This is a genomic window from Streptosporangium sp. NPDC050148 (genome assembly GCF_055586505.1).
This window is the reverse complement of sequence record NZ_JBVJIA010000018.1, coordinates 1-57,671: the sequence shown is the minus strand read 5'-3', so window position 1 is coordinate 57,671 and position 57,671 is coordinate 1. Positions and strand designations below refer to the sequence as shown.

At 72.8% G+C, this 57,671-nt stretch carries 37 protein-coding genes (1 of these 37 running past the window's edge); 16 read left to right on the top strand and 21 right to left on the bottom strand.

Annotation, left to right across the window (positions count from 1 at the left end):
* Positions 1 to 759 carry the 5' portion of a pectate lyase gene (locus tag ACZ6RT_RS21120; RefSeq protein WP_399195160.1) on the bottom strand. Its footprint begins 528 nt before the window's first position, so only the first 759 of its 1,287 coding nucleotides appear in the window; it begins with the start codon at positions 757 to 759; the stop codon falls past the left edge of the window.
* A 540-nt stretch (positions 760 to 1,299) separates the two neighbouring features.
* On the opposite strand from ACZ6RT_RS21120, the gene ACZ6RT_RS21115 reads away from it, so the two are divergent.
* Positions 1,300 to 1,494: a CsbD family protein gene (locus ACZ6RT_RS21115; protein WP_470155511.1), complete on the top strand. Its 195-nt coding sequence runs from the start codon at positions 1,300 to 1,302 to the stop codon at positions 1,492 to 1,494.
* Between the two features lie 246 nt (positions 1,495 to 1,740).
* Here the strand turns inward: ACZ6RT_RS21115 and ACZ6RT_RS21110 are convergent, their stop codons facing one another.
* The 5 genes from ACZ6RT_RS21110 to ACZ6RT_RS21090 form a co-directional block, all read right to left on the bottom strand.
* A complete protein-coding gene (locus tag ACZ6RT_RS21110; protein ID WP_470155509.1) occupies positions 1,741 to 4,389 on the bottom strand; it encodes a ricin-type beta-trefoil lectin domain protein in 2,649 nt (882 codons plus the stop codon).
* 544 nt (positions 4,390 to 4,933) lie between these two features.
* The gene (locus ACZ6RT_RS21105; RefSeq protein ID WP_399195166.1) at positions 4,934 to 5,938 is read right to left on the bottom strand and encodes an ABC transporter permease; all 1,005 of its coding nucleotides are present in this window, start codon (positions 5,936 to 5,938) and stop codon (positions 4,934 to 4,936) included.
* Positions 5,935 to 6,906: an ABC transporter permease gene (locus ACZ6RT_RS21100; RefSeq protein ID WP_399195168.1), complete on the bottom strand. Its 972-nt coding sequence runs from the start codon at positions 6,904 to 6,906 to the stop codon at positions 5,935 to 5,937. Before ACZ6RT_RS21100 ends, ACZ6RT_RS21105 begins: the two co-directional genes overlap by 4 nt.
* Positions 6,899 to 8,425 carry a sugar ABC transporter ATP-binding protein gene (locus ACZ6RT_RS21095; RefSeq protein ID WP_399195170.1) on the bottom strand — a complete coding sequence of 509 codons (1,527 nt, stop codon included), beginning with the start codon at positions 8,423 to 8,425 and terminating at the stop codon, positions 6,899 to 6,901. Before ACZ6RT_RS21095 ends, ACZ6RT_RS21100 begins: the two co-directional genes overlap by 8 nt.
* A gap of 66 nt (positions 8,426 to 8,491) precedes the next feature.
* Positions 8,492 to 9,574 carry an ABC transporter substrate-binding protein gene (locus tag ACZ6RT_RS21090; RefSeq protein WP_399195172.1) on the bottom strand — a complete coding sequence of 361 codons (1,083 nt, stop codon included), beginning with the start codon at positions 9,572 to 9,574 and terminating at the stop codon, positions 8,492 to 8,494.
* Positions 9,575 to 9,916: 342 nt separating this feature from the next.
* On the opposite strand from ACZ6RT_RS21090, the gene ACZ6RT_RS21085 reads away from it, so the two are divergent.
* Both ACZ6RT_RS21085 and ACZ6RT_RS21080 read left to right on the top strand, forming a co-directional pair.
* Positions 9,917 to 10,705, top strand: coding sequence for a DeoR/GlpR family DNA-binding transcription regulator (locus ACZ6RT_RS21085; RefSeq protein ID WP_399195235.1), 789 nt, complete (start codon positions 9,917 to 9,919; stop codon positions 10,703 to 10,705).
* Positions 10,706 to 10,811: 106 nt separating this feature from the next.
* Complete coding sequence (locus ACZ6RT_RS21080; protein WP_470155506.1) at positions 10,812 to 12,338, top strand: sugar ABC transporter ATP-binding protein; 1,527 nt, start codon at positions 10,812 to 10,814, stop codon at positions 12,336 to 12,338.
* Between the two features lie 126 nt (positions 12,339 to 12,464).
* Here the strand turns inward: ACZ6RT_RS21080 and ACZ6RT_RS21075 are convergent, their stop codons facing one another.
* Positions 12,465 to 13,262 carry a metallophosphoesterase gene (locus ACZ6RT_RS21075; protein WP_470155504.1) on the bottom strand — a complete coding sequence of 266 codons (798 nt, stop codon included), beginning with the start codon at positions 13,260 to 13,262 and terminating at the stop codon, positions 12,465 to 12,467.
* Between the two features lie 70 nt (positions 13,263 to 13,332).
* On the opposite strand from ACZ6RT_RS21075, the gene pdxR reads away from it, so the two are divergent.
* On the top strand, positions 13,333 to 14,742 hold the full coding sequence (pdxR, locus tag ACZ6RT_RS21070; RefSeq protein ID WP_470155502.1) for a MocR-like pyridoxine biosynthesis transcription factor PdxR: 1,410 nt from the start codon (positions 13,333 to 13,335) through the stop codon (positions 14,740 to 14,742).
* A gap of 75 nt (positions 14,743 to 14,817) precedes the next feature.
* Here pdxR and ACZ6RT_RS21065 read toward each other — a convergent pair whose 3' ends face one another.
* A complete protein-coding gene (locus ACZ6RT_RS21065) occupies positions 14,818 to 15,795 on the bottom strand; it encodes a helix-turn-helix transcriptional regulator (RefSeq protein ID WP_470155500.1) in 978 nt (325 codons plus the stop codon).
* Between the two features lie 122 nt (positions 15,796 to 15,917).
* Here ACZ6RT_RS21065 and ACZ6RT_RS21060 point away from each other — a divergent pair, with 122 nt between their 5' ends.
* The 4 genes from ACZ6RT_RS21060 (at position 15,918) to ACZ6RT_RS21045 (ending at position 20,334) form a co-directional block, all read left to right on the top strand.
* A complete protein-coding gene (locus ACZ6RT_RS21060) occupies positions 15,918 to 16,325 on the top strand; it encodes a VOC family protein (RefSeq protein WP_470155498.1) in 408 nt (135 codons plus the stop codon).
* Complete coding sequence (locus ACZ6RT_RS21055; RefSeq protein WP_470155496.1) at positions 16,322 to 16,882, top strand: YdeI/OmpD-associated family protein; 561 nt, start codon at positions 16,322 to 16,324, stop codon at positions 16,880 to 16,882. The genes ACZ6RT_RS21060 and ACZ6RT_RS21055 overlap by 4 nt, the downstream gene beginning before the upstream one ends.
* 89 nt (positions 16,883 to 16,971) lie before the next feature.
* On the top strand, positions 16,972 to 17,910 hold the full coding sequence (locus ACZ6RT_RS21050; RefSeq protein ID WP_470155494.1) for a helix-turn-helix domain-containing protein: 939 nt from the start codon (positions 16,972 to 16,974) through the stop codon (positions 17,908 to 17,910).
* 189 nt (positions 17,911 to 18,099) lie between these two features.
* Positions 18,100 to 20,334 carry a beta-glucosidase gene (locus tag ACZ6RT_RS21045; protein WP_470155492.1) on the top strand — a complete coding sequence of 745 codons (2,235 nt, stop codon included), beginning with the start codon at positions 18,100 to 18,102 and terminating at the stop codon, positions 20,332 to 20,334.
* A 53-nt stretch (positions 20,335 to 20,387) separates the two neighbouring features.
* On the opposite strand, the gene ACZ6RT_RS21040 is transcribed toward ACZ6RT_RS21045, so the two are convergent.
* Positions 20,388 to 21,302 carry a LysR family transcriptional regulator gene (locus ACZ6RT_RS21040; protein ID WP_399195190.1) on the bottom strand — a complete coding sequence of 305 codons (915 nt, stop codon included), beginning with the start codon at positions 21,300 to 21,302 and terminating at the stop codon, positions 20,388 to 20,390.
* Positions 21,303 to 21,406: 104 nt separating this feature from the next.
* On the opposite strand from ACZ6RT_RS21040, the gene ACZ6RT_RS21035 reads away from it, so the two are divergent.
* Positions 21,407 to 22,435: an AraC family transcriptional regulator gene (locus ACZ6RT_RS21035; RefSeq protein WP_470155489.1), complete on the top strand. Its 1,029-nt coding sequence runs from the start codon at positions 21,407 to 21,409 to the stop codon at positions 22,433 to 22,435.
* Here ACZ6RT_RS21035 and ACZ6RT_RS21030 read toward each other — a convergent pair.
* From ACZ6RT_RS21030 to ACZ6RT_RS21005, 6 genes are read right to left on the bottom strand one after another with little or no spacing between them, the layout of a single operon-like run.
* The gene (locus tag ACZ6RT_RS21030; RefSeq protein ID WP_470155487.1) at positions 22,391 to 23,353 is read right to left on the bottom strand and encodes a fumarylacetoacetate hydrolase family protein; all 963 of its coding nucleotides are present in this window, start codon (positions 23,351 to 23,353) and stop codon (positions 22,391 to 22,393) included. The two genes, ACZ6RT_RS21035 and ACZ6RT_RS21030, sit on opposite strands and share 45 nt — an antisense overlap.
* Before the next feature lie 7 nt (positions 23,354 to 23,360).
* Entirely contained in the window at positions 23,361 to 24,299 is a 939-nt protein-coding gene (locus ACZ6RT_RS21025) for a VOC family protein (RefSeq protein ID WP_470155485.1), read from the bottom strand.
* 29 nt (positions 24,300 to 24,328) lie between these two features.
* Positions 24,329 to 25,420 (bottom strand): amidohydrolase family protein, encoded by a 1,092-nt coding sequence (locus ACZ6RT_RS21020; RefSeq protein ID WP_470155484.1) that lies wholly within the window; start codon positions 25,418 to 25,420, stop codon positions 24,329 to 24,331.
* Complete coding sequence (locus ACZ6RT_RS21015) at positions 25,417 to 26,544, bottom strand: FAD-dependent oxidoreductase (RefSeq protein ID WP_470155482.1); 1,128 nt, start codon at positions 26,542 to 26,544, stop codon at positions 25,417 to 25,419. The genes ACZ6RT_RS21020 and ACZ6RT_RS21015 overlap by 4 nt, the downstream gene beginning before the upstream one ends.
* A 6-nt stretch (positions 26,545 to 26,550) precedes the next feature.
* Positions 26,551 to 27,510, bottom strand: coding sequence for a cyclase family protein (locus ACZ6RT_RS21010; RefSeq protein ID WP_470155480.1), 960 nt, complete (start codon positions 27,508 to 27,510; stop codon positions 26,551 to 26,553).
* Positions 27,510 to 28,514 (bottom strand): fumarylacetoacetate hydrolase family protein, encoded by a 1,005-nt coding sequence (locus ACZ6RT_RS21005; RefSeq protein WP_470155478.1) that lies wholly within the window; start codon positions 28,512 to 28,514, stop codon positions 27,510 to 27,512. The genes ACZ6RT_RS21010 and ACZ6RT_RS21005 overlap by 1 nt, the downstream gene beginning before the upstream one ends.
* Positions 28,515 to 28,637: 123 nt before the next feature.
* On the opposite strand from ACZ6RT_RS21005, the gene ACZ6RT_RS21000 reads away from it, so the two are divergent.
* Positions 28,638 to 28,763, top strand: coding sequence for a hypothetical protein (locus tag ACZ6RT_RS21000; RefSeq protein WP_470155476.1), 126 nt, complete (start codon positions 28,638 to 28,640; stop codon positions 28,761 to 28,763).
* Positions 28,764 to 28,841: 78 nt separating this feature from the next.
* Here the strand turns inward: ACZ6RT_RS21000 and ACZ6RT_RS20995 are convergent, their stop codons facing one another.
* From ACZ6RT_RS20995 to ACZ6RT_RS20985, 3 genes are all read right to left on the bottom strand, one after another.
* Positions 28,842 to 29,321, bottom strand: coding sequence for a nuclear transport factor 2 family protein (locus ACZ6RT_RS20995; protein WP_399195208.1), 480 nt, complete (start codon positions 29,319 to 29,321; stop codon positions 28,842 to 28,844).
* A 458-nt stretch (positions 29,322 to 29,779) separates the two neighbouring features.
* Positions 29,780 to 30,154: an STAS domain-containing protein gene (locus ACZ6RT_RS20990; RefSeq protein WP_399195210.1), complete on the bottom strand. Its 375-nt coding sequence runs from the start codon at positions 30,152 to 30,154 to the stop codon at positions 29,780 to 29,782.
* A gap of 110 nt (positions 30,155 to 30,264) precedes the next feature.
* Positions 30,265 to 31,104 (bottom strand): SGNH/GDSL hydrolase family protein, encoded by an 840-nt coding sequence (locus ACZ6RT_RS20985; RefSeq protein WP_399195212.1) that lies wholly within the window; start codon positions 31,102 to 31,104, stop codon positions 30,265 to 30,267.
* A 152-nt stretch (positions 31,105 to 31,256) separates the two neighbouring features.
* Here ACZ6RT_RS20985 and ACZ6RT_RS20980 point away from each other — a divergent pair, with 152 nt between their 5' ends.
* A complete protein-coding gene (locus tag ACZ6RT_RS20980; protein WP_470155473.1) occupies positions 31,257 to 31,454 on the top strand; it encodes a DUF6191 domain-containing protein in 198 nt (65 codons plus the stop codon).
* A 350-nt stretch (positions 31,455 to 31,804) separates the two neighbouring features.
* Here ACZ6RT_RS20980 and ACZ6RT_RS20975 read toward each other — a convergent pair whose 3' ends face one another.
* Genes ACZ6RT_RS20975 through ACZ6RT_RS20965 form a run of 3 tightly spaced genes read right to left on the bottom strand, consistent with a single transcriptional unit; the run spans position 31,805 to position 33,513 of the window.
* On the bottom strand, positions 31,805 to 32,557 hold the full coding sequence (locus ACZ6RT_RS20975; RefSeq protein WP_399195216.1) for a hypothetical protein: 753 nt from the start codon (positions 32,555 to 32,557) through the stop codon (positions 31,805 to 31,807).
* Between the two features lie 42 nt (positions 32,558 to 32,599).
* A complete protein-coding gene (locus ACZ6RT_RS20970; RefSeq protein WP_470155471.1) occupies positions 32,600 to 32,797 on the bottom strand; it encodes a hypothetical protein in 198 nt (65 codons plus the stop codon).
* 20 nt (positions 32,798 to 32,817) lie between these two features.
* Positions 32,818 to 33,513 (bottom strand): TetR/AcrR family transcriptional regulator, encoded by a 696-nt coding sequence (locus tag ACZ6RT_RS20965; RefSeq protein WP_470155469.1) that lies wholly within the window; start codon positions 33,511 to 33,513, stop codon positions 32,818 to 32,820.
* A gap of 114 nt (positions 33,514 to 33,627) precedes the next feature.
* On the opposite strand from ACZ6RT_RS20965, the gene ACZ6RT_RS20960 reads away from it, so the two are divergent.
* The 5 genes from ACZ6RT_RS20960 to ACZ6RT_RS20940 all read left to right on the top strand — a co-directional run.
* Positions 33,628 to 34,653, top strand: a complete 1,026-nt coding sequence (locus ACZ6RT_RS20960; RefSeq protein ID WP_470155467.1) for a hypothetical protein — start codon at positions 33,628 to 33,630, stop codon at positions 34,651 to 34,653.
* 270 nt (positions 34,654 to 34,923) lie between these two features.
* Positions 34,924 to 35,343, top strand: coding sequence for a hypothetical protein (locus ACZ6RT_RS20955; protein WP_470155466.1), 420 nt, complete (start codon positions 34,924 to 34,926; stop codon positions 35,341 to 35,343).
* A gap of 152 nt (positions 35,344 to 35,495) precedes the next feature.
* Positions 35,496 to 36,029 carry a hypothetical protein gene (locus ACZ6RT_RS20950; protein WP_399195225.1) on the top strand — a complete coding sequence of 178 codons (534 nt, stop codon included), beginning with the start codon at positions 35,496 to 35,498 and terminating at the stop codon, positions 36,027 to 36,029.
* Positions 36,030 to 36,914: 885 nt separating this feature from the next.
* Positions 36,915 to 46,205 (top strand): type I polyketide synthase, encoded by a 9,291-nt coding sequence (locus ACZ6RT_RS20945; RefSeq protein ID WP_470155465.1) that lies wholly within the window; start codon positions 36,915 to 36,917, stop codon positions 46,203 to 46,205.
* Positions 46,195 to 57,671: SDR family NAD(P)-dependent oxidoreductase (locus ACZ6RT_RS20940; protein WP_470155463.1), on the top strand; the 11,477-nt coding region annotated here is incomplete at its 3' end. The genes ACZ6RT_RS20945 and ACZ6RT_RS20940, both read left to right, overlap by 11 nt.

Sequence of the window (57,671 nt, the reverse complement as noted above, 5' to 3'; positions counted from 1 at the left end):
GACGAACATCGGGTCCTGGCCCTCGCCCTGGCCACCGTCGCCGATGCCGTAGTAGCGCTTCATGCCGCCGTCGAAGAACGTCCCGGCGTTGCGGGTCGTCGGGGTGTGGACGTTGCCGGTGGACGAGGGCCACGCGCCGCTGCCGTCGCCCCCGGTGCCGCCGGTGGGGGTCACGGTCGGCGTGGGCGTGGGTGTGGGCGTCTGGGTGGGGTCGGGGTTGCCGCCGCCACCGGCGGGCGTCAGCGTCCACTGCTTGGTGGAGGCCGAGTCGCAGGAGTTCTGCTGCAGCGGGGCACCGGACGAGGAGGAGTTGTCCTTGACGTTGAGGCACTTGCCGCCGTTGGCGTTGACCACCCGGTAGGCGTTGCCGGAGGCGGTGAGCTGCCAGGTCTGCGAGGACGCCCCGGTGCAGGACTCCTGCTGGACCGCCTTGCCCGCGCTGGTGGAGGCGTCGCGCACCCCGAGGCACTTGCCGCTGTGGTTCGCGGTCAGCCGGTAGCCGCCTCCGGAGGAGGCGAGGGAGAAGACCTGCCCGGCCCCGCCCGTGCAACCGGACTGCTGGAGCTGTACGCCGTCACCGGTGTTCTGCCCGGGGACCGTGGCGCACAGGCCGCTCCCGGCGTTGACCAGCGTGTAGTTGCCGTTGGAGGGGGCGGCCGAGGCGGGGGTGCTGAGCACGGCCACCATCCCGCCGGTCGCCATGAGGCCGGCGGTCGTGGCGATCGCCAGCCTGACGCCGAGTCTTCTTGCGTGTCGCACGTGAAGCTCCGTTCGATATCGGGTGTGCCGGGCCGTCGCCTCGGCGTCCGCGCGACGGGGCATCGACGCGGGACGGTGTGGCGGCGTCACGAGGGCACGTGCGGGCCGGGCGTCACGACGGTTCCACCCGGCGTCGTCCCCCGAGCGTGCCGGTGCCCGTCGTTTCCGCCGCGATCCTGCTTCTCAACGAGACATGGATACGGGTCCGGGAGGCGCTCGTCGTCGACGAACGTTCCCGCGGAACCGGTAAGCGCTTTCCGAAGCCAGGAAAGCACATTGTTACGGCGATGTGAAGTCCTTCCGGACATGCCGGATCCGGGCCGGGAGGGCGGGGACCGGAGGGGAGGGGGCCGGCACGGCCCGAAGGACGGGCCCACCACGCCATGACACGGCCGGGAACCCCCGGGGAGCGGATCGCCCGCGTCGTCCCGGCGTCCTGAAACTTTCACGGACCGGGAAGCCGGGCGGTTTACCGTCCCGCGGCCGGGACAGAAGCCGGTGAGAACGGCAGCGACGTCCCCACCGACGGAGGAGGCCACCATGGGCATCGAGGACAAGATCTCCCACAAGGCCGAGGAGCTCAAGGGCCGGGTCAAGGAGAACCTCGGGCACGCGACCGGTGACGAGCGGCTGCGGACCGAGGGCCGGGCCGACCAGGCCTCGGGGAGCCTCAAGCAGGCCGGTGAGAAGGCCAAGGACGCCGGTAAGAAGATCAAGGACGCCTTCGGCCGCTGACACCCGGCCACGGGCGACGGCGCGGGCCGCATCGCGTGCGTACCCGCGCCGTCCCCGCCCGCCCTCGGGCCGGGTCCCGGCCCGAGCGTGTCACAGGGCCGTGTCACAGAGCCGTGTCACAGAGCCGTGTCACAGGGCCGTGTCACAGGGCCGTGGTGTCCAGAACCCGTGTCACAGGGCGGGTTCGTGCCCGCGTGAACGACGCGGGACGGGGTGCGCAGGCCGTGGCCCCCGCACCCCGCGGGGTCACTGCCTGCGGAACGTCTGGGCCGGGGAGCCGTTGCAGTCCCACAGTTGCAGGCGGGTGCCGTTGGCGGTGGTGCCGTTGGGGGAGTCGAGGCAGCGTCCGGACTGGGGGTTGAGCAGGGCGCCGTTGGCCTGGGGGACCCACTGCTGGGCGCCGCCGCCGTTGCAGTCCCACAGCTGGACCTGCGAGCCGTTGGCCGTGGCGTTGCCGACCACGTCCAGGCAGCGGTTCAGCGTGCGCAGCGCCCTGCCGTCCCAGGCCCAGTGCTGGTCGACGCCGTGGGGCTGGCAGTCCCACAGCTGCACCGCCGCGGTGTTGCCGCCGATGTCGTCACCGGCCACGTCCACGCACTTGCCACCGGGACCGTTGACGAACGTGGCCCCCTCGGAGCCTCCGCCCATCCGGAACGCCTGGGCCGGGGAGCCGTTGCAGTCCCACAGTTGCAGGCGGGTGCCGTTGGCGGTGGTGCCGTTGGGGGAGTCGAGGCAGCGTCCGGACTGGGGGTTGAGCAGGGCGCCGTTGGCCTGGGGGACCCACTGCTGGGCGCCGCCGCCGTTGCAGTCCCACAGCTGGACCTGCGAGCCGTTGGCCGTGGCGTTACCGGTCACGTCCAGGCAGCGGTTCAGCGTGCGCAGCGCCGTACCGTCCCAGGTCCAGTGCTGGTCGGCGGCCTGGATCTGGCAGTCCCACAGCTGCACCGCGGAGCCGTTGCCGCCGGTGTCGTCGGCGGCCACGTCCACGCACTTTCCTCCGGGACCGTTGACCGGCCGGCCGGGCGGGGGCGGGGCGGTGTTCAGCCGCTTGGAGGCGGCGATGATGCCGAGGTTGGCCGCCCTGACCCTGGCCGCGTCGAACTTGGCCACCTGCCGGTCGTAGGTCCAGAAACCGTTGACCTCGCCCTCCACGTCGAACGGCTGCGTGTAGACGAGCGCGCTGAGCCCGCGGGTGTGCATGAGGTTCGCCGACTGGGCGACGAGGCTCACGTAACGGTCGGTGATCGACTTCACGTTCGGGTGCATCTCGTACGCGCCGAACTGGCCGTTGGGGCTGTACTCGTGACCGGGGACCCGCACGCCCAGACCGCCGTACTCGCCGAGCACGGACGTCCGGGTGCTCGTCGGCGTGGGCGCGTCGGGCCCGACGTAGACGTGCCAGTCCATGATGTCGCCGTTGCCCGGATCGCCCTTGGACGCGCAGCAGTTGTAGCCGCTGTGCCCGTTGACGAGCCGGGTCGGGTCCTGGTTCTTGACGTTCTGGATGACCCGTGAGGTGTCGGCCAGGTTCCACTCGCCCCAGCCCTCGTTGAACGGGACGTAGGTGACGACCGCGGGCGACGAGCGGTGCTCGTCGACCATCTCCCTCAGCTCGCTCTCCCACTGCGCGTGCTGGGCGTCGTTCCCCCCGCCCATGCTCGGCATGTCCTGCCAGACCAGCAGGCCGAGGCGGTCGGCGTGGTGGTACCAGCGCTGCGGCTCCACCTTGATGTGCTTGCGGACCATGTTGAAGCCGAGGTCCTTGATCTTCTGCAGGTCGCTCGCCAGCGCGGCGTCGGTCGGCGCGGTGTGCAGGCCGTCGGGCCAGAAGCCCTGGTCCAGCACGCCGTTCTGCATGACGAACCGGCCGTTGAGCGTCAGCACGAGCCGCCCGTCGACCACGGCCTTGCCGACCTCGCGCATCCCGAAGTAGTGCGTGGTCCGGTCGACGGTCGCGCCTCCGGCGTTGCGCAGGGAGATCCGCAGGTTGTACAGGAACGGGTCGTCCGGTGACCACCGCCGCGCGTCGGGGACGGGGACGCTGAAGTCGGTGAAGCCGCCGGTCGCGGTGCCGACGACGGTCGCGCCGTCCAGCGCCTCGGCGTACACCGAGTGGCCCGAGACGTCGCCGCGGGTGAAGACGCGGACCCGCAGGGTGTTGTTCGCCAGGTTGGGGTAGAAGTCGACGCTGTAGACGGACGAGGCGGGGGTCGGCTCCAGCCACACCGTCTGCCAGATGCCCGACGACGGCGTGTACATGATGCCGCCGGGGCTGCGGACCTGCTTGCCCCTGGCGGGGCTGCTGCCCGCGGCGCCGGAGTCCGTCGGGTCGAAGGCGCGCACGATCAGCTCGTTCGTCCCGCCGTTGAGGTGCGGGGTGATGTCGAACTCGAACCGGTCGTAGCCGCCCGTGTGGCCGCCGACCTGTACGCCGTTGACCCAGACGGTCGTCTGCCAGTCCACGGCGCCGAAGTGCAGCTGCACCCGCCGGCCGTTCCAGCCCGCCGGCACGGTGAACGTCCGCCGGTAGGTGAGGTAGTACCGGTTGTCGTTGGCCGCCCGCTTGATCCCGGAAAGGGCGGACTCGACGGGGAACGGCACGTTGACACGTTCCGGCAGCGTCTGCCCGAACACCGGGGGGTCGTTGGTGGTCGACTGCCGCAGCTGCCACTCCCCGTTGAGGTTCTGCCAGTCCGGCCGGGTCATCTGCGGCCGGGGGTACTCCGGCAGGGGCGTGCCGTTCAGTGCCTGGTTCGTCCACGGCGTCGTCAGCGGGGACGGCTGGGGCGGGACCGCGGCGGCGGCCTGCGGCAGGCCGGTGGCGAACGTGGCCAGGCCCACGAGACAGGCGACGACGGAGTGCAGCAGCCGTCGTCGATGGCGTACGCGTTGCATGGGATCTCCTCAGGGGGGTGATGGTTCGGAGATGTGCGGGATCGCGGTGAGGTGGTGCGCGCCCGGCGGCCGGGAGCGGCGGGGGCGGGTGCGGGTGGACGCGGTGCGGGTGGAGGTGGTGCGAGGGTGGGACGCGGGGATCGCCGGGTGTGCGCCCCGGAAGGGCGTCCGCCCAACGGGTGGGATGATCAGAAGTGAATACTTTGAAACATCTCGTGTCAATATTCGATCGGATCTGATCGCGCCGATCGCGCATCGTGTCCCGCGCGGGCCCGGGGCGTCTCGTGACACCCGTGTCGCTCCACCTGGCCGTCCGCCCGGCCGTCGTGACGTCCGGGCATCACGGCGGCGGGGAACGCGGCCGGCCCGGCCCGTCGTGACGTCCGGGTGTCGCGCGCCGGTCGCGACGGCCGGGTGTCGCGCGGCGGGAAACGCCTCATGCCCGGCCGTCGTGACGGCCGGGCATGACGCCGCGGGGGACGCCGCCGGATCGCGGCGTCCCGGGCCGGCGCCGTCCGGGAAGGGGGCGCGCCGCCCCCTCACGTCAGGTGTCCTGTTGTCGTATCCCGCCGAGCACGCGGTGCGTGATGACGACGATGGCGAGGAACGCGCCGCTGACGACCTGCTGGAAGGAGGACGAGAGCCCGGGGATCTGGTTGATCAGGTTCTGGATGACCCCCAGCAGCAGCGCCCCGGCGATCGTGCCGCCGAGACCGCCGGCGCCGCCGGTGAGCAGGGTCCCGCCGATCACCACGGCCGCGATCACGTCGAGTTCGAGCCCGATGCCGAGGATCGTCACGCCGGAGGACAGGCGGGCGGCGTTGAGCGCCCCGGCCAGACCGGCGAGCAGCCCGGACATCAGGTAGACCATGATCTTGGTACGGGCCACCGGGACGCCCATGAGGGCCGCGGCGTCCTCGTTGCCGCCGATGGCGTAGACGTTCTGCCCGAACCCGGTGCGCTGCAGCAGGATCGCCGCGGCGGCCAGGATCACCAGCATGATGAAGAAGGGGTAGCCGATCTCGAACAGGGCGCCCTGGCCGATGCCCGCGAACACCTTGTCCTCCACCAGGTAGGTGGTGGCGCCCTCGTCGGTCATGGAGAGCATCAGGCCGCGCGCGCCGAGCAGCCCGGTCAGGGTGACGATGAACGGCGCCATCCGGGTCCGGGCGATGATCAGCCCCTGGACCAGGCCGAACGCCCCGCAGACCGCGAGCGGCAGCGCCAGCGCCACGACGGCGCCGTGACGGGAGCCGTACGCGGCCAGGACCCCGCCGAGCACGAACAGCGAGCCCACGGACAGGTCGATGCCGCCGGAGATGACGACGAAGGTCATGCCGATCGCGATGATCGCCAGGAACGAGGAGGCGGTGGCGATGTTGCCGAGGTTGGCCGGCGTGGTGAACGCGTCGAACCCGAGCGTGCCCACGACCAGCAGGACGCCGAGCACGACGAGGGCCCCGTGCCGCTGGAAGAGCCGGCCGGCGCGTTCCCGGGACGTCGGCCCGGTGGCCGCCGATGGTGCCGGACGAGCGGTCTGGGTGGTCACCGGCGCTCCCGTGCTGCGTAGACGGCCGCGAGGATGATCGCGGCCTGGGCCATCTGGGTCCAGGACTGGGGAAGGTTGTGCTTGATGAGGGTCGCCTGGAGGAGCTGCATCAGCAGGGCGCCCATCACGGTGCCGAGCACCCGCACGCGGCCTCCGGTCAGCGGGGTGCCGCCGACCACGACCGCGGTGATGGCCGACAGCTCCATGAACAGTCCCAGCGAGGTGGGGTCGCTGGCCTGCAGCCGGGAGGTGGCGAGCGTCCCGGCGATGGCGGCGAGCACGCCGGACAGCACGTACACCGACAGCAGCACCCTGCGCACCGGCAGCCCGGCGAGCCTGCTGGCGGCGCGGTTGCCGCCGATGGCGACGAGCTGGCGCCCGAAGGTGGTCCTCCTGACGAGGAACGCCACGGCGACGATGAGCGCGACGGCCACGAGGACGACGATCGGCACACCGGCCACCGAGTCGCTGCCGAGCGCGACGAGGGTGGGGTTGGAGAACTCCCGCAGCTGGGGGAGCAGCACGTTGGCCAGGCCGCGTACCCCGACCAGGAGGGCCAGCGTGGCGACGATCGGCTGTACGCCCACCACCGCCACCAGCGCTCCGGCGGCCGCGCCGACCAGCGCCCCGCCGGCGATCGCCATGGCGATCGCCGCGGGGGCCCCGTACCCGAGGTAGAGGGCGGTCAGGGAGGCGGCCAGGGCCATCACCGAGCCGACCGACAGGTCGATCCCCTCGGTGCCGATCACCAGCGCCATGCCGAGCGCGACGATCACGATCGGGGTGACCTGGACGAGCTGGGTGCGGAAGTTGTCGGCGGCCAGGAAGTGCGGGGTGAAGGCGGCGTTGAAGACGAACAGCGTGGCCACCGCCGCGTACACGCCGTACCGCTGGAGCCAGGCGATCGTCCCGGCCCGGCCGGACGAGCCCTTGCGCGGGGCGTCGGTCACCACGGTGGTCTCAGTCATCGTTCTTCCCCGCGATCGCGGCCATGATCTTCTCTTCCGTCACGTCGTCGCCGCTCAGCTCACCCGCGACCGCTCCGTCGCGGAGCACCACGACGCGTTCCGAGCCTTCGACGAGTTCCTCCAGGTCGGAGGAGATGAGCAGGACGGCCAGTCCTTCTGCGGCCAGGTCGTCGATGAGGGCCTGTACCTCTGCCTTGGCGCCGACGTCGATGCCTCGGGTGGGTTCGTCCAGCAGCAGGACCTTGGGGTTCATGGCCAGCCAGCGGGCCAGCAGGACCTTCTGCTGGTTGCCGCCCGACAGCTCACCGGCACGCTGACCCGGACCCGCGGCCTTGATGCGCAGGCGGCTCATGAACGTCTCCACCACGCGGTCGACGGCGGCCTCGGAGACGATCCCGGCCCGCGCCAGCCTCGGCAGGGCGGCCAGCACGATGTTCTCCCGCACGGACAGCGTGGGCACGATCCCCTCGGCCTTGCGGTCCTCGGGGAGCAGGTTGATCCCGGCCCGGATGGCGGCGCCGACCGAGCCGGAGGGAACCGCCTTCCCCTCCACCGTGACCTGCCCGGAGTCCAGCGGCAGGGCACCGGCGATCGCCTTGGCCGTCTCGCTGCGTCCCGATCCCAGCAACCCGCCCAGGCCGACGATCTCCCCGGGCCGCAGGGCGAGCGACACGCCGTTCAGCACGTGCTCGCGGTCGAGCCCGGTCGCCGACAGCACCGCGGGGGCGTCGCGCGAGTGGTCGCGGCCGCCGAACCTGGTCAGGCCCTCGGAGGCGACCTGCTGCAGGTCACGGCCCAGCATCAGGGAGATCAGCCGCAGCCGCTCCAGCTCCGCCAGCGGGCCGGTGTGCACCAGGCGGCCGTCACGCAGCACGGTGACGTGGTCGCAGATGCGGTAGAGCTCCTCCAGCCGGTGGCTGACGTAGATCACCGACCGGCCCTGGGCCTTGAGGTCGGCGATGGTGTGGAACAGCCGGTCGACCTCGCGCGGTTCCAGCGAGGAGGTGGGCTCGTCCATGATGACGACCTGTGCGTCGGCCTGTACCGCCCGGGCCAGGGCGACCATCTGCTGGGAGCCCAGGCCGAGCGATCCCAGCGGGCGGCGCACGTCCGGGCGGATGCCGTACCCGTGCAGGATCTCCGAGGCCCGCCGCCGCATCTCGGCGAAGTCGATGAGGCCGAAGCGGCCCCGCGGCTCGCGGCCGAGGAAGAGGTTGCGCGCCACGCTCATCTGCGGGACGAGGTTGACCTCCTGGTAGATGGTGGCGATCCCGGCGCGCTGGGCCTGCAGCGGGCTGGTGAAGTCCATCCGCTCGCCCCGGTACCTCACCTCACCCGCGTCGAGCCGGTAGACCCCGGTCAACACCTTGATCAACGTTGACTTGCCCGCGCCGTTCTCCCCGACCAGCGCGTGCACCTCCCCCTGGCCCAGGGCGAAGGAGATGTGGTCGAGGGCCGTGACCCCGGGGAACACCTTGAGGGCGCCGACGGCCTCGAGGACCGGATCGCTGACTGGCACGGGGCTCCTTTCCTGCCACCCGGCGCACGCGCGCTGGGCACGGGCGCCGGGTCGCCGACGAGCGGATCAGTAGGTCTGGGGCAGCGAGGACTTGGCGCTGGCCTCGTCGTACTCGCGGTCGGCGATGGTGACCTTCTCCGGGATGCTCTCGCCGTCCAGGAACTTCTGGGCCGTCGAGAAGGCCAGGGCGCCGAAGCGCGGGTTGGACTCGATCACGGCCTGCAGCCAGCCGTCGACGATGCCCTGGACCGCGCCCCGGGTGCCGTCGATGGAGACGATCTTCACGTCTCCGGGCTTCTTGCCCGCTCCCTTGAGCGCGGTGACCGCGCCGAGGGCCATCTCGTCGTTCTCGGCGTAGATGCCGTCGATGTCGGGGTTGGACTGGATGAGCTGCTCGGTGACCTGCTGGCCCTTCTCGCGGGCGAACTCACCGGTCTGCTCGAAGGTGATCTCGATCTCCGGCGCCTCGGCGGCCATCCGCTCCTTGAAGCCGGCCGTCCGCTCGGTGGTGACGTTGTTGCCGGGGGAGCCCAGCAGGATCGCGACCTTGCCCTTGCCGCCCATCGCCTTGATCATCTGGTCGGCGGCGCGCCTGCCCTGCTCGGTGAAGTCGGACCCGATGAAGGTCAGGTAGTCGGTGCAGTGCTTGGCGTTGATCTTCCGGTCGATCGTGATGATCGGCACCTTCTTGGCCGCGGCCTGCTGCAGGACCGGCTCCCAGCCGTCGGAGTTGAGCGGCGCGATCACCAGCAGCTTCGCCCCCTGGGCGATGAGCTGCTGCACGTCGCTGATCTGCTTGGAGAACTGCGACTGGGCGTTGGTGACCTTGAGGTTGGCGATGCCGGCCTTGGCGGCCTCGTCCTTGATCGACTGGGTCTCGGCGATGCGGAACGGGTTGGCCTCCTTCTCCGACTGCGAGAAGCCGACCACCGCGGTCTTCAGGTCGAACGCGGTCCCGCCGTACTGCTGGAGCGTGCATCCGGGGCCGGCCGAGCCCGTGGGGGTCTGCACCACCTGTCCCTGGGCCTGGGAGTCGGACGGGCCGGGGGCCGCGGTGGTGGTCTCGGACTTGGCGCACCCCGAGGCGAGCAGGGCGGCGGTGGCGAGCAGGACGACGGCGTGGCGGGAACGGTATGCGAGCGGGGACATCTGTCCTCCTGGAGGCGAGGCCATCATGCGATGATCAAAGGGTGGTAGGGAAGCGCAACAAACCAGTAACCTTCCCGTCACTTAGTAATCACAATCGATCGCATTCGATCAAATTTTTTGCAAAGGTGATCAAATGTGATCGCTAACAGAGGGGCGTCCCCGCGACGGAAACGGCGGGTCCACCGGCCGCGACAGGCTCCGGGAGCTCCGCGGAAGCGCGCAGGCCGCCCGGAGGGCGGGCCGGTACCGTCATCCACCCGTAATCCGGATTCTTTATGATCGGGGCCGATCAGCACTAGTCACAGGGCGGGCGGACAGGTGACGGACGGAAAGACCAGCGATATGGCCGACGGTGCGCGGCCGGTGTTCGCGGCCGAGCGGCGCCAGCGCATCCTCGACCTGGTGCGCGCCAACGGTGCCGTCTCCCTGCGCGACCTCGCGCGGGCGGTCGGCTCCTCCGAGGTCACCGTCCGCCGTGACGTGCGGATCCTCGAGGGCGAGGGGCTGCTCGACCGCCACCACGGCGGCGCCACCCTGCCGGGCGAGCTCTCCCGCGAGCCGACCTACCTGCAGAAGGCCCAGGTGGCCGACACCGAGAAGACGGTCATCGCCGACCTGGCCGCCTCCCTGGTCGAGGACGGCGACGCGATCGCCGTCGGCGCCGGCACCACGACCCAGGCGTTCGCCCGCCGCCTGGTCAGGTACGGCGAGCTCGCCGTCGTCACCAACTCGCTCCTGGTGGCCCAGGCCCTGGCCGACTGCCCCCGCATCGAGGTGGTGATGACCGGGGGCACGCTGCGCGGCTCCATTCACGCCCTGGTCGGCAGCCCCGCCGAGCAGTCGCTGGCCGGGCTGCGGGTGCGCCGCGCCTTCATATCGGGCAACGGGCTGACCACCGAGCGCGGCCTGTCCACCCCCAACCTCCAGGTCGCCAGCGTCGACCGCGCGATCGCGCGGGCCGCCGAGGACGTGGTCGTCCTCGCCGACCACACCAAGATCGGTATCGACACCATGGTCCAGACCGTGCCCACCGAGGACATCACCCACCTCGTCACCGACGACGGGGCCCCCACGGAGATCCTGGACGACCTCGCCTCCCGGGGGGTGCGGTTGCACGTCGCCCGCCGCTAGGGACGGGCCGATCACCTGAGGCCGAAGGCGACCGTTCCTTTACGGGATCGTTTCCTTTCTCGGTCATCATCGGGACATGCTCCCGGGCGATCCACGGAGGAGTCTTATGGCAGCCGGCATTCGGGCCGTCGAGGCGGCGGGAATCGTCAAGGACTTTCCCGGTGTCCGAGCCCTCGACCACGTCTCCCTGACCCTCGGCGCGGGAGAGGTCCACGCCCTCGTGGGGGAGAACGGCGCCGGCAAGTCCACCCTGGTCAAGGTACTGACCGGCGTGCACCGCCCCGACTCGGGAAGGCTGCGGCTGCGGGGCGAGGAGGTGCGGTTCGCCGGCCCCCTGGACGCCCGCCGGGCCGGGATCTCCACCATCCACCAGGAGGGCAACCTCGTCCCGAGCATGAGCGTCGCGCGCAACCTCTTCCTCGGCCGCGAACCCCGTAACCGGTTCGGCCTCATCGACGCCGCGCGGGCCCGGCGGCTGACCGAGGAGATCCTGCGCGAGTACGGCCTGTGCCTGGACGTGCGCCGCCCGCTGGGATCGTTCGGGCCGGGTACCCAGCAGATGGTCGCCCTGGCCCGTGCCGTCCAGGCCGACGCGCGGGTGGTGGTGCTGGACGAGCCCACCTCGTCGCTGGACTCCCCGGAGGCCGAGACCCTCTTCGAGGTGATCGCGCGGCTGCGGGCCCAGGGCCGGTCGGTGCTCTACGTGACCCACCGGCTGGAGGAGCTCGACCGCGTCTGCGACCGGGTCACCGTGCTGCGCGACGGCCGTGTCGTGCACACCGGCCCCGTCGCCGGGCTCGACCGGCTCCGGCTCCTCTCGCTGATGCTCGGCCGCAACCCCGCCGACATCGCCGAGCAGGGCACGACCGCGTTCGCCGTCCGCTACCCCGAACCGGCCGACGACCCCGTCCTGCGCGCCACCGGCCTGGTCAAGGACCACGTCCTGAACGGGGTGTCGCTGGCCATCCGCCCCGGTGAGGTGGTGGGCCTGGGCGGGCTGATCGGCTCGGGACGCAGCGAGACCGCCAAGGCCATCGCGGGCGCGCTCACCCTGGACTCCGGCGAGGTGACGGTCGCCGGCCTGCCCGTACGCGGCCGTACGGTCAGGAGCGCCATCCGCGCCGGAATCGGCCTGCTCCCCGAGAACCGCACCACCGAAGGGCTGATCGGCTCGCTGTCGGTCAAGGAGAACATCGTGCTCGCGGCGCTGCCGCAGCTGTCACGGGCGGGGATCGTCTCCGAGAGCAGGATCGACCGGATCGTCGAGATCTTCATCAGGCGGCTCGGCATCAAGGCCGCGGGTCCGGGTCAGCGTGCCGGTGAGCTGTCGGGCGGCAACCAGCAGAAGGTCCTGCTGGCCCGCTGGCTGGCCATGAACCCCAAGGTCCTGCTGCTGGACGAACCCACCCGAGGCATCGACGTCGGCGCCAAGGCAGAGGTACAGGCCCTCATCGACGACCTGGCCGCAGAAGGACTGGCCGTCCTGCTCATCTCCTCCGACCTGGAGGAACTCGTCGAAGGTTCCGACCGCGTCGTCATCCTGCGCGACGGGGCCGTCGTCTCGGAGTTCAACGGCCCCGACATCACCGCCGGACTGATCATGACGACGATGGCGGACCGCCCCTCCGGGTGAGGGGTCCCCACCGGGACGCCCCGGGTTCCCGCGTCCCCCTCACCCCCGCCGCCGTCCTCCGCCGATCCGCTCTCCCGCGGCCCGCTCACGCGCGGGCGGGGAGGCCCGCGAAGGGGGAGCCCCCGCTCACGCGGCGCCGTACGACCCCGGGTCCGTGCCGCCCGCGGGGGTGACGACGGACCGGTAGTGGGTGGTCAGCCGCCCCTCGTCGTCCAGGACGTGGAAGGCCAGCGAGGGCGGCCGGTCGAGATGGACGTGGTCGTCGGGGTTGGCGGACCGGCGCTCCCAGGGGAGGCGGACGGTGGAGACCAGTCCCGGCGCCACCAGCAGCGGCCGTCCGGCGAAGGTGGTCGCCGCCGCGGTGTGGGCGTGCCCGCACAGGAAGGCCACCAGGTTGGGGTGACGCTCCGCGACCGCGGCGAGCCTCTCGGCCCCGAACTGGCGGATGGCGTCGATGAAGGGGATCTGCAGCCGGGCCGGCGGGTGGTGGAAGCCCACCAGGACGGGAACCTCCGCCGGGGTGCCGGCCAGGGTGTCCTCCAGCCACGCCAGCGTCTCCTCCTCCAGGAAGCCCTCGTCCTTCCCGGGGACCGAGGAGTCGCACAGGACGATGACGGCACCGGACGTCCGGTGCACCTGGTTGATCGGCTCCTCCGTTCCCGGCCGGCCGAGCAGGTGCCGCCGGAACGCGGCGCGCTCGTCGTGGTTGCCGGGGCAGATCAGCAGCGGATGCCGGGAGGTGAACAACCGGCGCGCCCGCTCGTACTCGGCAGGAAGGGCGTGGTCGGCGATGTCGCCGGTGACCAGGACGGCGTCCAGGTCGTAGGGGAGATCCTCCAGGTGGTCCATGACGGCCTTGACGCGCTCGACGCTGCGCCGCCCGTCGTCGATGTGGGGGTCGCTGAGATGGGCGATCACGATCACTGCGGTTTCCCTTCGTTCTGGCTCACCACGACCGTAGAGGACCACCGGACCAGGATTAAGATCCGGTTTCATGCCGAAACACTGGTCCGGTTCCCGACTAGACCTGCACATCTCCCCGGACACGGCGGGCGGGCGGCGCTCCGGCCTGGAGTCCGCCCTGCGAGAGGCGATCCGCGAGGGACGGCTGCCCGCCGGGACGCTCCTGCCCTCCACCCGCGGGCTGGCACGGGAGCTCGGGCTCTCGCGGGGCACCGTCAGCGCCGCCTACGACCAGCTCGTCGAGGAGGGCTACCTGACCACGCGGCCGGGATCGGGCACCGGCGTGGCCGAGGTCCCGCTCGGCACCCGGGAGCCCGCGCCCCCCGCGCCCGCGCCCGCCGCCCCCCGCCACGACCTACGCCCCGGCCTGCCGGACGTCAGCGCCTTCCCCGTCCGGGCCTGGCTCGCCTCCACCCGCCGGGTGCTCGCCCGCGCCCGTCCCGAGGTCTTCGGCGCCGGGGACCCGCAGGGACGGATCGAGCTGCGCGCCGCGCTCGCCGGCTACCTGGGCCGCACCCGCGGCGTGATCACCACCCCCGACCGGATCGTCGTCACCTCCGGCTATCACCAGGGCCTGGGCCTGCTCTGCGGCGCGCTGGTCGCGGGCGGCGCCCGTACCGCGGCCGTGGAGGACCCCGGCCACAACGTCTTCCGCGACGTCGTCCGGCGGGCCGGGTTCACCGTCCGCCCCCTGCCCGTCGACGCCCACGGCGCCCGCACGCAGGAGCTGACCCACCGCGACGCGGCGGCGTTCCTCACGCCCTCGCACCAGTACCCGACCGGCGTCCCGCTGCGTCCCGGCCGCCGCCAGGCACTGTGCGCGTGGGCGCGCTCCACCGGCGGCCTGGTCGTCGAGGACGACTACGACGGCGAGTACCGCTACGACCGCCAGCCCGTCGGCGCCCTGCAGGGAGTCGCCCCCGACCAGGTCGTGTACTGCGGCACCGTGTCCAAGACCCTCGGCCCCGCCCTCCGCCTCGCCTGGATGGTCCTTCCGCCCCACCTGGTGGAGCCGGTGACGCGGGCCAAGCGGCACGCCGACCAGTACACCGAGACCCTGGGCCAGCTCGTGCTGGCCGATCTGATCACCACCCACGCCTACGACCGCCACATCCGCGCCGCCCGCCTGCGCTACCGCCGCCGCCGCGAGCTCCTCCTCGGCAGGGTCGCCACCGTCCCGGGCCTGGTCGCCCACGGCGTCCCGGCCGGGCTGCACACGCTGCTCACCCTCCCGCCCGGCGCCCCCGCCGAGGACGACCTGCTGGCCCGGTGCGACCGCCGGGGCCTGGCCGTACGCGGCCTGACCGAGCTCCACCACGACCCCGCAGGCCGCCCGCAGGGGCTGCTGGCCGGCTTCGGCGCCCCGTCCGAGCGCGCCTACCCGGCCGCCCTCGACGCCCTGTTCGCGGTCCTGGCCGATCGGGACGCCCCCGGGGGGTGAGCCCGCACCGTGGAGGCGACGGCCGGGAACGACGACGGGGACGACGGGACCGGCCGTCCCGCCGGAGCGGGGACGCTAGGCACGGTCCGTACCGGCGAACGCGCCGATGGCCCGTCCGGCGCGTTCGGTGATCGCGCGGAGGTGACCGGCCAGTTCCGGGGGGTCGAGGAGGGTGTAGTCGACCGGCAGGAGCATCACGCGGTAGGCCAGGTGCCGCGGTGAGTCGGGGTGGGTGAGCAGCAGGCACGAGTCGTCGTCGACCGCCTCCAGGACCCCCTGCCAGGCGGGGACGCTCTCGGCGGCCCGTTCGAGGGGCACGTGCAGCAGCAGCCGGGCCCGGACGTCGCGGGGCGGCATCTGCCGGGTCACCCAGGTCTCGGTGTCGACGCCGCCGGGCAGCTCGCGGGCGGGGACGCGGACGCCGGTGCGGTGCAGCTCGCCCATCCGGTCCACCCGGAAGGAACGCCACCCGGCCCGGTGCTCGTCGTAGGCGACCAGGTACCACAGGCGCTCCCAGACCACCAGCCGGTGCGGCTCCACCAGGCGCCGGGTCGCCTCGCCGTGCGGCCTGGTGTAGGCGAAACGGACCTTCTCGTGCGTCACGCAGGCGGCGGCCAGCGCGGCCAGGACGCCGGCGTCGGCGGCCGGGCCGTCCCGCGGGGGCAGGACGACGGCCGCCCCCGACAGCGCCGCCACCCGGGGGCGCAGCCGTGCCGGGAGGACCTGCTCCAGCTTGGCCAGGGCGCGGAGCGAGGTCTCCTCGATGCCGGTGACGGCCGCGGTGGCCGCGGCGCGCAGGCCGATGGCGACGGCGACCGCCTCCTCGTCGTCGAGCAGCAGCGGGGGCATGGCCGTCCCGGAGGTCAGCCGGTAGCCGCCGACGTTGCCCTGGGTGGCGTGGACCGGGTAGCCGAGCTCGCGCAGCCGGTCGACGTCGCGCCGGATCGTCCGGGAGGTGACGCCCAGGCGGCCGGCGAGTTCGGCGCCCGGCCACTCGCGCGGGGTCTGCAGCAGGGACAGCAGCCGCAGCAGCCGGCCGGAGGGATCGCGCATGCCCCCATCCTGCCATCCCTTCTAGGACGTTCAATGACCTGTTGCCCCCCTAGGGTCATGGACATCGCCTCGGAGCACGGCAGCCGGACCCCGGCGGCTCCCCGGCGGCGAAGGAGAAGCGCATGTTGCGAGGACTCGCCACCGTCACCCTCTGGGCGGACGACCTGGAGGCGGCGAAGGCGTGGTACGCCGACCTGCTGGGCGTCGAGCCGTACTTCGAGCGCCCGGGGAACGGGCTGCCGGCCGCGTACTACGAGTTCCGGATCGGCGACCACCAGGCCGAGCTCGGCATCATCGACCGGCGTTTCGCCCCGCCGGGCGCCTCCGCCGCGCCGGGAGGCGCGATCACCCACTGGCACGTCGACGACGTCCAAGGCGCGCTGGACCGGCTGCTCGCCATGGGCGCCACCCTCCACACTCCGCTCACCGAGCACGGCCCCGGCTTCGTCGCCGCGTCGGTGGCCGACCCGTTCGGCAACGTGCTGGGCGTCATGTACAACAGCCACTACCTGGAGATGCTGGGCCGATGATGCACTTCGAGGACGCCGCGGCGTGGGAGGCGTGGCTGGCCTCCCACCACGGGAGCGGCGACGGCGCCTGGCTGAGGATCGCGAAGAAGGGGTCGGCCGCCACGTCGGTCACGATCACGCAGGCGCTGGAGGTCGCGCTGTGCTACGGCTGGATCGACAGCCACCGCAGGGCCCACGACGACGACTTCTACCTGCAGCGGTACTCGCGCCGCCGCAGGGGCGGCGCCTGGTCGCGGGTGAACGTCGAGCGCGTGGAGGAGCTGACCGCCGCCGGGCGGATGCGCCCGCCCGGCCTGGCCGAGGTCGCCGCGGCCCGGGCGGACGGCCGCTGGGAGGCCGCCTACACCGCCCAGCGCGACGCCGTCGTCCCCGCCGACCTGGCCGGTGCGCTGGCGGCCCACCCGCGCGCCGCCGCCCGCTTCGACGCGCTGGGCAGGACCGGCCGCTACCGGCTGATCCTGCCGCTGCTGAAGGCCAGGACCCCGGCCGGGCGCGCGGCCCGGCTGGACGGGGCGATCTCCACCCTGCTGGAGGACCCGGGAGGTCCCCCGGCCTGATCGTCCACCCCGGGGGCGCACCCGGCAGGCCGGAACGCACCACTTGCCAGGACGAGATCGGCCTCGTACCGGCGAGGTAGGGTGCGCCCATGTACGACGATCCGGTGGCGGAGTCGGAAGGTCTGCTCTACCTCACCGACGGCTCGCCGGTCTACGCCGGGCAGTACGTCCACCACGACTTCTTCTACGCCCACACGCACAGCTTCGTCGAGGTCGCCGTCGTCGTCGGGGGCAGCGGGTTCCACCACACGATGACGGGAAGGCAGCCGCTGCGCCGCGGCGACGCCGTCCTGCTGCGGCCCGGCACCTGGCACGGGTACGAGGACTGCGACCGGCTGCAGGTCTACAACTGCTGTTTCGGCGCCGAGCTCCTGCACCGCGAGCTCACCTGGAGCCGGCAGGACGCGCTGCTGGGACACCTGCTGTGGACCGGCCCGTACTCGGCGGGGCGCAGGGGGACCCTGGCCTTCACGCTGACCGAGGAGAGCCTGCGCGCGTGCCTGGTCCACCTGGAGGACCTGGACCGGTCGCGCGCGCGTCCCGGCTCCCGCCGCGGCGACGTCATCGGGCACCTGTCGGTCCTGCTGGGGCACCTCGCGCGGGCCGCCGCCGAGACCCGCGAGGACTCCGGGGAGCCGGCCGGGCCCGCCCACCCGGCCGTGGTCCGGGCGATGCGGCTGATGGAGGACCGGCCCGCCCACGACTGGACGCTTCCGGAGCTGGCCGCGCACCTGCGGCTGACCCCCGAGTACCTGGTCCGCCTGTTCACGTCCGTGACGGGGCTGCCGCCGATGGCGTACCTGGCGCGGCAGCGCGCGGAACGCGCCGCGGTCCTGCTGCTGCTCGGGCGGGAGCCGATCGCCCGGATCGGGGAGCGGGTCGGGTGGCCCGACCCCAACTACTTCGCCCGGAGGTTCAAGGCGCACTTCGGCATGAACCCCTCCGGCTACCGCAGGAGGTTCGCCCACCGGCCGGCCACGGCCCGCGACGGCCGCCGCGAGCACCGGGAACCCTCCCGGCACGACTGACCTGCGAACTCCCCGGCGGCTCCGGGCCCGATGTCAGTTCCGTGCTAGCAGTGGTTCATCGCGGCCTATGCCCCCCTCACCCGACGGCTGATGATCCGTGCAGGCCGAGAAACACGCCGGAAACACCTCGGCGGCGGTTCTCGGCCCATCCCACCGGGCCACGGCCCTTTCAGCCTCGGAGGACCCCAGGTGCATCATCGGCCACGAAACCGGAGGCGGCTCGCGCTCGCCCTCTGCCTCGCGCTTCCCGCCACCGTCCTGCACGTCACGACGGCGGCGCACGCCACCGCCGCCCCCTGCGCGTGGATGGACACCACGAAATCCGCCGACACCCGCGCGCGCACCCTGCTGGACGCCTCCACCCTGGAGCAGAAGATGCGCTGGCTGGTGGAGCAGCCCGCCGCCGAACCGCAGCGGACGCAGTTCCCCGACGGGGTCGTCTACCCCGCCCAGGTCGCCTGCGCCCCCGCCCTCACCTACACCGACGGGCCCTTCGGCATCCGCGGCGACACCGGCGTGACCGCCTTCCCGGCGCCCATCGCGCAGGCGGCGAGCTGGAACCCGTCCCTGAGCACCGCCAAGGGACGCGCCGTCGCCGACGAGGCGTTCCGCAAGCGCCGCAACGTCTTCCTCGGCCCCGGCATCGCGAGCGGGCGCACCCCGCTCAACGGCCGCACCTCCGAGTACCTGGGCGAGGACCCGCTGCTGAGCGGCGACCTGGCCGCGGCCGAGATCCAGGGGATCCAGAAGGGCAACCCCCAGGCGCCCGTCCTGTCGGTGCTCAAGCACTTCGTCGGCAACGAGCAGGAGACCGACCGCACGCTGAGCTCGTCCAACATCGACGAGCGCACCCTGCGCCAGATCTACGAGCTGCCGTTCGAGATCGCCGTCAAGAAGGGCTCGCCCGGCGGCGTCATGTGCGCCTACAACCAGGTCAACGGCGTCCACTCATGTGAGAACCCCACCCTGCTGACCGACCACCTGCGCGGCACGATCGGGTTCGGCGGCTTCGTCGTCTCCGACTTCTGGGCGGTGACCTCCACGGCCCCGTCCCTGAGGGCCGGGCTGGACCAGGAGCTGAACAAGCCCACCTACTGGACGCCGGAGAAGCTCAGGGCCGCGCTGGCCGCCGGGCAGATCACCACCGCGCAGATCGACACCGCGGCCTTCCGTGTCGTACGGGCGCTCGTCTCCGCGGGCCTGTTCGACCGTCCCCTGCCGGCAACCGCCGCCGCGAACGTGTCGTCGGCGGCGAACCAGGCGGTGGCCCGCCGGGTGGCCGAGGAGGGCGGCGTGCTGCTGAAGAACGAGGCGGCCGTCCTGCCGCTCACCGGGCAGCGCAGGACGATCGCCGTCATCGGCCCGACCGCGTCCCGCACCCCGACCAACGGCGTCAGCGCGAGCACGGTCTGCTCGGCCACCTGGCTGATGCCCCCGGGCGGCCCCTACGTCGACTGCCCGAACCCGGTCGCGCCGCTCGACGCGATCACCGCGCGGGCCGCCAGGGACGGGGGCCGGGTGGTCTTCGACGACGGAAGCGACCCCGCGAGGGCGGCCAGGGTCGCCGCGAGCGCGGACGTGGCCGTCGTCTTCGGCTACTACACCGCGGGCGAGTTCGCCGACCTGCCCGACATCTCCCTGGACGGCGGCGGCGACGCCCTCATCTCGGCCGTGGCCACGGCCAACCCGCGCACCGTCGCGGTGCTGGAGACCGGCGGCCCGGTCCTGATGCCGTGGCTGGGCAAGGTCAAGGCCGTCCTGCAGGCGTGGTACCCCGGGGTCCAGCAGGGCAACGCGATCGCCTCCCTGCTGTGGGGCGACGTCAACCCGTCCGGGAAGCTGCCGCAGACCTTCCCCGCCTCGCTGTCGGACCTGCCGACCGCCGGATCGGCCCGCCAGTACCCCGGCGTGCTGCCCGGCGGCGGGACGACCCGCCCCGAGGGCGACCAGAGCATCCGCCAGGTGGACCACGCCGAAGGGCTCAAGGTCGGCTACCGCTGGTACGACAGCAGGAACATCACACCGCTGTTCCCCTTCGGGCACGGGCTGTCGTACACGACGTTCTCCTACGGCACCCTCACGGTCACCCCGCCGCGGACCGATGGCAGGCAGCCGGTCAAGGTCAGGTTCCTGGTGACCAACACCGGGCAGCGCGCCGGCACCGAGGTCGCCCAGGTCTACCTCGGGCTGCCCGCCCAGGCCGGTGAACCGCCCAGGCGGCTGGCCGGCTGGGCCCGGGTGACGCTGGCACCGAACGCCTCGCAGATGGTGGAGGTCACCCTGGACCCGGCGGCCCCGAACCGGCCGCTGTCCTACTGGGACGCCGCGGCGGACCGGTGGGTCACGCCACCGGGACGGTACGCGGTGCAGGTGGGCGCCTCCTCGCGGAACATCTCGCTCACCGGCGCGTTCCAGATCCCCTGACCGGAGGCCCCCGCACCGGGGGACGTCCGAGGACCCCGGAGCGGGTGGCCCGGCTACGGCCGGTCCACCCGCTCTCCCACGCCGACGAGGATCTCGCGCAACCAGCGGTGCCCGGCGTCGGCGTGGTTGGCCGCGTGGTACCAGAACGCCTCGATGACGGGCACCACCTCGTACGGGCAGGGCAGCACCTGGACGTCGGCCACCGCGGCCAGCCGCAGGGCCAGCCGCTCCTGGAGCAGCGCTATGCGCCTGGTGCCGGGGACCAGGAAGGGCAGGGACTGGAAGTTCTCCACCACGACCTCGAAGCGCGGCTCCACCCCGAGCATGGCGAGCTGCCGGGCCGCCGACGCCATGCCGGTGGGGCTCTGGAAGGTCACCGCCCACGGAAGTTCCCGCAGGTGGTCCATGGTGATGCCGTCGCGCAGGTCGGGGTGGTCCCGGTCGGCGATGATGACCCACCGGTCGGTGTAGACGTCCACCGCCGGATGGGTGGTGATGAAGCCGTGCGGCATCAGCAGCCCGTCCACCGAGCGCAGCGTGGTGTCGATGTCGTCGACCCTCGGGATGTTGATCTGCAGGAAGCGCAGGCGGACCCCGGGGGCCTCGCGCTCCACGGCGCGCGTGAGCTCCCCGCCGATGACGGTCAGCACGTAGTCGGAGCCGACCAGGGTGAACTCGCGGTCGGAGGTGGCCGGGTCGAAGTCGGGCTTGGCGGAGAAGACCCGCTCGACGACGCTGACCGCGAGCGAGGTCGCGCCGACCAGGGAGGCGGCGAGCGGGGTGAGCTCGAAGCCGTTGCCGACGCGCAGCAGCAGCTCGTCGTCGAAGTGCCGCCGCAGGCGGGCTAGGCTCGCGCTGGTGGCGGGCTGGCTCAGCCCGATCCGCTGACCGGCCCGGGTGACGTTGCGCTCCTCCAGCAGCGCGTGCAGCGTGACCAGCAGGTTCAGGTCCAGCCTCTCCAGGCCCATCGATCCCTCGAATTCATGAGATGGATTCGTTCATACAACCTATCTATTTCCCAAATTCCTCGGGGTGTTCCAGGGTGGGGAAGGACCCCCAGGGAGGCGACACGGTGACGACGGCTCCGCACCCCTCCGCGCACCTCCTCGCGGGCACCGCGAGGCCGGTGACGGGCTGCCCGCGGCTCGGTGATCGCGTCTTCCAGGCCGGACGCCTGCGGCCCGCCTCCGCGGACGCGACCCCGCGCGCCCACCCTCACGTCGAGATCACCGTCGTCACCTCCGGTGAGGCGGTCCATCGCACCGCAACCACCCGGGACCGCGTCCGGGCCGGTCATGTCCTGCTGCTCCCTCCGGGGACGTGGCACGCCTACGAGGACTGCCGGCGGCTGGAGACGTACTGCTGTGCCTTCCGGCGCGAGGTGCTGCTGTGCGAGCTGGCCTGGACCCGGGAGGATCCGCTGCTCGCCCGGCTGTTCGGCGACCACGACGACCACGACGGTGACCGCAGCGGTGGCGACGGCGGCGGTGGCGGCGGCGGTGGTGGCGGCGGGCCGCGTCGTCCGGGACCGGGTCTCGCACTGCTCGACCGGCGCGGGCTCGCCGACTGTGTCGCCCACCTCGACGCGCTGCGCGACCTGGCCGGGAAGCCGGGAACGACGCACCGCGCCGATCTCGTCGGGCACCTGCTGCTGTTCACGAGCCGGCTCGCCCGTGCCGAGCCGGGCCCGGCCGGGGAGCCGGACCCGGCCGGGCCGCCCGTCCATCCGGCGGTGGCCGACGCCGTCCGGCTGATGGAGGCCGACCTCGAACACGACTGGTCGCTGGGCGAGCTGGCCGACACGCTCTTCCTGACCCCGGGCTACCTGGTACGCCTGTTCAAGGCGGGTTTCGGGGTGCCGCCCATGGCCTATCTCGCGCGCCGCAGGGCCGAGACCGCGGCGATGCTGCTCGTGCAGACCGACCACCCCATATCCCGTATCGGGCAGCTGGTCGGCTGGCCGGACCAGAACTACTTCGCCCGCCGCTTCAGGGCCCACTTCGGCATGAGCGCCACGAGCTTCCGCCGCGGCCCCGCCCACCGGCCCGGACCGGGGTCAGGGGCGGGTACGGGGACGCTCACGGGCCCGCGGGACCGGTGACGCGGCCGTACCGGGGACGATCGTGTTGGAGACCGAGCCGATGCCCTCGACGGTGAGGGTGACGGTGTCGCCCGGACGGAGCGGGGGCGGGTCCTGGCGGCCGCGCCGGCCCCACAGCTCGGCCAGGCAGCCGCCGTTGCCGCAGGTCCCGGAACCGAGCACGTCGCCGGGACGTACCCGGGTGCCGCGCGAGGCGTGGGCGACCAGCTCCTCGAACGTCCAGCTCATGTTGGACAGCAGGTCACGGCCGACCTCCCGGCCGTTGACCTCGGCCGTCAGGGCGAGCCGCAGCAGGCCGTCGGCGTCGCGGTAGGGCTCCAGCTCGTCGGCCGTGACCAGCCACGGGCCGAGGGTGGTGGCGCCGTCCTTGCCCTTGGCCGGGCCGAGCCCGACCTGCATCTCCCGGGACTGCAGATCCCGCGCCGACCAGTCGTTGAAGATCGTGTAGCCGAAGATGTGGTCGCGGGCCCGTTCGGGGGAGAGGTCGCGGCCCTCGCGGCCGACGACCGCGGCCACCTCCAGCTCGAAGTCCAGGACGTGACAGCCGGGCGGCACCGGGACGTCGTCGTGGGCGCCGACCATCGCGGACGGGTTGGCGAAGTAGAACGCCGGCGCGTCGTACCAGGCGTCCGGGACGCCCTCGGCGCCGCTCACGCTGCGGCGCACGCCCTCGACGTGCTCCTCGAACGTGACGAAGTCACGGACCGAGGGCGGCTCGACCGGCGGGAGCAGCCGCACCTCGGACAGGGGCACGGCCGCCCCGGTGGCGGGGACGCGGCCGGTGCGGACGACGTCGAGGAGGTCGGTCCCCTCGGGGAAGGGCGACAGGACGCCGCCCTCGACGCCGTCAACGCCGTCAACGCCCTCGACGATGCCGCTGCGGCGCAGGCCCCGGTGGGTGAAGGTCGCGAGACGCACGACGGCCTCAGACCGGCGGGGCGACGAAGACGCCGCGGTCGGGGTCGTTGAAGGACTCCTTGGCGATGAGTTCGTTCATCGGGTTGGCGGTGCCCCACTGGTCGGTGACCTCCGGGGCGGAGAAGTCGTGGACGTGGGGGTGCCAGGCGTCCTCGTCGAGCTCCTCCAGCTCGGTGGTGTACTCCACGGTGTTGCCGTGCGGGTCCAGGAAGTAGGAGAAGGTGTTGTCCCCGGCCAGGTGACGGCCCGGTCCCCAGATCATGCGGACGCCCGCGCGCAGCAGCCGGCCGGTGCCGTACATGTACTCGTCGACGCCGCGCAGCTCGAAGCTGACGTGGTGCAGTGAGGTGTGCGGGCCGCGGGCGATGGCCAGGCTGTGGTGCTGGGGGTTGCAGCGCATGAAGTGCATGACCCGGCCCATGTGCGGGTGGGCCAGGGTGTCCGACAGCGCGAAGTCCAGGTGCCGCTCGTACCAGGCGCGGGTGGCGTCGATGTCGGGGGCGTTGAGCACCACGTGCGACAGGCGCACCGGGACCGCCTCCTTGGGCTCCAGCCTGCGGTGGGCGCGGACGGCCACGTCGGCGGAGACCTCCACGGTACGGCCGTCGAGGTCGAAGAAGCGGAAGCCGTACCCGCCGCCGGGGGTGTCGATCGTCGCGGGCTCGGAGACCAGCGGGACGCCCGCGGCGCGCAGCCGGGTGGCGAGGGCGTCGACGTCGGCCCGGGTGGCGGCGCCGAAGGAGATCAGGTCGAGCCGCTTCTCGTCGGCCTTGCGCAGCCGGACGACGTACTGCTCGGGCGAGCCCTCGGCGGCCAGGAAGCTGATGCCGGTGTCGCCGGCGACCTCGGTCAGGCCCCAGACGCCGGAGTAGAACTCCCGCTGCCTGTCGTGGTCGGGCACGGCCAGGTCGACGTGGCGCAGGTGGGTGATGAGACGGTCGGGCACGGTCGTGCTCCTTGCAGATCGGAGAGTCCTTACAGGTCGAAGAGGGCGACCGCGTTGCCGCCGCGGATCGCGTCGAAGGCGTCCCGGTCGAACCCGGCGGCGCGCAGCCGGTCCAGGGGGTCCTCGACGCCCATGTCGAAGGGGTGGTCCGAGCCGAGCAGCACCCGGGAGGTCCCGGCGACACCGGCCAGGGCGCGCAGGGCTGCGGGCTCGTAGACCAGGGAGTCGAACCACAGGCGCCGCAGGTAGGTGCTCGGCGGGGAGGCGCAGCCGCGCGCCTCCGGGCGCACCCGCCACCCGTGGTCGGCCCGGCCCAGGGACGTGGGCAGGTAGCCGCCGCCGTGGGCCGCGACGATCCTCAGGCCGGGGTGCCGGTCCAGCACCCCGGAGAAGATCAGGTGGGACAGGGCGACGGCGTTCTCGACCGGCTGCCCGACGATGTTGGACAGGTAGAACCGGTCCAGCCGCTCGTCCAGAGTGCAGCCGAACGGGTGGACGAACACCACGGCGCCGAGCTCGGCGGCCCGTGCCCAGAAGGGTTCGTACCCCGGGTCCGACAGTTCCCGACCGGGGGCGTGCGAGGAGATCTCCACCCCCTTCAGGCCCAGGCCGAGAGCGTGCTCCAGGAGCCTCACCATCAGCGGGGGGTGCTGGAGGGGCACCAGGCCCAGGCCGTACAGCCGGCCGGGGGCCTGGGTGCAGTGCTCGGCGGTGCCCTGGGCGGCCAGCAGGCAGACGCGTTCGGCGAGCTCCTCGTCGGCCCAGTAGTGGTAGTGCGACGGCGACGGGCTGACGATCTGGACGTCCACCCCGGCGGCGTCCATGTCGGCCAGCCGGTCCGGTACGCGGGTGAGCCGCGCGACGCGCTCGCCGATCATCCGGCCCGAGACCGACAGGGACTCGGGCCCGTTGCGGCGCGCGTCCAGTGCCCGGTGCTCCCGCAGGCCCGGGTGGTCCGCCACGGCCTGCTCGACGCCGGGCAGGATGACGTGGGCGTGCACGTCGACGGTCGGCGCGGGCGTGTCGCCGGGGGGCGCCGTGCCCGCGGGCGCGGCGTCCTCGGATGTGGCGTGAGGGGTTGCGGCGTGAGCGGGCGTGAGGTTCGGGGGAGTGGCGTTCACGGGCGTCGCGTCACCATCTCGGCGATGCGGCCCATCAGGCCGGGCACGTCGGCGTCCGGGGCGGGGTGGAGCTGCCACTCGGCCAGGCGCAGGGACGCCTCGACCACCGCCTTCACCCGCTCGTACCGGCGGTCCATGAAGGTGTCGAACAGCGGCTGGCCGAGCCGCTCGGCGCCGAGCAGCAGCTCGGCCAGGACGGCGGCGTCCTCCAGGCACTGGGCCGCGCCCTGGGCGAGGGTGGGCGGGCAGGCGTGCACGGCGTCGCCGATCAGCACGACGCGGCCGCGGTTCCAGGGACGCTCCACCAGCAGCGACTCGAACCAGGTGTAGTGGATCCGGCCGGGGTCGGTGATGTCGGCCCGGATCGCCTCCCACGCGCCGCCGTAGGCCTCGGCCAGCGCCCGCATGTGGGAGGGCTTGTCGGCGTCGGCCACCGACTCGCGGGGCCGGGCCCTCTCCACCAGGTAGGCGTACATGGTGTCCTCGCCGGTGGGGCAGTAACCGGCGATGAAGCAGGGGCCGCCGTAGACCAGGTCGGTGCGCTCGACCTCCTTGGGGCGGCGGGTGTGGATGCGCCAGATGCCCATGCCGGTCGAGCGGACGGCGGCCTCGACGCCCAGCAGCCCGCGGACCTTGGAGCGGATGCCGTCGGCGCCCACGACCAGGTCGTAGGTACCGGTGGTCCCGTCGGACATCCGGGCCCGCACGCCGTCGCCGGTGTCGGTGAGGCTCTCCACGGTCAGGCCGAGCGCGATCCGCGCGCCGGACCCGCGTACGGCGTCGGCGAGGATCGCGGCCAGCTCGGGACGGTTCATGCCGAGCGTCGCCGGCAGGTCGGGGCCGCCGGTGCGGGCGTCGGGGATCTCGGCGAGCAGCCTCCCGTCGGGGGTGCGCAGTCCCAGGGAGTCGAACGCGAAGCCCGAGGCGGCGACCCGCTCCCAGACCCCGAGGTCGCGCAGCACCCGCAGCGCGTTGCCCTGCAGGGTGATGCCCGAACCGAGCGCGGTGAGCTCCGGTTTGATCTCCGCGACGTCCACGGCGACGCCGCCGCGGGCGAGCAGGATCGCCAGGGCCGATCCGGCGGTGCCGCCGCCGACGATGAGGACGTTACCGATCGCGGTCATGGGGTCTCACTTGACGGCCAGGGGGTTGACGGGGGATCCGACCGCGCCGGTGACGGGCAGCGGGGCGGCGGTGAGCCAGAACTCGTGCACGCCGTCGGCGGCGCAGTCGGCGGCGAGGGCGTCCAGGTCCCACATCTCGCCGACGAGCAGGCCGATGTGCGGGATGACGACCTGATGCAGGGGCTGGAAGGCGTGGTCGAACTCGTTGGGACGCACCTCGAAGCCCCAGGTGTCGGTGGCGATCGCGGCGATCTCGGTGCGGTGCAGCCAGCCGGCGGTGGTGAACGACAGGCCCGGGGCGGGACCGCCGGCGTAGTCGCCCCAGCCCTCCCTGCGCGCCCGGGTGAGCCGGCCGGTGCGCACGCACACGATGTCGCCGCGGCCGACCGTGACGCGCTGCGCCTCGGCGGTGGAGACGAGGTGTTCCTCGGTGATCGCGAAGCCGTCCGGCAGCTCTCCCTGCTCGCCGAACGCGCGGCCGACGTCGAGCAGGACGCCGCGGCCCGCGACGGGAGCGGCCAGATGCTCGATGCCGGTGACCAGGTCACCCGCGGAGGTCACCACCCTGTCGGCGGGGCGGCCGTTCCACGCCACGCCGTGGTCGAAGATGTGACCCAGGCCGTCCCACTGCGTGGAGCACTGCAGCGGCATGGCGATGACGTCGTCCGCGCCGCCGAACCCGTGCGGGAAACCCTGATCGCCGTGCACCGCGTCCAGGCCGGTGTCGGTCATCGTGTGCACCGGGTTGGTACGGCGCCGCCAGCCCTTCTGCGGCCCGTCGGTGTCGAAGCGCTGCGACAGGGAGAAGGAGACGCCCCGGAGGACCAGCGCCGCGCCCCGGCGGCGCTCGGCCTCGTCGATGAAGTTGACCGTGCCCAGCACGTCGTCGTCCCCCCAGCGGCCCCAGTTGGAGCAGCGGGCGGCGGCCTCGGCGATGGCGCCCTCGGGGTCGGTACGGTCGAGCATCAGCCCTCCCGGCCGTGCGGGTCGGCCACGCACCGGTTGCGCTGCACGCCCAGACCGGTGATCGTCCCCTCCATCACGTCGCCGGGCCGCAGCAGCCGTCCCCGGTGCATGCCGTTGCCGGCCGGGCTGCCGGTGAGCACCAGGTCTCCGGGGAGCAGCTTCACGGTCCGGGAGATGTACGACACCAGCCGCGCCACGCCGAAGATCATGTCCTTGGTGGACTCGTCCTGCATGACCTCGCCGTTGAGCCTCAGCGTGATCCGCAGGTCACCGGGGTCGGCGACGAAGGCGGACGGCACCAGGTAGGGGCCCAGCGGGGTGAACGTCGGCGCGTTCTTGGCCCGCAGCCAGTCGGTGCCGATCTCCGGCATGTCCCGGCGGAACACCAGCTCGCGGGCCGTGAGGTCGTTGGCGACGGTGTAGGCGGCCACGTGCTCGGCCGCCCGCTCGACCGGGACCCGGAAGGCCGGGCGGCCGATCACCGCGGCCAGCTCCAGCTCCCAGTCGGGCTTGGCGCACCAGGCCGGGATCACCACGTCGTCGTAGGGGCCGGTGACCGAGGAGGGCAGGCCGACGAACACGTACGGCTCGTCCTCGGCCGCGCGGCGGTCCATCATCGCCGCGGTCTCGGCGCTGACCTGCTCGGCGGGACGTCCGCCCGCGGGCTCGTGCGCCACCGCCAGGTCGATGACGTGGGTGCGGTAGTTGGCGCCGGACTGCAGGATCTGCCGGGGCTCGACCGGGGCGTGCACCCGCAGGCCGGCGAGCGGCGACCACTCGTCCCTGGACGACGCGGCGGCGGCGTGCAGCAGCGGCAGCACGGCGTCCCACCGTTCCAGCAGCGCGCGGACGGTCGGCGCGTCCCGGCCGGTCGCGTGAAGGCCGGGGACGGTGCGCAGGTCCAGGACCCGGTCACCGGCGACCAGACCGGGGAAGGCCGGGCCGTCACCGGTGGAGAAGGTGCCGAGCGCGAACGGGCCGGCAGGGGGCGGGGGTGTTTCCAAGGTGTTTCCTCCCGTTACGGTGCCCCCAACCCTGGGCCAACGAAGCGAATCTAGGAAATTGATTCTTCGCATGGCCACATCCAGCGGATGGATGGTAACGGTGATGTGTGCCGCGGGCGCACCGTGACGATCAGGAACGCCGTCTTCGACGGCACCCTCACCCCCGGGGTCTCCGTCACCGGCGTCGGCTTCCAGGTGAGCCGCCCGGACGGCGACACCGCGCCGCCGTCCGGGTACACCTGCTCCTGACCACCGGCACTCCGCGCCCTCCCGCCGCGGGCGGGCGCGGAACGTCCGGGCCGGCGTCCGGGTCGGGTCCGGGCCGGGTCAGCGCAGGGGGATGGCGGTGCGGTCGCCGGTGGGCCGGGGGCCGTGGATGCGCCTCTGGTCCTCGGCGATGGGGACGTCGTTGATGCTGGCCTCCCTGCGGCTCATGTAGCCGCGGGCGTCGAACTCCCACTGCTCGTTGCCGTAGCTGCGCCACCACTGGCCGGTCGCGTCATGCCATTCGTACTGGAACCGGACGGCGATGCGGTCGTCGCCGAACGCCCAGAGCTCCTTGCGCAGGGCGTAGTCGAGCTCGCGCTCCCACTTGTCGGTGAGGAACGCCTCGATCCGGTCGCGGCCGGTGAGGAAGGTCGAACGGTTGCGCCAGGTGCTGTCGGGCGTGTAGGCGGCGGCCACGCGCCGGGGGTCGCGGCTGTTCCAGGCGTCCTCCGCGGCCTGCACCTTGTCCCGCGCGGTGTCGGCGGTGAAGGGCGGCAGCGGATGGCGCGGGGGTTCGCTGTCGTGGTGGCCGGTGCTCATGTCGGGCTCCCGATGGGTCGGTGTGGTGACGGCCGGGCCTGCCGGCCGGGATCGGCGCTCGCGGACGTCCGCCAGGCCCGGCCACGGCCGTGGCCATGGCTGTCGCCCAGTGGCCGTGGCCGTCGCCGTCACCGCCGTCGTCCCCGTTGCGTCACCTTCGGAGCCGGAGCCGGAGCCGGAGCCGGGACCGGGGCCCGTGCCGTCGCGATCCTCGATCGGAGGATCCGCGGTTCCGGGTGCCCGGCGGGCGTACCCGGACGCACCTAACCGTCATAATTGATTTCGTCGGTGAGACGCTACGACGCCGGCATCTAACCTGTCAAACCAGGAAAGGGAGTAAGGCCGGTGCGTGCCGCGGGCGGGCACGCGGGACGAGACGCCGCCAGACCGTCCGGGGAGGGAGCCTCGGCGACCGGCAACGGCCGGCGCGCGTCACCGGTCTGTGCGGGGACGGGTCCTCACGCCGTCGGGAGCAGGTCGGCGACGGCCTCGTCGACGCTGTCGCGCAGCGCGAAGTGGGGCAGCAGGCCGGTGCGGAGCAGCAGGTGCCGCAACCCGGGAGGCATGCCCACGAACACCAGCCGGCCGGTGGCGGTGGCGAGGACCCGGTGGTGGGTGTTGGCCAGCACCGCCAGCGCGGTGGAGTCGTAGAAGGTCAGCCCGGAGACCTCCATCACCAGGCGGGGACCCGGGCTCCGCTCCCAGACCGCCTCCACGTGGTCGACGAGCGTGGGCCCGGTGATGAAGTCCAGATGCCCGCCGATCTCCAGGACGCTGCAGTGACCGTGATGGGTCACCCGTACCCGCAACTCCTGGCGGTGCCGCTCGTTCACCCGGGTCCTCCTCTGTCGCGTCGGCGCCGCTGGCGCCCCCGCGATACCCCGATGAAGCGCGGAAATGCCCCCGGCCGCGAACGAGCCCTCGGCCGGGGGCGGATTCTCGGCTACACGTCGGACGCCGTCGCAAGGAGGGGCTGGTAGGTCACCTCCGCGAGGGCCCGCTGCCCGCTGGTGCTGGGGTGGAAGTAGTCCCAGGTGCTGAGCTGGCTCAGCGTGAAGGGGTAGGAGAAGACGGCGCCGCCGTCGTACCGGCAGGTGCTGTACTCCGCGCAGACCCGGGCCAGCACGTCGTTGAACTCGACGACCCGCTGCCTGACCCGGTCACGGCGCGCCTCGTCCTCCGCGGCCGTCGAGCGGGGGGAGGCCAGCATCGACCGGCAGATGTTGAAGGCGCTCCACGCCGTACGCGCCGAGGAGCTGTCCTTGCCGACCGACCACAGGCGCTTGAGGTCGGGGATGCTGGCGACGAACACCGACGCCTGCGGGATCCCGGCCGCCAGCTCCTGCATCGCCGCCCGGAAACCGCTCTCGAAGTCGGCCACCGAGGTCATCGACGACTCCGAGGAGGTGCACGCGTCGTTGGCGCCCATCAGGATCGTCACGTAGTCGACGCCCCGGGAGGCCGCGGTCCTCGCCTGCCCGGCCAGGTCGGCGATCTTCGCGCCCGACCGGGCGTCGTTGTAGGCGACCAGGTCGGGGTTCTGCGTCCTGATCCGGTTGCGGTGGCTGTCGACCGAGGTGCTCGACCCCGTCGACCACGATCGGCTGGTGCAGTCGGCGAACCAGCCGCAGGCGTTGAACCCGCGGGTGATCGAGTCGCCCAGCCCGGACATGGAGCCGGGCGGCGCGACGGTGGCCGAGGTCGCCGGGGTGGTCGGGACCACGGCCCAGCCGAGGGCGGCGAGCAGGATGAGGACGATCTGGAGGGCATGGCGTCTAGACAAGGGACCTACCTCTGTCCGGGGGGTGTGCCGGGTGCTGAGCCGATCATGAATCGCTTCGCGCCCGCCGTACATAGGGGGAACAGAAACCTTACGCTCAGGTCAAGTCCGCTGTCAGGCGGTGAGGGGAACCGTGGGCGGGTCGTGGGCGGGTCGTGGTGCACGGCTGTCACCGCCCTCCCGGAGGCGATGCCCGGGTGGAGGGGCCCGCGGGGTGGACGGCCGAGGAGCAGCGGCGCGTCGAGTCGATGCTTCGTCAGGACGAGCACGGGGGCGCGCCGCCGCCCGGCCGTGTCGATTGCGGGCGGGACGTCATCGTCATCACGCTGCCGGACAGGGGGCCGGGGTCGTGACATCGGTGATGCCGGGCGGCGTCGTGCGGTCCTTCGGCCCGGTGGGCTACGGGTTCGTCGGCGACACGCTGGTGCTCACCGGCCTGCGGCCACCACCGTACGGGCACGCCGAACAGGCCCTCCACCTGGCCCGCCGGGACCTGATGCTCTGGTCGCCGTTCTTCCTCCTGTGGGGCCTGTCGTGGACGGTCATGGCCTGGCACCTCACCCGTACGGCCCGAGGGGGTCGCGCCGGCCACGGGAGGGCGGAGCCGGAGGTCCAGTGCCGACGAAGACGTGAACCGGGTCGTATCGGTGGGCTCCACGGTCGTCCGCGTTCACCGGCACGCGGCAGGTGCCGAACCCGCGGCTCAGGAGCAGGAGCGAACCGCATCGTCCCAGGCGCCGGGGCTGCGGTGGTGGTTCTTGTGTCCCGCGGCGAGTACGTGGCGCAGTTCGGCACGATGCCGGGTGTTCGCGGGAAGATCCAGCCGGTCGAGGAGGGCCAGCGCGGCGGCCGGTTCGAGGTCGCCGTAGACGTCGTGGAAGCTCGCCCGAAGACCGCGGAAGAGGGACGAATGCAGGGCGGGAAGCCGCACGACGGTGCGGTACGTCGGCTCCTTCACCGTCCAGCGCACCGGGCCCGAACACTCCAGAACCCGACGGGCTCGGCGCAGGAGGGGTTCCGATCGCTCGGCCACCACTCGGTCGACGTCGTTACCGAGGACCTCGCCGAAGGCCGTCGCGGAAGTGGTGTGGTCCTCGAACCAGTCCACCCACAGCGAGTAGGTGACGGCCTCGACGTCCCGGTCCGCCTCCAACCGCTGACGATAGCCGTCCCACAGGACGCCGGCCGGCAGGGGGCCGTCCGCACCCTCGTTCGCGAACCGGATCTCGCACGTGACCCAGTATTCGTCCAGGAGGTCCAGCAGCCCGAAGGCCAGCCGCACCTGGTCGGCTGCATCCAGGTCCTCGGTGAACACATCGCCGGCCCAGGAGTGCGCCACTTGGCCGGCGGTGAGCGGCACGTCCGGCTTCTCGTCGCTCACCCACCCGTTGCGCACCTGGCGGACGCCCCGATCGGCCAGCCAGCGCCGTGCCGCCTCCAGGGCCTGCATCTCCATCCGGGAAGTATGACAAGCCTCGCAAGAGGCAAACGAAACAGCCTAGTCGCGGAACGACCCGTCCGCCCGGCGCAGGTGGCGGCTCAGCAGGTGCCTGCAGGTCGGGCAGTGCCGCATGAACCCGCGCTTCATCACGAAGCCGACGCCCACGGTGGCCAGGTAGAGGAGGCCGACCATCCAGCGCTGCCCCACGCGGACGACGGCGGCGTTGGTGCACGTCTTGCAGTCTCGACAGGTCACATCACCACTCTGATCGACGATCACTCGTTCCGCGCGTCGATCCCCGGGTCCGGTTCCCGCCGGGGAGCGCCGGCCGGGCCGGGGTCGCGAGCCGGGGAGCCGTCCCCGTCGGCCCGGCGCCGTACCAGGGGCAGGTACACCTCGTCGACGATCTCGACGAGGACGTCGTCGGACACGGTGGGGACCCCGCGTACGACGAACTCGTTGCGCAGCAGGACGATCGCCACGGTGGCGACCCGCGGATGGAGCGCCTCGGGAGCCGCTTCGCCCCGTGCGACCGCGCGCTCCAGGATGGTCAGCCACGGGGCGGCCGCGGCGTCGCCGGACCGTTCCTGCAGCTGCGCCAGGAGTTCGGACGTGCCTCCGGCAGCGGACAGCAGCTCGCGCAGGATCGCGCCGAGGGGAGAGCTCCAGTGGCGGTTCGCCCGGCGCAGCCACTCCAGGACGTCACCGCGCAGATCGCCGGTGTCGGGAGGGGAGACCGTCGTGGTCAGCCGCCGGTAGGCGGCGATGCCCAGCGACAGGCGGTTCGGCCAGCGGCGGTAGATGGCGTTCTTGTTGGTGCCGGCGCGGGCGGCGACCCTGTCCATGGTCAGCCCGGCGTATCCGGCCTCGGTCAGCTCCTCCGCCGCGGCGCGCAGGATCGCCTCCTCCAGGGCGGCTCCGCGTCGCCGTGTCCGCCCGGCGCCCGGCCGTCCCGTCGGATCCTCTGTCATGGCCCTTCCCGCGCTCGGTGCCGATCATGTCCTCCCATTCTGGTTGCCATGCCCGCGCGCTCGCACATAAGGTACGACAAGTACCTTAAAGTTCTCGTTGGAAGAAGGCATGACATGCGGGCAAAAGGCATCAGCTACGACACCGGTTTCCTCCACAAGGGGGTGCTCGGCCACCCGTCCTTCGACCCGGAGGTGGCCAGGCGCGAGCTGCGCGTCATCCGTGACGACCTGCACTGCAACGCGGTCCGCGTCATGGGGGGCGACCCGGAGCGGATGGAGATCGTGGCCTCGCACGCCGCCGACCTCGGCCTGGAGGTGTGGTTCTCTCCCTACCCCCTGGAGCTGACCGAGGAGGAGACGCTGTCGCTGTTCGCCGACTGCGCCGTGCGCGCGGAACGGATCAGGCGGCGGGGCGCCGAGGTCGTGTTCGTCACCGGCGCCGAGCTCAGCCTGATGAACAGGGGATTCCTGCCCGGCGACGACATCGACGAGCGGGTCGAGTCGCTGACCGGGTCGGGCCGTCTGCAGGAGCGGGTCGACGAGGTCTCCGCGGCCGTCAACGACTTCCTCGGCAGGGCCGTCGCGCTCGTCCGCGAGCACTTCGGCGGCAGGGTGACCTACGCGTCCGTACCGCTCGAACGGGTCGACTGGGCCCCCTTCGACATCATGTCCTTCGATCTCTACCGGTCGGCCGAGATCGCCGGTCACTTCGCCGAGGGCGTCGCCGGCCTCGTCGCGCGGGGGAAGCCGGTCGCGATCACCGAGTTCGGCTCGGCCACCTACCGGGGCGCGGGCGACAGGGGCGCCCGCGGCCTGGAGGTCGTCGAGTACGAGAAGGAGACCCGCGCGCCGCTGCGGCTGAAGGGGGAGTACGCCCGGGACGAGGCCGGCCAGGCCGCGTACCTGCGCGAGCTGCTGGAGGTCTTCGAGGCCGGAGGCGTCGACGGCGCCTTCGTGTTCACCTTCGCGCTCCCCGACCACCCGCACCGCCCCGGGGGCGACCCCCGCGACGACCTGGACCTGGCGAGCTACGGCATCGTCAGGTTCTACGAGGACCGCCTCGGGACCACCTACCCGGACATGCCGTGGGAGCCCAAGGCCGCGTTCGCCGCCGTCGCCGACCACTACCGGAGGCACTGAGACGACAGGGGCGGCGGAGCGCCGAGGCGGCGGGCCCGGCGCGTTCCGCACCGGCATGCCGGACGGAATCACAAACGCCGCCGAATTCATTTTCCAGCGCTTTGACGCTTAAATCATCCTGATTCCATACGGACCCCGGACACGGTGAGACCTTTACCCGGCCGTCGTGGACCACGCGCGCTTATCCGCCGAGACGTGCCGGACATGACCGCATGGCTTCAGCGCTTTCCTCGGATTATTCACGAGGTGCGCGGGAAAAAGGAGAATCACATGTTCGACAGGAGCAGGATCATCGCGTTCGTCTGCGCCGGTGCGGCGATCGGCCTCGCCACGGGGGCCGCCTGGACGGGAGGCGCGAGCGCGAACACCCCGGTCCCGGCCAAGGCCGCGACCCCGTACGCGCAGGCCGCCGCCGTCATCAACGCCGATGGGAGCATCAACCGCGCCAAGGGCGTCAGGGCGGTCACGAAGCCCGCCGTCGGGCAGTACTGCGTCGAGCTGGAGGACAAGGACCTGGACATCACGAAACTCGTTCCTTCGGCCACCCTGCAGTACACGTCCTTCGAGTACGGAATTCGTGTTTCGATGTGGCCGCACCCCGCCTGCGGAACCCAGAAGGACACCTTCCACGTCATCACCGGAATGCCCGACAAGTGGGTGGACCAAGCATTCTCGATCGTCATCATGTGATCCGCCGCCGTTTCACGGCCGGCGCGCGTCGCCCCCCCGTGGCGACGCCGGCCGTCGTACGAAACCACACCCGGGACCGGGGCCGGGACCGGGATCGGCGGGACGGCCGGGCCGGTCGGTGACACGACGCCGCTTTCGGGTACGGGGCGGTCATGATGAAACACGCGTTGTGGCAGGGACTGGTCGCCGGGGCGGCCGGTGTCGCGGTGATGACACTGGGGGAGAAGGTGGAGCAGCGGCTGACCGGCCGCCCCGACTCCCACGTTCCGGCGCGGGTCCTGGAACGGCTGACCGGTATGGCCGAGCGGCCCGGACGCCAGCCCGAGCCGGTGAACTGGGCCATGCACGCCGGGCAGGGCATCCTGCTGGGCGTCCTGCGTTCGGTGATGTCCCACGCCGGGCTGCGCGGCCCGTGGTCCTCGGCGAAGTTCGCGGTGGTCCGGGTCACCAACGACCAGATCCTGGAGAACGCCACCGGGGTCGGCGCGCCTCCCGAGACCTGGCCCCGCCGTGAGCTGGTGGTCGACCTGCTGCACAAGACGGTGTACGCCTTCGCCACCGGTGTCGTGGCCGACCTGCTGGCCGCCCGCTCCGGGCCCGGCCCCGGGCAGCGGCACGCCGCGATGCGGCCGGGACGGCGCGCCGGGGTCGGGCCGCTGCCGAGGGAGAAGGCATACGGCCGCTGAACGGCGACCGGCCCGGCGGCCGCCGGGCCGGACATGATCCCGTTTATGAATCTACATTGTAAAGGTGCTGGAACGATCGAGCGCCGATGAGCGGATCGCGCGACACCGGGAATCGACCGGCGATCGACGGGAGCACCCGGACACGGACGGCGCGATCCGCCGGTCGTCGCGTGCGGCCGGGTCCGGTGGCCGCCCGGCCCTCCTCCCGTCCGGGCGGTCCGTGACCGGGAGGGGCGAGGAGGCCCCACCGGCCCGGACGGCCTGGGAGAACACGGCCGCACTTCCCCCGTGATCGGCGCGTCGCCGCATCGCCCCGGGGTGCCGACGAACCCACCGTCCGGTCGTCGTCCGGTCGTCGTCCGGTCGTCGTCCGGTCGTCGTCCGGCCGTCGTGCGGCGAAGACCTCACCCGGATCCGGCCCTGTCCGCGCGGGTGTTTCGACGGCCGATGAAACGGCTGATTCAGGACGACGGCGCATGAACGCCCGCCTCCGGCCTAGGTGGCACGTTCCATATGCCTTTCGGACGACCCATTATTATTTATCGGTCGGTCCGTCATTCCCGCTCGACGATGCCGCCTCCGATTCGGCGCTGGTCAGACGGCTCGCGGTGATGGGGTGGGCGGTTTGATGCCCTCTCTGTTAATGGCCGACTTCTGTCGTGTGAATGACTTTTGTCTGCTTAACTCCGTCACTCTCAGTGAGAATGCGGTCGTAATGGACAAATATCGGGGCGGGTGTCCGAGGGACCACTCGACGACGTACTATCGCTCATGTCGTTCATATCCGTCTAAAGTCGATCTCTAGCCGTAGCTATATCGAAGTGCAGCAACTGGGGCTTTGAGTGGGTGCCGTCCTGCCCACTTTCGGGGGGCAGGGTTGTGCGGATGAGCAATTTCGGTGTGCGGAAAAGTCGTCACGACGCCATAGCGATCATCGGGGTCTCCTGCCGGTTCCCCCGGGCCACCGGCACGGCGGAGTTCTGGGCGCTGCTCAGGGACGGTGTGGACGCGATCACCGACGCACCCGCGGACCGTTCCGCGGACGTCGACCGGCGCGGGGGGTTCGTCGACGGGATCGACCACTTCGACCCCGGCTTCTTCGGCATCTCCCCCAGGGAGGCCGCGGCCATGGACCCGCGGCAGCGGCTCATGCTGGAGCTCGGCTGGGAGGCCCTGGAGGACGCCCGGATCGTCCCGTCGAGCCTGCGCGGGAGCCGCACGGGAGTCTTCGCGGGCGCGATCTGGGACGACTACGCCGCCCTGACGGCCCGCCACGGCGCCGAGGCCGTCACCTCCCACGCGATGACGGGCCTGAACCGCGGCGTCATCGCCAACCGGCTCTCCTACACCTTCGGCCTGCGCGGGCCGAGCCTGACCGTCGACACGGCCCAGTCCTCCTCCCTGGTGGCCGTACACCTGGCCTGCGAGAGCCTGCGCGGCGGGGAGTCCACCCTCGCGCTCGCCGGCGGCGTCAACCTGATGATCGCCCCGGACAGCACGATCGTCTCCGCGGCGTTCGGCGGACTGTCCCCCGACGGCCGGTGCGCCACCTTCGACGCCCGCGCGAACGGGTACGTGCGCGGAGAGGGGGGCGCCGTCGTCGTGCTCAAACCCCTGTCCGCGGCCCTGGCCGACGGCGACCGGATCCACTGCGTTATCCGCGGCACCGCGACCGGCAACGACGGCGCCGGCCCCACCCTGACGACCCCGGAGGCGACGGCGCAGGAGGACGTCATCCGGCGCGCCCTCGACCAGGCGGGCGTACGGCCCGACGAGGTGCAGTACGTCGAGCTGCACGGCAGCGGCACCGCCGTCGGTGACCCGGTCGAGGCGCGGGCGCTCGGCGCCGCGTTCGAGGGCGCGCCGCTGCGGGTCGGCTCGGTGAAGACCAACATCGGGCACCTCGAGGGCGCGGGCGGGATCGCCGGGCTGGTCAAGGCCGTACTCTGCGTCGCCCGCAGGGAACTGGTGCCGAGCCTGCACTTCGAGACGCCCAACCCCCGGATCCCGATGGACGCGCTGCGCCTGCGCGTCCAGACCGAGACCGGTCCCTGGCCCGACGCGGACCGCCCGCTCGTCGCCGGGGTGAGCTCCTTCGGCATGGGCGGGACCAACTGCCACGTCCTGCTCTCCGAACCCCCGGCCCCGCGGCCCCTTCCCGAGCCGCCCGCCCGTCGCCCCGGCACCCCGGTGGTCTGGCCCGTCTCCGCCAGGAGCGAGGCGGCGTTGCGCGCGCAGGCGGAACGGCTGCTGGCCCGGCTGGAGGGCGACCCGGACCTCGGCCTCACGGAGCCCGCGGAGCTCGCGGAGCTCGCGGAGCTCGCGGATCTCGGCCACTCGCTCGCCACGACCAGGACCGCCTTCGAACACCGCGCCGCCGTCGTGGCGGCCGACCGCGCCGGACTGCTGCGCGGCCTGACCGGGCTGGCGCGCGCGGAACCCGCCCCCGGCCTCGTACGGGGCACCGGGAGGGCCGGTGGCGGACGGATCGCGTTCGTCTTCCCGGGACAGGGCTCCCAGTGGACCGGCATGGCGGCCCGGCTCCTGGAGACCGCCCCGGCCTTCCGCGAGCGGATGGCCGCGTGCTCGCGCGCCTTCGACCCGTACCTGGGCCTCTCCCTCATCGACCTGCTGGGCGGCGGCGAGCCCCTGGAGGGGGACGAGGTCGTACAGCCCGCGCTGTTCGCGCAGATGGTGTCGCTGGCCGCCCTGTGGCGTTCCCACGGGGTCGAGCCCGCCGCGGTCGTCGGCCACAGCCAGGGCGAGATCGCCGCCGCGTACGTGGCGGGCGCGCTGTCGCTGGACGACGCCGCACGGGTGGTCGCCCTGCGCAGCCGGGCGATGTCGGCCGTCTCCGGGCGCGGCGGCATGCTGTCGGTGGCGCTCCCCGCCGACCGGACCCGGGAACGACTGGCCCGCTGGGGCGAACGGCTCGTGATCGCCGCGGTGAACGGGCCCTCCTCGGTCGTGGTCTCCGGTGACCTCGACGCGCTGGGCGAGATGCAGGCCGCCTGCGAGGCCGAGGGCGTCAGGGTGCGGCGCGTCGCGGTGGACTACGCCTCCCACTGCGCCCACGTCGACGCCGTACGGGACCCGCTCCTCGACGCGCTGGCCGGCCTGCGGCCGGCAGGATCGGGGACGGCGTTCTACTCGACCGTCACCGCGGCCCCGCTGGACACCCGCGAGCTGGACGCCGATTACTGGTACCGGAACCTGCGCGGCCAGGTCCGCTTCGAGGAGACGGTACGCGCGCTGGCCGCCGACGGTCACGACCTCTTCCTGGAGATCAGCCCGCACCCGCTGCTCACGGGGGGCGTCAGGGACACCCTCGGCGCCGGTGATCCCGGCCGTGACCCGGGCCGTGACCCAGGCCGTGACGCCATCGGTGACGCCGTCGCCCTCGGCACGCTCCGCCGCGACGAGGGCGGGATGGACCGGTTCCTGACGTCGCTGGCCGAGGCCCAGGTCGCCGGGGCGGCCGTGGACTGGGACGCCGTCTTCCCGGGCGCGCGGCCCGTGGACCTGCCGGGGTACGCGTTCCAACGGCGGCGCCACTGGCTGGACGGCGTGGCCGGCCCGCTCCCGGTGCCCGCTGCGGCCGGGCCCGCCGTTCCCGCGGCCTCGGAGCCCGAGCACGGAGGCGATGTCCGGGCAGTCCGGGACGCCGAGGGTGCCGAGGGTGTCGAGGGTGCCGAGGGTGTGGTGCGCGCGCAGGTGGCCGCGGTCATGGGGCACTACTCCGCCGACGCGGTGGAGATGGACCGGACCTTCAAGGACCTCGGCTTCGACTCGCCCATGTCCGTCGAGCTGTGCGACCGGCTCACCGCCGCCATCGGCCTTCGGCTGCCGAGCACCGCCGTGTACGACCACCCGACCCCCTCGGCCCTGGCCGCGCACCTGCGTACCGGCCCGGCCGCGTCCCCGGCCATGGCATCGGCAGCGGTCGTGACGTCGCCCGGTGAGCCGATCGCGATCGTGGGGATGGCGTGTCGTTTTCCGGGTGGGGTGTCGTCTGCGGAGGAGTTGTGGGAGGTGGTGGCCGGGGGCCGGGATGTGGTGGGTGGTGTTCCGGCGGATCGTGGGTGGGGGGTGTCGGGGGGTTGGTCGGGTGGGTTCTTGGTGGGTGCGGGGGAGTTCGATGCGGGGTTCTTCGGGATCTCTCCGCGTGAGGCGTTGGCGATGGATCCGCAGCAGCGGGTGGTGTTGGAGGCGTCGTGGGAGGCGTTCGAGCGGGCGGGGATCGATCCGTCGTCGTTGCGCGGCAGCGACACCGGCGTCTTCATCGGCGCGATGCCCACCGACTACGGGCCGCGCCTTCACGAGACCGTGGGGGAGACGGCGGGATACGGCCTGACCGGGACGACGTCGAGTGTGGTGTCGGGTCGGGTGGCGTACACGCTGGGATTGGAGGGTCCTGCGGTGACGGTGGACACGGCGTGTTCGTCGTCGTTGGTGGCGGTGCATCAGGCGGTGCAGGCGTTGCGGGCGGGGGAGTGTTCGCTGGCGTTGGCCGGTGGGGTGACGGTGATGGCCAATCCGGGGATGTTCGTGGAGTTCTCCCGTCAGGGTGGGCTGGCCGCCGATGGGCGGTGCAAGTCGTTCGCGGCGTCGGCTGACGGCACCACGTGGGCCGAGGGTGTGGGCGTGCTGGTGGTCGAGCGGTTGTCGGAGGCGGTGCGCAACGGTCATCGGGTGCTGGCGGTGGTGCGGGGCAGCGCGGTGAACCAGGACGGCGCGTCGAACGGGTTGACCGCTCCGAACGGTCTCGCGCAGGAGCGGGTGGTGCGGTCGGCACTGGCCGCCGCGGGGCTGGAGCCGTCGGAGGTGGACGCGGTCGAGGCCCACGGCACGGGGACGAGGCTGGGCGACCCCGTCGAGGCCAGGGCGTTGCTCGCCACCTATGGGCGGGAGCGGGATCGGCCGTTGTGGCTGGGGTCGTTGAAGTCCAACATCGGGCACGCGCAGGCGGCTGCCGGTGTGGCGGGTGTGATCAAGATGGTGATGGCGATGCGGCACGGGGTGTTGCCGCAGACCCTGCACGTGGACGAGCCGTCGCCGCACGTGGACTGGTCGTCGGGTGCGGTGGAGTTGCTGACCCGGGCCAGGGAGTGGCCCGATGAGGGCCGGCCGCGTCGGGCCGGGGTGTCGTCGTTCGGGATCAGCGGCACGAATGCGCATGTGATCGTGGAGCAGGGGCCTGCCGAGTCGGTGGTGACCGACGATGCGGTGGGTCCGGTGCCGGTGCAGCAGGCGGCGAAGACCGGCGTGCCGGTTCCGTGGATCCTCTCCGGGAAGAACGAGCAGGCGCTGCGCGACCAGGCGGCACGGCTGCGCGAGCACCTGGACCGGTACCCGTCGCACACCCCGGCCGAGGTGGGACGTGCCCTGGCCACGACGCGGGCGCCCCTGACCCGCCGCGCGGCGGTGGTCGCCTCGGCACCGGAGGACTTCCGGCGGGCGCTGGAGGCGCTCGCCGCGGGAGACGAGACCCCCGGCGTGCTCCGGGGCGCGGCGCCGGGCAGGCTCGCCTTCCTGTTCGCCGGACAGGGCGGCCAGCGGCACGCGATGGGACGCGAACTCCACGCGACGTACCCGGTGTTCGCCCGGGCGCTGGAGGAGGTCTGGGCCGAGCTGGACGCGCACCTGGACCGGCCGCTGGCGCGCGTCGTGTTCGGTGACGAGCCGAACACCGCGCTCGACCGGACCGCGTTCACCCAGACCGCGCTGTTCGCCCTCGAGGTCGCGTCGTTCCGGCTGCTGGAGCACTGGGGCCTGCGGCCGGACCTGCTGGCCGGCCACTCCGTCGGGGAGCTGGCCGCGGCCCACGTGGCCGGGGTGCTGTCGCTGCGCGACGCGTGCGCGCTGGTGGCGGCGCGGGGCCGCCTCATGGACGCGCTGCCGGAAGGCGGGGCGATGGTCGCCGTCGAGGCGTCGGAGGAGGAACTGCTCCCCCTGCTGGCCGGGCGGGAGCACGAGATGGGCCTCGCCGCGGTCAACGGGCCGTCCGCCGTCGTCGTCTCCGGTGACGAGGCTCCCGTACGGGAGGTCGGGGCGTACTTCCAGGCACGCGGACGCAGGACCCGCGAGCTGCGGGTGAGCCACGCGTTCCACTCGCCGCGCATGGACGGGATGCTCCGCGACTTCGAGGAGGTGGCCGCGGGACTGACCCACTCCGCTCCGCGCGTCCCGATCGTGTCCACCGTGACCGGGCGGATCGCCGACCTCTCCGCCGCCTACTGGGTGCGCCAGGTGCGCGAACCGGTGCGCTACCTGGCCGCCGTACGGACACTGCACGCCGAAGGGGTCCGCACGTTCCTGGAGCTCGGGCCGGACGCGGTGCTGTCCGCGATGGGAGCCGAGTGCGTCGACGGCGCGGCGTTCGTGCCGGTGCTGCGCAGGGACAGGCCCGAGGCGCTGACGGCGACCACCGCGCTGGCGACGGCCGCGGTGCGCGGCGCCGGTGCGGACTGGGCCGCGTTCTTCGACGGTGCGCGCCCCGCCCCGCTGCCGACCTACCCGTTCCAGCGGCGGCACTACTGGCTGGAGTCGCCACCGGCGGGGTCGTCGGGGCCGTCCGGGCATCCCGTGCTGGGACCCGGCGTGGAGTCGGCCTCCACCGGGGAGACGGTGTTCGCGGCGCGGCTGTCGCGCGCCTCGTATCCGTGGCTCGCCGACCACGCGATCGCCGGGACGGTGACGCTGCCCGGGACCGCGCTGCTCGAACTGGCCTGGCACGCGGGCGCGCGGACCGGATGCCCCCGCGTGGAGGAACTCACCCTGGAACGGCCGGTGACGCCGCCCGAGCACGGCCACATCGAGCTGCAGCTCTCGGTCGCCGCCCGTGACGCCGAGGGCCGCAGGGCCCTGACCGTCTACGGCCGCCTTCCGGACGGCGACTGGATCCGGCACGGTGGCGGCGTCCTCACCCCCGCAGCCCCCGTAGCCCTCGCACCCCCCGCCGTCCCCCCGGCCGCCGCGCCCGTCGTGCCCGGTTGGCCGTCCCCGGACGATCCCGCCTCGACCGGCATCGCGATCGACGGCCTGTACGAAGGGCTGGCCGCCCGGGGGTACGCCTACGGCCCCGCCTTCCGCGGGCTGCGCGCCGCCTTCCAGCGGGGCGAGGAGGTGTACGCCGAGGTGAGCGTCCCGGCCGACCTGACGCGCGGCGGGTTCGGGCTGCACCCCGCCCTGCTCGACGCCGCACTGCACCCCTGGGCCGGTCGCGCGGAGGCCGGAGACGGCCCTCCGGTCGTGCCGTTCACGTTCGGCGGGGCGTCGCTCACCACGACCGGCGCGCAGACCCTCCGGGTACGGTTGGCACCGGCGCGCAAGGAGAGCGGCGACGGCGAGGACGACACGGTCACGCTGACCGCCGTCGACGAGGCCGGTGACGTCGTCCTGTCGATCGAGGAACTGGTCCTGCGCCCGTCCGCGGAAGCCCCCGCCGCACCCGCGGACGCGATGTTCCGGCTGGAGTGGCCCGCCCTGCCGCTTCCCGGGCCGGCGGCCGGGCCGTTCGCCGAGCCGGTCGTCATACCGGGGGACGACCCGGACCTGACCACGCTGGGAACGCCGGTGCCCGAGCTGGTCGCCGTCGAGTGTCCCGGCGGGGGCGACGTCCACGCCGTCACCCGCCGCGTACTGGAGCTGGTACGCGGCTGGCTCGCCGACGACCGGTTCGCCTCCTCGCGGCTGGCGGTGCTGACCCGTGGCGCGGTGGCGGCGGAGCCCGGGGAGGACGTCACCGACCTGGCCCAGGCCGCCGTGTGGGGCCTGGTGCGCTCGGCCCAGTCCGAACAGCCCGGCCGCCTGGTGCTGCTGGACATCGGCGACACCGACGGAGACACCGACGGCGAGTCCGCCGCGCTCGTCCCCGCCGCGCTGGCCACGGGCGAACCCCAGCTCGCCCTGCGCGCCGGCACCCTCCGCGTACCCCGTCTGGCGAGGGCCGTCACCGAACGGGCGGGCACGCTGGTGTCGCCCCGCACCTGTGGCGCGGGCGAGCCTGAGACGCCCTGGAGGCTGGCGGTCGTCAGGCGCGGAACCCTGGAGGGGCTGTCGCCGGAGCCCTGTCCCGAGGCTGCCGCGCCCCTCTCGGGCGGTCAGGTGCGGGTCGCGGTCCGCGCGGCCGGGGTGAACTTCCGTGACGTGCTCGGCGCGCTGGGCCACTACCCGGGCGATCCCGGCCCGCCGGGACTGGAGGCCGCGGGCGTGATCACCGAGGTGGGACCGGGGGTCACCGGCCTCGCGCCGGGCGACAGGGTGATGGGCGTGTTCTCCGGAGCCTTCGGCCCGGTCGCCGTGACCGACCACCGGGTCGTCGCACCGATTCCCGCCGGATGGACGGACGCCCAGGCCGCCTCGGCGCCCATCGCCTACCTGACCGCCTACCACGCGCTGGTCGAGCTGGCGGGTCTGCGGCGCGGCGAGTCCGTACTCGTCCACTCCGCGGCGGGCGGGGTCGGCATGGCCGCGGTCCGGCTCGCCCGGCACCTCGGCGCCGAGGTGTACGGCACGGCCTCCCCCCGCAAGCACGGCGCCCTCGACGCCCTCGGAGCGCTCGGCCTGCCGCGCGGGCGCGTCGCCTCCTCGCGTACCGCCGAGTTCGAGGACCGGTTCCGCGCGGCCACGGCGGGACACGGGGTGGACGTCGTCCTCAACTCCCTCGCCGGGGAGCTCACCGACGCCTCGCTGCGGCTGCTCGCACCGGGGGGACGTTTCGTGGAGCTCGGCAAGACCGACCGGCGTGACCCGGCCGGTGTCCGCTACCACGCCTTCGACCTGCTCGACCTCGGACCCGAGCGGATCGGCCGCATGCTGTCGGAGATCATGCCGCTGCTGTCGGACGGGACGCTGGCACCGTTGCCGGTCACCTCCTGGGACGTGCGCCGGGCACCCGAGGCGTTCAGGTTCGTCAGCAGGGCCGGGCACGTCGGCAAGGTCGTGCTCACCGTGCCACGGCGACCCGACCCGGAGGGGACCGTGCTGATCACCGGCGGCACCGGGGCGCTCGGCACGGCCCTCGCCCGGCACCTGGTCACCGCCCACGGGATCCGCCACCTCGTCCTGGCCTCCCGGCGCGGTCCCTCCGATCCCGGCGCCGCACGGCTGCGGCACGAGCTCGCCGAGCTGGGCGCGACGGTCACGCACGCCGCCTGCGACGTCGCCGACCGCCGGGCCGTCACGGAACTCCTGAACGCCGTACCCCCCGCGCACCCGCTGACCGCCGTCGTGCACGCGGCCGGGATCCTCGACGACGCGGTGATCTCCGAGCTGACACCGGAACGGCTGGACGCTGTGCTGCGCGCCAAGGCCGGCTCCGCGCTCCTCCTGCACGAGCTCACCCGCGGGTACGACCTGTCGGCGTTCGTCCTGTTCTCCTCCGTCATGGCCACCCTGGGCGGCGCGGGCCAGGGCAACTACGCCGCGGCCAACGCGGTGCTCGACGCGCTCGCCCGGCACCGGCGCGTCCACGGGCTCGCGGCCACGTCCATCGCGTGGGGACCGTGGGAGGAGCCCGGGGGCATGGCCGGGCGGCTCTCGGCCGCCGACCGGGCACGCATGACACGATCCGGGCTGCGGCCGATGTCCGCGCCGGACGCGCTCGCCCTGTTCGACCTGGCGATGGACGGGACCGAGACGACGGCCGTACCGGCGCGGCTGGACCTCGGCGCGCTGCGCGCGGGCGGGGACGTGTCCCCGGTGCTGGGAGGGCTCCTGCCCGCAGCCCCCGCGACCGGACCCGCTCCCGGACAGGACAGGACGCTGCGCGAACGGCTCGAAGGGACGGCCCCCGAAGAGCAGGAGAAGATCCTGGCCGACCTGGTCCGCACGCACGCCGCGGCCGTGCTCGGTCACGGCGCGACCGACTCGATCGACGACGGGGCGAGCTTCAAGGACCTCGGATTCGACTCGCTCACCTCGATCGAGCTGCGCAACCGGCTGAACACCGCCACCGGCCTGCGGCTCCCCGCCGCACTGCTGTTCCACCACCCGAACCCCTCGGCCCTGGTCCGACACCTGCGCGACCGGCTGAGCCCACCGGACCCGGCCCCCGCGCGATCACTTCCGGAGCCGCCCGCGGCCCCGGCCTCGGACGTCGCGGAACTGCTGCGGGAGGCCTCCGTCGACGACCTCCTCAGCTTCATCGACAAGGAGCTCACCCATGGCGAATGACGAGCAGCTCGTCGAATACCTCCGCCGGGTCACCATCGAGCTGAAGGAGACGCGGCAGCGCCTGCACGACATGGAGGCACGTTCGCGTGAGCCGATCGCGATCGTGGGGATGGCGTGTCGTTTTCCGGGTGGGGTGTGGTCTCCGGAGGAGTTGTGGGAGGTGGTGGCCGGGGGCCGGGATGTGGTGGGTGGTGTTCCGGTGGATCGGGGGTGGGGGGTGTCGGGGGGTTGGTCGGGTGGGTTCTTGGTGGGTGCGGGGGAGTTCGATGCGGGGTTCTTCGGGATCTCTCCGCGTGAGGCGTTGGCGATGGATCCGCAGCAGCGGGTGGTGTTGGAGACCTCGTGGGAGGCGTTCGAGCGGGCGGGGATCGATCCGTCGTCGTTGCGCGGCAGCGACACCGGCGTCTTCATCGGCGCCATCGCCCAGGACTACGCCGCCCCGCTGCACTCCCCGCCGGAGGGCTTCGAAGGCCACCTGCTGACCGGGACGACGTCGAGTGTGGTGTCGGGTCGGGTGGCGTACACGCTGGGGTTGGAGGGTCCGGCGGTGACGGTGGACACGGCGTGTTCGTCGTCGTTGGTGGCGGTGCATCAGGCGGTGCAGGCGTTGCGGGCGGGGGAGTGTTCGCTGGCGTTGGCCGGTGGGGTGACGGTGATGGCCAATCCGGGGATGTTCGTGGAGTTCTCCCGTCAGGGTGGGCTGGCCGCCGATGGGCGGTGCAAGTCGTTCGCTGCGTCGGCGGACGGGACGACGTGGGCCGAGGGTGTGGGCGTGCTGGTGGTCGAGCGGTTGTCGGACGCGGTGCGTAACGGTCATCGGGTGCTGGCGGTGGTGCGGGGCAGCGCGGTGAACCAGGACGGCGCGTCGAACGGGTTGACCGCTCCGAACGGTCCGGCGCAGGAGCGGGTGGTGCGGTCGGCACTGGCCGCCGCGGGGCTGAGGCCGGGTGACGTGGACGCGGTCGAGGCCCACGGCACCGGAACCACCCTCGGTGACCCCATCGAAGCGGACGCCCTGCTCGCCACCTATGGGCAGGAGCGGGAGCGGCCGTTGTGGCTGGGGTCGTTGAAGTCCAACATCGGGCACGCGCAGGCTGCTGCCGGTGTGGCGGGTGTGATCAAGATGGTGATGGCGATGCGGCACGGGGTGTTGCCGCAGACCCTGCACGTGGACGAGCCGTCGCCGCACGTGGACTGGTCGTCGGGTGCGGTGCAGTTGCTGACCCGGGCCCGTGAGTGGCCCGATGAGGGCCGGCCGCGTCGGGCCGGGGTGTCGTCGTTCGGGATCAGCGGCACGAATGCGCATGTGATCGTGGAGCAGGGTCCGGTTGAGCCGGTGGTGAGTACCGGTGGTGATGGCTCTGGTTCGGTGCCGTTGGTGGTGTCGGGTCGGTCGGTGGAGGCGTTGGCCGATCAGGTGGCGTTGGTGGGTGGGCGTTCGTGGCCTGCGGGGGTTGTGGCGGGTGTGGGTCGGGTGTTGGTGTCGGGTCGGGCGCGGTTCGATCATCGTGCGGTGGTGGTGGGGGATCGTCAGGTGCGGGGGCGGGTGCTGGCGGGTGCGAGCGCCGGGGTGGTGTTCGTCTTTCCCGGTCAGGGTGCGCAGTGGGCGGGGATGGGTGCGCGGCTGCTGGATGCTTCGCCGGTGTTCGCACAGAGCATCGCCGAGTGTGCTGGGGCGTTGGAGCCGTATGTCGATTTCTCCTTGGAGGGGGTGTTGCGGGGGGAGGTGTCGTTGGAGCGGGTGGAGGTGGTGCAGCCGGCGTTGTGGGCGGTGATGGTGGGCCTGGCGCAGGTGTGGGAGTCGTATGGGGTGCGGCCTGCGGCGGTGGTGGGGCATTCGCAAGGGGAGATCGCGGCGGCCTGTGTGGCCGGGGCACTCTCGCTGGAGGACGGTGCGCGGGTGGTGGCGTTGCGCAGTCGTGCGTTGGGGGTGCTGGCCGGCCAGGGCGGCATGGTGTCGCTGGGGGTGTCCGCGCAGCGGGCCGAGGTGTTGATCGGGGGGTGGGGGGAGCGGTTGTCGATCGCCGCGCACAACGGCCCCGAGGTGACGGTCGTGTCGGGGGAGCCGGAGGCGTTGCAGGAGTTGCTGGCTCGCTGTGATGGCGAGGGGATCAGGGCGCGGCGGATCGCGGTGGATTACGCCTCGCATTCTCCTCAGGTGGAGCGGCTCAGATCACGTCTGGTTCAGGAGTTGGCGGGGATCGCTCCGCGCTCGGCTGAGGTGCCGTTCGTATCGACGTTGCATGGGCGGGTGTTCGATACCGCTGGGTTGGATGCTGCGTATTGGGTGGACAACCTGCGTCATGCGGTGCGGTTCGAGCAGGCCGTGTCGTTGCTGGCGGGCCGGGGGCATCGGGTCTTTGCGGAGATGAGTGCGCATCCGGTGTTGACGATCGGGATCGAGCAGAGTCTTCAGGCGGCCGGGGTCGAGGGGGTCGCGGTGGGCACGCTGCGCCGTGACGAGGGCGGCATGGAACGGGTCCTGTTGTCGCTGGGCGAGGCGCACGTGCACGGTGTCGAGGTCGACTGGAGCCCGGCCTTCGGCGACGCGCCGCCGTATCTGGACGTGCCGACCTACCCCTTCCAACGCCAACGCTACTGGCTGACCTCCACCGCCTCCCCGGCGGGCAGGGCCGGAACCCCCACCGTGGACGAGTGCCGCTACCGCGTCGAATGGCGGGCCGGTTCCGTCCCGGACGCGGTGGAACTCTCCGGGCGCTGGCTGATCGCCGTACCGCCGGGCCACGAGGACGGGCCGCTCGCGAACCTCTGCGCGGAGACCCTCCGCCTGCACGGCGCGACCCCCGTCGTCGTCCCGGTGCGGGCGGACGGATCCGCCGCGTCCCTCGCCGAGTACGCCGACGCCTCCGGAACGCTGTCCCTGCTCGCCCTCGACGAGACGGCGGCCCTGGAGCCGACCACCCGGCTGATGCGGGCGCTCGCCGAGGCGCGGATCGAGGCACCGCTCTGGCTGGTGACGTGCGGAGCGGTCGCGACCGAAGAGGCCGATCCCCCCGCGAACCCCCGGCAGGCGGCGGTCTGGGGACTCGGCCGGGTGCTGGCACTGGAACGGCCCGCCCGCCGGGGCGGCCTGATCGACCTGCCCGAGCGGACGACGCGGGACACGGCGACGCGCCTGGCCGGGCTGCTCGCGGCCGCCGACGACGAGGACCAGGTGGCCGTCCGCGACCAGGGCGTCCTGGTACGCCGTCTGGTGAGGGCTCCACTGGACGGTGCCCGTCCGGTCCGGACGTGGACGCCCCGAGGAACGGTACTGGTCACCGGCACGGGAACGGCCGCCGTCCAGATCACCCGCGCCCTCGCCGAGGCGGGGGCCGACCGCGTCCTGCTGGCCGGTCGTCGCGGACCGGAGACCCCCGGCGCGGACGACCTGCGGGCCGTGCTCGGTGACGCGGTCACCTTCGCCGCCTGCGACATCACGGACCGGGACGCCGTCACCGCCCTGCTCGCGTCGATCCCCGCCGACCACCCCCTCACGGCCGTCGTGCACACCGACGCGGCCGAGGACGACGAGCCTTCGGCCGAGCCGACCCCCGAACGGATCGCCGACGCCGCCCGGATCCACCTGGAGGGTGCCACGATCCTCGGCGAGCTCACCGGTGACCTGGACGCCTTCGTCCTGTTCTCCTCCCTCGCGGGAACCCTGGGCACGCCGGGACAGGCCGGCACGGCGGCCGGTCACGCCTACCTCGAAGCGCTCGCGCGGCGGCGGCGCGCCGACGGGCTGCCCGCCACCGTGGTGCACTGGGGCGACTGGACGCGCGACGAGGTACACCGCTCCCACGGGCTGCGGGAACTCCCGGCGGACCTGGCGTTCCAGGCCCTGCGGCAGGCGGTCGACCACGACGAGACCGCCGTCGTCGTCGCCGACATCGACTGGCGCCGCTTCCATCTGGCGTTCACCGCGTCCCGCCCCAGGCCCCTCCTGTCCGCCGTGCCCGAGGTGCGCCGGATCGCCGAGGAGAACACCGGCGACACCGGGTCCTCCTTCGCGTCCCGCCTCGCGGCCATGGACGAGGCGGACCGCGAACGCGCGGTGCTGGATCTGGTACGGACCCAGGCCGCCACGGTGCTGCGTCACGACGACCCGGCCGCGGTCCGGACGGGGCTGCCGTTCAAGGACCTCGGGTTCGACTCGTTGCTGGGCGTGGACCTGCGCAACCGCCTGAGCACCGCGACCGGCGTGCGACTGCCCGTGACGCTGGTCTTCGACCACCCGACGCTGGAGGCCCTCGCCCGGCACCTGGTGGAGAGACTGACCGGCACCGTGCGTCACCGGCCCTCGGCTCCGGCCGTCGTCACCGACGAGCCGATCGCGATCGTGGGGATGGCGTGCCGGTTCCCCGGCGGCGTGCGTTCCCCGGAGGACCTGTGGGAGCTGGTGGCGGAGGGCCGGGACGCGATCGGCGACCTCCCCACCGATCGCGGCTGGGACCTGGAGGGGTTGTACGACCCCGATCCCGACCGTCCCGGCAAGAGCTACGTGCGCGGAGGCGGGTTCCTGCACGACGCGCTGGAGTTCGACGCCGCCTTCTTCGGGATCTCGCCGCACGAGGCGCTGGCGATGGACCCGCAGCAGCGGTTGCTGCTGGAGACCTCCTGGGAGGCGTTCGAACGTGCGGGCATCGACCCCTTCTCGGCGCGCGGCAGCGACACCGGCGTCTTCGTCGGCCTCAGCTACCAGGACTACCTGACGCGGTTGCACGAGCAGCCCGAGGGCTTCGACGGTCACCTGCTCACCGGTACCACCGCCAGCGTCGCCTCCGGACGGGTGTCCTACCTGCTCGGACTGGAGGGACCGGCGCTCACCGTGGACACGGCCTGCTCGTCGTCGCTCGTGTCGCTGCACCTGGCCGCCCAGGCGCTGCGCCGGGGGGAGTGCTCGCTCGCCCTGGCCGGTGGCATCGCCGTGATGTCCAGCCCGGACATGTTCCGTTTCTTCAGCCGCCAGCGTGGCCTGGCCCCCGACGGCCGGTGCAAGCCGTTCTCCGCCGCGGCCGACGGGTTCGGCGCCGCCGAGGGCGTCGGCATGCTGCTGGTCGAACGGCTGTCGGACGCGGTGCGTAACGGTCATCGGGTGCTGGCGGTGGTGCGGGGCAGCGCGGTGAACCAGGACGGCGCGTCGAACGGGTTGACCGCTCCGAACGGTCCGGCGCAGGAGCGGGTGGTGCGCTCGGCACTGGCCGGTGCGGGTCTGGAGCCGTCGGACGTGGACGCGGTGGAGGCGCACGGCACCGGGACGACGCTGGGTGACCCGATCGAGGCGCAGGCGTTGTCGGCGACCTACGGCCGGGAGAGGGACCGACCCCTCTGGCTGGGCTCGATCAAGTCGAACATCGGTCACACCCAGGCGGCCGCGGGTGTGGCGGGTGTGATCAAGATGGTGATGGCGATGCGGCACGGGGTACTGCCGCGCACCCTCCACGCCGACGAGCCGTCACCGCACGTGGACTGGTCGTCCGGTGCCCTGGAGCTGCTGACCGAGGCACGGCCGTGGCCGGAGAAGAGCGAGCCGCGCCGCGCGGCGGTGTCGTCGTTCGGCATGAGCGGCACGAATGCGCATGTGATCGTGGAGCAGGGGCCTGCCGAGCCGGTGGTGAGTACCGGTGGCGTGGTGGGTTCGGTGCCGTTGGTGGTGTCGGGTCGGTCGGTGGAGGCGTTGGCCGATCAGGTGGCGTTGGTGGGTGGGCGTTCGTGGCCTGCGGGGGTTGTGGCGGGTGTGGGTCGGGTGTTGGTGTCGGGTCGGGCGCGGTTCGATCATCGTGCGGTGGTGGTGGGGGATCGTCAGGTGCGGGGGCGGGTGCTGGCGGGTGCGGACGCCGGGGTGGTGTTCGTCTTTCCCGGTCAGGGTGCGCAGTGGGCAGGGATGGGTGCGCAACTGCTGCAGTCCTCGCCGGTGTTCGCACAGAGCATCGCCGAGTGTGCTCGGGCGTTGAAGCCGTATGTCGACTTCTCCCTCGAAGAAGTGTTGCGGGGGGAGGTGTCGTTGGAGCGGGTGGAGGTGGTGCAGCCGGCGTTGTGGGCGGTGATGGTGGGCCTGGCGCAGGTGTGGGAGTCGTATGGGGTGCGGCCTGCGGCGGTGGTGGGGCATTCGCAAGGGGAGATCGCGGCGGCCTGTGTGGCCGGGGCACTCTCGCTGGAGGACGGTGCGCGGGTGGTGGCGTTGCGCAGCCGCGCGCTGGGGGCGCTGGCCGGCCAGGGCGGCATGGTGTCGCTGGGGGTGTCCGCCCAACGCGCCGAGGTGTTGATCGGCGCCTGGGGGGAGCGGTTGTCGATCGCCGCGCACAACGGCCCCGAGGTGACGGTCGTGTCGGGGGAGCCGGAGGCGTTGCAGGAGTTGCTGGCTCGCTGTGATGGCGAGGGGATCAGGGCGCGGCGGCTGCCGGTGGACTACGCCTCACACTCCCCCCAGGTGGAACGGGTACGCGAGGAGATCATCGAGTCGTTGTCGTCGATCACCCCGCTGGTTCCGGAGATCCCGTTCCTGTCCACGGTGACCGGTGACCGGGTCGAGGGCCGGGAGCTGGACGCGCGGTACTGGTATCACAACCTGCGCCGGCCGGTACGCCTGGCCGAGGCCACCGCCGCGCTGGTCGAGCACGGGTACCGGGTCTTCGCCGAGATGAGCCCGCACCCGGTGCTGACGATCGGCATCGAGCAGACCCTCGAGGCGGCCGGGGCCGAGGGCGTCGCGGTGGGCACGCTGCGCCGTGACGAGGGCGGCATGGAACGGGTCCTGTTGTCGCTGGGCGAGGCGCACGTGCACGGCGTCGAGGTCGACTGGAGTCCGGCCTTCGGCGACGCGCCGCCGTACCTGGACGTGCCGACCTACCCCTTCCAACGCCAACGCTACTGGCTCGACGCCCCGCCCCCCGCCTCCGACGCCCGCGGTCTGGGCCTGGTGCCCGAGACCCACCCCTTCCTCGGCGCGGTGCTGGACGGCGCCGACGGCGACACGCTGGTGTGGACCGGCACGGTGTCGCTGGAGAGCCACCCCTGGCTGGCCGGTCATGCCGTACGGGACACCGTCCTCATGCCCGGCGCGGCATTCGCCGAGCTGGCCCTGCACGCCTGTGACCGGACCGGACACGGCCAGGTGGAGGAGCTCACCCTGGAGTCCCCGCTCGTCCTGCCCGAACACGGTGGCGTACGCCTCCAGGTCGTCGCCGGTGCCGACGACGGGTCGGGCAGGCGGCCGGTGCACGTTCACTCGCGGCGCGAGGACTCCGACTCCTGGATCCGACACGCCGCCGGGCTCCTCGGCCCGGCCCCGGACGATCCGGTGACCGGCCGGGAGCAGTGGCCCCCGCCGGGGGCCGAGCCGATGGAGGTCGGCGACCGCTACGACCGGCTGGCCGAGCAGGGGTACGACTACGGGCCCGCGTTCCAGGGCCTGCGCGCCGCCTGGCGTCGCGGCGACGAGATCTACGCCGAGGTGACCCTGCCGCCGGGCAACGAGGACGACGCCGCCCGGTTCGGCATCCACCCGGCGCTGCTGGACGCCACGCTGCACGCCCGCGAGATGCGGGCGGGCGAGGGACACGTCCTGCTGCCGTTCGCCTGGAACGGCATCCGGCTGCACGGGCGCACCGCGTCCACCCTCCGGGTACGGCTGACGCCCACCGGCGCGGACGCCTTCCGCCTGGAGGCGGCCGACGAGGACGGGCGGCCGGTCGTCGAGGTGTCCTCCCTCACGGTCCGCTCCGTCCCGGAACGTCGGCTCACCGGACGCTCCGCCTCCTCGCTGTTCACGGTGACGTGGAAGCCCGCACCGGGCGACCGGCCGATCCCGGTGACCGCGATCCACCCGGACCTCACCTCCGTCACCGAGCCCGTACCGGAGACGGTGCTCGTCGAGGCCCCGCCGCGCGACGCGACCCGATGGGCGCTGGAGACGGTACGGACCTGGCTGGCCGACGAGCGCTTCGCCTCCGCCCGGCTCGTGGTGCTGACGCGCGGCGCGGTCGTCACGGGCACGCCCGGCGAGACGACCGACCTGGAGCACGCGCCCGTGTGGGGGCTGCTGCGTTCGGCCCAGTCCGAGCACCCCGACCGGTTCGTCCTGGTGGACCTTGCCGGTGAGGACCCGCCCGCCCTGCTTCCGGACGAGCCGCAGCTGGCGATCCGCGACGGGAAGGCGCTCGTCCCCCGGCTGGTCAGGGCCGAGCAGCCCGTCCCCGACGGTCCGCTGGACCTCGACGGCACCGTACTGATCACCGGGGGGACCGGGACCCTCGGCGGGCGGATCGCCCGCCACCTCGTCGACCGGCACGACGCCCGCCGTCTGCTCCTCGTCAGCCGTCGCGGTCCCGACGCCCCCGGCGCGGCTGACCTCGTCGCGGAGCTGTGCGCGCTGGGCGCCGACGTCACCGTGGCCGCCTGCGACATCTCCGACCGCGCCGCGCTCGCCACCCTCCTGGAGCGGGTCACGGACCTGAAGGCGGTCGTGCACACCGCCGCCGTCCTCGACGACGCCCTGGTCGACGCTCTCGACGCCGGACGCCTGGACGCGGTCATGCGGCCGAAGGCCCACGCCGCCCTGAACCTGCACGAGCTCACCCGCGGGCACGACCTGTCGGCGTTCGTCCTGTTCTCCTCGCTGTCCGGCACCCTGGGGGCACCCGGCCAGGCGAGCTACGCCGCCGCCAACGCCTACGTCGACGCCCTCGCCCGGCACCGCCACGACCTCGGGCTGCCGGCCACGTCGCTGGCCTGGGGGGCATGGGCGCAGCGCAGCGCCCTCACCGGCGACCTCCGGGAGAGCGAGGTCACCTGGTGGGCCGAGAACGGCGTCACCGCGATGCCGACGCCGGAGGCCCTGGAACTGTTCGACGCCGCCCTCGCCACGGGCACACCGGTGATCGTCCCCGTGCGGCTGGACACCTCGGCGCGCCGCCGACCGGCCGGAGCGACGGTCACGCCGCTGCTGCGCGACCTCGTGCGCGCTCCCGTACGGCATGCCGCCCCTACGGCCCCCGCGATCGACGACCTCACCGAACGCGAACTCCTCGACCTGGTACGCGCGCAGGTGGCCGACGTCCTGGGCCACTCCGGCACGGACGGGATCAGGACCGACACCACGTTCAAGTCCCTCGGATTCGACTCGCTGCTCGCGGTACGGATGCGCAACCGGCTGAACCAGGTGACCGGGCTGAGGCTTCCGGCCACCGTGGTGTTCGACCATCCGACCCCCGAGGCGCTGGCCACGTACCTGCGGAAGGGCAAGCCCGAACGCCCCCGCCCGGCCCGTCCGGCTCCGGCCGGTGAGCCCGTCGCGATCGTGGGGATGGCGTGCCGCTTCCCCGGTGGGGTCCGCTCCCCGGAGGACCTGTGGGACCTCGTCCTCGCGGGACGGGACGCGATCGGGGACTTCCCCGCCGACCGCGGCTGGCCCGCCGTCTACCATCCCGACCCCGACCACCGGGGCACCAGCTACGCTCGCTCCGGCGGCTTCCTTCACGACGCCGGTGACTTCGACGCGGAGTTCTTCGGGATCTCTCCGCGTGAGGCGCTGGCGATGGACCCGCAGCAGCGGTTGCTGCTGGAGACCTCCTGGGAGGCGATCGAACGGGCCGGCATCGACCCGTCCTCGCTGCGCGGCAGCGACACCGGCGTCTTCGCGGGCGTGATGTACCACGACTACGTCACCGACCCCCGCGGTCTTCCGCCGGAGCTCGAAGGTCATCTCCTGTCCGGGAACGTCGGCAGCATCGCCACCGGGCGGGTCGCCTACACCTTCGGCCTGGAAGGACCGGCGATCACGGTCGACACGGCCTGCTCCACCTCGCTCGTCGCCCTGCACCTCGCCTCCACCGCGCTGCGCCAGGGAGAGTGCTCGCTGGCCCTGGTCGGCGGGGTCACCGTGATGCCCACGCCGACCCCGTTCATCGAGTTCAGCCGCCAGCGTGGCCTGGCCCCCGACGGCCGGTGCAAGCCGTTCTCCGCCACGGCCGACGGCACGGGCTGGTCGGAGGGCGCGGGCGTGCTCGTGGTGGAGCGGTTGTCGGACGCGTTGCGTAACGGTCATCGGGTGCTGGCGGTGGTGCGGGGCAGCGCGGTGAACCAGGACGGTGCGTCGAACGGGTTGACCGCTCCGAACGGCCTGGCGCAGGAGCGGGTGGTGCGGTCGGCACTGGCGGGTGCGGGTCTGGAGCCGTCGGACGTGGACGCGGTGGAGGCCCACGGTACGGGGACGACGCTGGGTGACCCGATCGAGGCGCAGGCGTTGTCGGCGGCGTACGGCCAGGGGCGGGATCGGCCGTTGTGGCTGGGGTCGGTGAAGTCGAACATCGGTCATACCCAGGCGGCTGCCGGTGTGGCGGGTGTGATCAAGATGGTGATGGCGATGCGGCACGGGGTGTTGCCGCAGACCCTGCATGTGGATGAGCCGTCGCCGCACGTGGACTGGTCGGCGGGTCCCCTGGAACTGCTGACCGAGGCGCGGAACTGGCCCGACGAGGGTCGGCCCAGGCGGGCGGGGGTCTCCTCCTTCGGCGCCAGCGGCACGAATGCGCATGTGATCGTGGAGCAGGGGCCGGTTGAGCCGGTGGTGAGTACCGGTGGTGATGGCTCTGGTTCGGTGCCGTTGGTGGTGTCGGGTCGGTCGGTGGAGGCGTTGGCCGATCAGGTGGCGTTGGTGGGTGGGCGTTCGTGGCCTGCGGGGGTTGTGGCGGGTGTGGGTCGGGTGTTGGTGTCGGGTCGGGCGCGGTTCGATCATCGTGCGGTGGTGGTGGGGGATCGTCAGGTGCGGGGGCGGGTGCTGGCGGGTGCGAGCGCCGGGGTGGTGTTCGTTTTTCCCGGTCAGGGTGCGCAGTGGGCGGGGATGGGTGCGCGGCTGCTGGATGCTTCGCCGGTGTTCGCACAGAGCATCGCCGAGTGTGCTGGGGCGTTGGAGCCGTATGTCGATTTCTCCTTGGAGGGGGTGTTGCGGGGGGAGGTGTCGTTGGAGCGGGTGGAGGTGGTGCAGCCGGCGTTGTGGGCGGTGATGGTGGGCCTGGCGCAGGTGTGGGAGTCGTATGGGGTGCGGCCTGCGGCGGTGGTGGGGCATTCGCAAGGGGAGATCGCGGCGGCGTGTGTGGCCGGGGCACTCTCGTTGGAGGACGGTGCGCGGGTGGTGGCGTTGCGCAGTCGTGCGTTGGGGGTGCTGGCCGGCCAGGGCGGCATGGTGTCGCTGGGAGTGTCCGCGCAACGCGCCGGGGCGTTGATCGGCACCTGGGGGGAGCGGTTGTCGATCGCCGCGCACAACGGCCCCGAGGTGACCGTCGTGTCAGGAGAGCCCGAGGCGCTGCAGGAACTCCTGGTCCGCTGTGATGGCGAGGGGATCAGGGCGCGGCGGATCGCGGTGGATTATGCCTCGCATTCTCCTCAGGTGGAGCGGCTCAGATCACGTCTGGTTCAGGAGTTGGCGGGGATCGCTCCGCGCTCGGCTGAGGTGCCGTTCGTATC

What these genes read in the sequence shown, in the direction of transcription:
- ACZ6RT_RS21050 (WP_470155494.1), top strand. Translation starts at nt 16,972, where the DNA reads ATGTACGACGATCCGGTGGCGGAGTCGGAAGGTCTGCTCTACCTCACC.
- ACZ6RT_RS21015 (WP_470155482.1), bottom strand. Translation starts at nt 26,544, where the DNA reads ATGACCGCGATCGGTAACGTCCTCATCGTCGGCGGCGGCACCGCCGGA.
- ACZ6RT_RS21100 (WP_399195168.1), bottom strand. Translation starts at nt 6,906, where the DNA reads ATGACTGAGACCACCGTGGTGACCGACGCCCCGCGCAAGGGCTCGTCC.
- ACZ6RT_RS20965 (WP_470155469.1), bottom strand. Translation starts at nt 33,513, where the DNA reads ATGACAGAGGATCCGACGGGACGGCCGGGCGCCGGGCGGACACGGCGA.
- ACZ6RT_RS21090 (WP_399195172.1), bottom strand. Translation starts at nt 9,574, where the DNA reads ATGTCCCCGCTCGCATACCGTTCCCGCCACGCCGTCGTCCTGCTCGCC.
- ACZ6RT_RS21085 (WP_399195235.1), top strand. Translation starts at nt 9,917, where the DNA reads ATGGCCGACGGTGCGCGGCCGGTGTTCGCGGCCGAGCGGCGCCAGCGC.
- ACZ6RT_RS21060 (WP_470155498.1), top strand. Translation starts at nt 15,918, where the DNA reads ATGTTGCGAGGACTCGCCACCGTCACCCTCTGGGCGGACGACCTGGAG.
- ACZ6RT_RS20960 (WP_470155467.1), top strand. Translation starts at nt 33,628, where the DNA reads ATGCGGGCAAAAGGCATCAGCTACGACACCGGTTTCCTCCACAAGGGG.
- ACZ6RT_RS20995 (WP_399195208.1), bottom strand. Translation starts at nt 29,321, where the DNA reads ATGAGCACCGGCCACCACGACAGCGAACCCCCGCGCCATCCGCTGCCG.
- ACZ6RT_RS21055 (WP_470155496.1), top strand. Translation starts at nt 16,322, where the DNA reads ATGATGCACTTCGAGGACGCCGCGGCGTGGGAGGCGTGGCTGGCCTCC.
- ACZ6RT_RS21040 (WP_399195190.1), bottom strand. Translation starts at nt 21,302, where the DNA reads ATGGGCCTGGAGAGGCTGGACCTGAACCTGCTGGTCACGCTGCACGCG.
- ACZ6RT_RS21065 (WP_470155500.1), bottom strand. Translation starts at nt 15,795, where the DNA reads ATGCGCGATCCCTCCGGCCGGCTGCTGCGGCTGCTGTCCCTGCTGCAG.
- ACZ6RT_RS21080 (WP_470155506.1), top strand. Translation starts at nt 10,812, where the DNA reads ATGGCAGCCGGCATTCGGGCCGTCGAGGCGGCGGGAATCGTCAAGGAC.
- ACZ6RT_RS20975 (WP_399195216.1), bottom strand. Translation starts at nt 32,557, where the DNA reads ATGGAGATGCAGGCCCTGGAGGCGGCACGGCGCTGGCTGGCCGATCGG.
- ACZ6RT_RS20950 (WP_399195225.1), top strand. Translation starts at nt 35,496, where the DNA reads ATGATGAAACACGCGTTGTGGCAGGGACTGGTCGCCGGGGCGGCCGGT.
- ACZ6RT_RS21010 (WP_470155480.1), bottom strand. Translation starts at nt 27,510, where the DNA reads ATGCTCGACCGTACCGACCCCGAGGGCGCCATCGCCGAGGCCGCCGCC.
- ACZ6RT_RS20945 (WP_470155465.1), top strand. Translation starts at nt 36,915, where the DNA reads ATGAGCAATTTCGGTGTGCGGAAAAGTCGTCACGACGCCATAGCGATC.
- pdxR (WP_470155502.1), top strand. Translation starts at nt 13,333, where the DNA reads ATGCCGAAACACTGGTCCGGTTCCCGACTAGACCTGCACATCTCCCCG.
- ACZ6RT_RS20955 (WP_470155466.1), top strand. Translation starts at nt 34,924, where the DNA reads ATGTTCGACAGGAGCAGGATCATCGCGTTCGTCTGCGCCGGTGCGGCG.
- ACZ6RT_RS21115 (WP_470155511.1), top strand. Translation starts at nt 1,300, where the DNA reads ATGGGCATCGAGGACAAGATCTCCCACAAGGCCGAGGAGCTCAAGGGC.
- ACZ6RT_RS21110 (WP_470155509.1), bottom strand. Translation starts at nt 4,389, where the DNA reads ATGCAACGCGTACGCCATCGACGACGGCTGCTGCACTCCGTCGTCGCC.